This is a genomic window from Dysgonomonas sp. 25 (assembly GCF_010501075.1).
Lineage (GTDB): Bacteria > Bacteroidota > Bacteroidia > Bacteroidales > Dysgonomonadaceae > Dysgonomonas.
Genome location: NZ_QVMN01000002.1, coordinates 519043 through 563731 on the forward strand (window position 1 = coordinate 519043; position 44689 = coordinate 563731).

Here is a 44689-nt window from a genome sequence, read left to right on the forward strand (position 1 = left end):
TGCCATTGTTTCCCTCCTTATTCTTCTATCTATGCATTTATTTTGCTGTCTCGAACCATTTGTCGTTTACCTGCGGCACATAGTGTTCCATCTTGCCCAGAAGCTTTTCGATGTCGCTGTCGACCAGCAACATGTGCTTGTACTCGGGTTTCAGGAACTTGTTTTCGGCCATCTGGTCTATAAAGGTGATGAGCGCATCGTAGTAACCGTTGATATTCAACAGCCCGATAGGCTTTTGGTGCAGGTTGAGTTGTGCCCACGTAAGCACTTCGAATAGTTCTTCCATCGTCCCGAATCCGCCGGGTAAGGCTATGATGGCATCGCACCGCTCAAACATCATTGTCTTGCGTTCGTGCATGGTAGACACTACGTGCGTTTCGGTCAGCCGGGGATGGGCAAGTTCCTTCTTGTTCAGGAAGGTAGGGATGATGCCTATCGCTTCCGTTCCTCCATCCAGTGCACCGTCGGCGACAGCCCCCATCAATCCTACATGCGCTCCTCCGTACACCAAGCCGTAGCCCCGTGCAGCGATAGCTTTGCCCGTAGCGTAAGCCTGTTGCATGTAGCTGTTGATGCCGCCTTCGGACGATCCACAGAAGACAGTGATATATTTCATATGGGTAGCTGGATTCATCAGAGCAAAGATAGTAATTATATACCAATCCTCACCCCTTGGAAGTGTAAAAGATATTCACAATCAGCGACTATTTAGAATTACACAAATGTGTCACTTTTTTGTCACCCTTTTGTTACTTTTGTTCCTTGTTAATTCTCTTATTATAAATGTGTTAATGTTAAAAAGGTATACGCGAAAACAGTGTTTTTCAAGAGGTTACTTTTTTATTATTTTTGTCATGCTGAGCGAAGCGAAGCATCTCGTCACGTTAGCGGAAAGAGATCCCTCGCATCCGCTCGGGATGACAAAATCCCGAAAAAGTAACAATTCTCTACTCGTTTTGCCCGTTTTTTAGCGTGGTTACTTTTTTATTACTTAACTAAAAATACATAAGGGAAACAGCCCTCGCGAACTGCCTCCCTGTATAGATAAAGTTGTTTAAATCTTGTAACTCGTAACTTGTAACTGCCCGCAGGGCGAAGTAGCTGTTTATCAGTCTTTCTTGCAGCGGACGGAACAGAAGATGTTCCTAGTGGAATAATATCGACTGACTTTCTCACCGTCATAAAAGACAGTGCGTGTCATTGCATTCGATGGAGTGTCGTAACCGCTCGCACTCCACAAATGTGCCCTTTGGCCATAGTCGCGAGTATAGAGAGCGAAGTAGCCGGTAAGCAAAATATTCATGCCGGGCTGCACTCTGGAGTTGATAACGTTAGAGGCACCGTTGCTGACATAAGTTGATTGACCAGGAGTCGGACAGCTATCTTTCATACCCTTGCCATGACCATTAGTAGCTGCACCGCGCACACCCATAAAACCAACAGTGATAGTACCGTTAGCGTCAACCAAACTGCTATATTGACTGGTATTTGTATTTATTTCCTGTTCTAATTGTGTCCACTCTACATCGCTTGGCAAGTGCCACCCGTTAGGGCAGATGCCTTGTATATTAGCTGTCTGAGGAACACCTGCTTCACTATCATTGATCTCGAAATTTCCAGTAGCGTTGATTTCGATACCAGCTAAATCGTAGCGCCCTTTTCCGTTGGTTGCCGCTGCCCAATTATAAAGCAGTCCAAGACGTTTATTGTCGTCATAGGTGGTGGAAGTAGTAGGTGTTAGTGGATAACACCAAAGAGGCTCGGAATCGCTAGATGTACTAGAGGGAACTGCGATACTTACCCCAAAGGCTCTGTTCACTTGTGCATCATCGCCGGTGCGTCCACTACTGGCAAAAGTGGTAGCTGCCAAGTTGGTAATCATCCATCTGCCGGCAGTTGAGCCAAAGTAGCCCGAAAGAAAAATATTGCCATCCTGATCTCGGTGCCAGGCGCTTCCAGTAGTTGGATGCGGAGTATCAATGCCTTTGGCTGTATCATCCGCGTCACTTACTTTTACTTCGGCCACACCAGGAAAACCTGCCAATACAGCCCATCGACTCATTCCTATTCCGGCATCTATATCTTGCCCTAAGTATTGCCACTCTGTCCCATCAAAAACATATATGCCTTGATAGATAAGGTTTGCTCCGCAAAAATTATCTATAGCATTATATACCACCAATCCTGTGTGGTCGTTCAATACCCAATTGCCCGTAGCGCCGATAGAAGCCGATAATTCAGCTGGAGTAGTAGGTTTCAGGTTGGTTAACTCCACTCGCGGAAGGTTCAACCCTTTGGTGGTAGTGGCTCCTTCGGTCAGGTCGAGTAATGCGCCTGCGCGTGGTGCCTGGTTGCTGCCGATGGTTACTTGTGCAAATAGGTTTGCTGTACATAATGTTAAAGTTATGAATGCGGTAATAACCTGTGTTAGTTGCTTAAATTTCATATGATTCTGTTATTAATGGATAAATATTGTTGGTTTTATAGCTGTTAGCTTTGTCATCCCGAGTGGGTGCGAGGGATCTTCTTCGGGTTTTGTGTAGGGGCAGACCTATGTGTCTGCCCGATATATTGGTTTGCGGGCGCACACGCAGATGCGCCCCTACAAAAGTTCTATTGTTAACTGATAACTGCTCACTGTTAATTGTAAAATAACCCCTCGCTCCCCCTCTTGCAGAGGGGGCTGGGGGGAGGTAGGTACGGCAATCACTGCCCGGAATACCCCTGACATTAACACAAGCATTCGGGCACCCCCTCCCTACCTCCCCCACAAGGGGAGGAGATAGGAAAAGAGTGTATATTTTTACTCCCCCTCTGCTGGAGGGGGACGGGGGGAGGTGAATTTTATTAGTTGAAAATTTGGATATATCCCCCAAAAAGGTTATATTCCGTGTGTGTGTGTGTGTGTGTGTGTGTGTGATTGTAGATAATTAACCATACTGGTGTATAGTTTTTTAACTAAAAAAAAGATATATTTCTCCTGTTTGTGATTCATCGCTACAAAGGTAATACGTTTTTTGTATTATCCAAAAAATAAACGAGGTCTGAAATTTTCAGACCTCGTTTACGAATATGTTTATTGCTTATTTTGCAGCATTTTGCGCGTCTTGGATCATCTTCTCATTAGGGAGGATATAGATTTCTACACGGCGGTTCTGCGCTTTACCGGCAGCTGTGCTGTTGTCGGCAACAGGCAAAGAAGAGCCTAAACCTTGCGATGCCATACGGTTACCCGATACACCCTTTGTCAGCAAGAAGTTGTATACCGACTGGGCGCGTTTTTCCGATAGAGGAATGTTGATTTGGTCGTTACCCGAACTGTCGGTGTGGCCATAGATTTCAACATCCGTATCAGGGTTGCTTATCAATGATTGAGCAAAGCTTGTCAATGCACTTTGAGACGAAGTGTTCAATGTACTTGAGTTAGTTGCAAACAGGATACCCGATTCGAACGTAACTTTGATAGCTTGTCCATCGTGGATAGATTCTACCTGAGCTCCGTTGATTTGCTCGAGTTCTTTCTTTTGTTTATCCATTTTGTTTCCGATGATAGCACCTGCACCACCACCTACAACGGCACCTACTCCGGCACCCCAGGCAGCGCCTTTGCCACCACCGATAAGAGCACCTACTCCGGCACCAAGAAGGGCACCTGCACCTGCACCTATACCGCCGCCCTTGACGGTATTGCTTGAATTACAGCTCGTTGTTGAGAAAATAACAGCTATGCTGAGAACGATAGCTGCCAATACTGATAAATTTTTCATACGATTAATAAATTAGTTTAAAAATTTGATTATTTAAAATTTGTGTCTATTCAAACATTCCGATAGATTCGCAATACGCCAGTTCTCCCTGCACGATAGAGGTCACTTCTTCGGCCGTAAAATCGCGTGCGCCATCCTTCTTCGTATTTTTCAGGATGTAGGCGATCATTTCGTCTTCGTCGACTTCCACAATGGTATCGTCGTCCGTTTGTTCGTCCATCAATCCTTTGCTGTCGTAGAAGTCGTAAACGATGTCGATGATGTAGTTGATATCGTCGTCGTTCAAAGTTTCCTTCATTTCCTGCGAAAGATAATTCCGTATATATTTTACGGCATCATCTTCGTCGTACTGCAACATGTCTTTTTCTTTACTCATGATTTTTTGTATATATTTCCGATACAACTATAACAAAGATATGAAACGGGATGTTCAGTTCTTGTGATTATTTTCTGCATCGAGATGTTAGACTTTGTAAAAGTGCAAAAGGTTTAATCCTGTCATGATTTTTTCCATAACAAAACTGCCAGAACAATCAGCGGAACTATCATGATGCCGATGTACAGGCCGTGTGCGGACAATACGCCGGGTGCGAACAGGATGGTAAGCAGTAGCCCTGCTGCTGCTCCTCCGAGGTGGGCGTCGTGACCGATATTATCCGAATTGCTGCGCATGCCATATATCGAATATCCCAGATAGAGGATTCCGAAGAGCCATCCGGGAATACGTCCCGGAATAAAGAGTAACCCGATTTGCGCATTCGGCACCAAAGCGATAGCGGCAAAAAGGATTCCGACCACACCTCCCGAAGCTCCGAGCGCCAGATAATAAGGCTCGCGCCGATGCACAAAAAGCGAGAGTAGTCCACCGCACAAAACCGATGCAAAGTAGATGACGAGATAGCGCCATGCCCCAAAGGCTTCGACAATGATGTCCGAAAAGAAGTACAATGTCATCATGTTGAAGATGAGATGCATCCAGTCGCCATGAAGGAAGGATGAGGTAATCAGGCGATACCATTGTTTATCCCGCAATACAGCTCCTACGTTGAATATCAGTTTGTTGTTCAAGTCTCTGTTGCTGAAACCCATAACGCTTGTTATGCCGGTGAGGATAATGATTAGGTATGGTATGTATTGCCCAACGTTCATATAACTTCAAATGATATATTTGTTTCGTGGGCAAAGGTATAAAAATTATTTCAGATAGCATTAAGCCTCCTGTGTATAACGTGAAATTGCTGTGTATAAGATAGTTAATCTGATTGGTGTTGCTTTGTGCAGCCGGATTCCGGTATGTCGCTTTTGTCTGTCAGATTATCTGAATTTTTACTTCTCTATAAATAAATATAGATAAACAGCCTTTTTTTTATTTGAGAAATGGGTTTTGTCTTCATCTTTTCCTAACTTAGAGAGGAAATTATATCGATAAAAAATGAAATTAGATAAACGCAATGTTGTATTGACAGGCGCTTCTGCGGGGATAGGACTGGAATTGTTGAAGCGATTGGTTCTATATCCCGACCTGAAGGTTATAGCTGTGGCGCGGCATGTAGATAATTTGCCTGTGATAGAGGATGTTGTGTATCCTTTTGCTGCGGATGTGAGTACGCAGAAAGGGGTAGATGCCGTCTTTGACTATGCGCAGAAAGTTTTTGGGGAGGTCGATGTTTTTATTGCCAATGCAGGCTTCGGATATGCAGAAGAATTGAAAGCTGCCGATTGGAATCACATCGAACAGATATTTTCCTTGAATGTTTTTTCTCCCGTATATGCATTGGAAAGGCTGGTGGCAGCGGGTGGTGAAGGGGAGAAAGCTTTTGTGTGTACCATATCGGGCGCAGGATTGGCGGCTCTTCCGTATTATTCGCTCTACTGTTCGACCAAGGCGGCTTTGCATCATTTTGTCGAAACCTACCGCTACGAAAAACCGTTAAACCTGCAACTGTCGGCCGTGTATCCGGTTGCTACCCGGACTGCTTTTTTCGATAAGGCATCGCAGAAAAATAAGTTTCCGTTGCCTTTTCCTGTCCAAGATGCAGAGACGGTGGCGCGGAGAATAATCAAGGGTATAGAAAAGGGAAAGAAGCGGATATACCCGTCGCGCCTGTTCAGGCTATTCTATCCGATAGGACGGGCGTTTCCTTGTCTGATGAGGTTGTATTCGTTGATGGAGAAGAGAAAAACAGCGAAATACTTTTAACGGATTAATTGTTTTCTTTAGGTGTCGCAACAATGATTGCCCCGCTTTTGAAAGCATCAATCAAGGCCTGCTGTTCTTTTACGATGTTTTGTAATAAAGAAACCTGATCGCGGAGAAGCTTGTTTTCTTCTGTCAGCGAGTTTATTGTCATTTCGTTGTAATGTATCTGCGCTTCGTTTACCTTATTGATGCTTGCCTGATTGTATTCTTCCTTTTCGGGCGCAGATTCTCCGGTCAGTAACCACTGTAGATCTATATTGTATGCAGCGCAAAAGTTCGCAGCCAGTTCGGTGCTCACTCCCATGCGGCAGCCCAATATTTCGGAAAGGTTAGTCTGTCCTATACCTAAAGTTTCAGCTATCTTTTTCTTCGATACGCTGGGTGTCGATTTTTTCAGAGAAATAACACTCTCAATAAAACGCTTGTTTATAGCGCTTTTGGTAATACCCATTGCTTTGTAATTTTATTTTTCTGAATAAATATTTTTCTATTTCAGAAATTATGTATAACTTTGCATTGTTGATATGCACAACGTCTCAAAGATAATAAATTTATTTATTACAGACCTCTCATGGCCAAAACAATCATTATTAAAAGGACTTCCTTGCCTGATTTTTTACCTCACGGATGGAAAGCAGAGGTGGCACGGACATTAGGCGTGCACCGCAATACCGTAAAAAATGCGATTGAATTAGGAAAAGGAGAACTATACGAGCGAATTAAACAGGTGGCTATACAGAAATGGGGTAAAATTGAAAACGACTGATACCTGTGTGTAGCCCGCACGACAATGAAAGACCCGCTATGACAAACTACAAGACTCCCAGCCTTATGCACCTTGGGCGGAGGATAGTAATGATTATCCTCCTGCTGTTTCTTCTGTCAGGCTGCAAGTCTGAAAATAATAAGCTGTATGTTGTAACCTATTCGGCGGAAGTGTATTCGCGCAAAAATACTCCCGTTTTTATTATGTATCGCGATGCCAAAGGGGAATATCACTATGAAGAAACTACCCGGCGGGTGTGGCGCAAAGATATCGTATTCGATATGCAGGGCATGCAGGCTTCTTTGCTGGTCATGCCGCGATATACGTTTCCCGATGATGACTTCGCTTTTCTGTTGCCACACAACGATAACATCGCAGTCGCCGGACGTATATCCTGCAACGGAAAATATGTAGATGAATGCTCGGAGACGGTCGTATCAATTAGTCTCTTTCTTCGCTGATACGCTTTTGGGCTCTTGTTTGTCGCGATCCTTTTTCTCTCTTGCGTCCTCTTTCTCATAGGCTTCCACAATGCGCTGTACGAGGCTGTGGCGGACAATATCCTTCTTGTCGAACTCGACATGCCCGATACCTTTCACGCCTTTCAATATACGCATAGCATGTTTCAAACCCGACATTTTCGACGGCGGGAGGTCTATTTGCGTAATATCTCCTGTGACAATCATTTTGGCATTCATCCCCAATCGGGTAAGGAACATCTTGATTTGCAGGGTAGTCGTATTCTGCGCCTCATCCAGAATGATGACAGCATCGCTCAACGTGCGTCCGCGCATAAAAGCCAGAGGAGCTATCTGGATGGTTTTATTTTCGATATAATCTTTCAGCTTCATTGGCGGAATCATATCCTCCAACGCATCATAGAGCGGCTGCAGATACGGATCGATCTTATCCTTCATATCGCCCGGAAGGAATCCCAGATTTTCACCGGCTTCTACGGCAGGGCGGCTGAGGATGATCTTTTTCACCTGTTTGTTCTTCAATGCCTTCACTGCCAGAGCGATGGCTGTATACGTTTTACCCGAACCGGCCGGCCCCAATGCAAATACGAGGTCGTTCTTATCGAACATATCGGTCAGGAGTTGCTGATTGGGTGTGCGTGCAAAAATCGGCTTCCCGTTGATGCCGTATATAATCAGGTTATCCTGCGTTACCACGTTTGGCGTTTTTCCTTTTACGATGTCGATGATAGCGGCTTCGCCCAGCATATTACGCTCGGCGCTGAATTTCTCTAATTCGCGTATCTTTTCCTCAAAGAGAGGTACCTCTTCGGCATTTCCTGTTACCTTAATGACGTTTCCCCGTGCCATTATACGGAGCTTAGGAAAGAGTGTTTTGATGAGTTGTAGATTTGCATTATTGATCCCGAAAAAAACGACAGGATCTATATTCTCTAAAATTATTATCTGTTCTATCATTCAAATTTATTAATCAACATTTTACCATAAACTGTTTTTCGGTTTGTCGGGTAATATAATGGCATTTTTTGAGCAATTCCAAAGATACATATTTTGACCGAAACAAAATCATCTCTTTATAATTTAACAATCGATTGGGGCGAGTTGTTTAAGCGAAAATCGCTTACTTCTTTACTATTTACTATCTTTGCCCTATAAAAGAATGTTATGCAGAGGGACGAAACGCTTATACATAAAGAGCTTGAGTTTATTTTTCCCGTTATCAGCGGAAAAGTTTCGATGGCTATCAACCGGCTTATGAGCCGCAATTTTCGCAAAAACGGACTGGATATAACCCCCGAACAGTGGACGGTTCTGGCATTTCTTTGGCGGGAAGACGGCTTGTCGCAGCAGCAGTTGTGTGATGCTACATTCAAGGATAAACCGAGTATGACGCGTCTTATCGACAACCTCGAGCGGCAGGACTATGTGGTTCGCAAACCTTCGCCGACCGACAGGCGCTCCAACCTGATTTATACGACCGAAAAAAGCCAGTCGATACGCGAGCAGGCGAATAATGCCGTATTCGACGTAGTAGATTGGGCATTGAAAGATGTGTCGGATGATGATTTTGTGCAGATGCGCCAATTGATGCACGTTATATTCGGCAATATTCAGGAGGCGCTGGAAAAATAATCGCCTTACTCTTTTATAATCAAATCCATATAGATAGGCAGATGGTCGCTCGTCCCGCCTAAATACTTGTACCCCGAATAGGTGCGGAAAGGCTTCGCGCCGCCATATTTTACATCTTCTTCGAGCAGGAAATCAGCCTTGTAGATATGTGCCGAAAAGTCTTTTACCTGCGTTTTACTTCTCCCTTTCAACAGATTGCCGCTGACAACAAACTGGTCGACATATTGCCATTTACCCCTGTAGCGGTATGAGCCTTGATTTTTATCGTCAATCCTGTGCAGGAATAGATTGTACAAATTGTTGGTCTCCTTTTTCTTGTGTAGGCTTTGCGCTTCCAATATATGTTGCATGCTTACGTCGTCGGGGTAATCGTTGAAATCTCCCATGATAATCACATTCGGATTTCTCCGCTTCGCCAATACCTTGTCGACCTGTTTCCGAAGCAGTTTGGCGGCGATTATCCGGTAAGGCTGTGTGCGTTTTATTCCTTCGTTGCGCGATGGGAAATGGCAGACAAAAACATCGAGCGTGTCGCGGTTGACAATCAATCCCGTGACGTGCAATATATTACGTGTGTGCTTGGTGCTATCGTCAAAAACGGGTGTGTATTCTTTGGTCGATAATACCTTCATCTCGTCGCGTTGGTAGAGTAGGGCGACATTTATGCCTCTGTTGTCCTTCGATTGGCTTATCAGGTACTCGTATTTGTGCTTTCTTAGCGGCGAACGCTTACACAAATCGAACAGGACGGAATCGTTCTCTACTTCGCACATGCCGACCAACGCCGGAGGGTAACCATTGCCAACGCTGTCGATAACATTGCTCACCGCTTTCAGCTTCTCCCAATAACGATAATTCGACCAGCGTTGCGTACCTTCGGGCAGAAAGGCGTCATCGTTGGTATTCGGATTATCTTTCGTGTCGAACAGATTTTCCACATTATAGAACATGATGCGAAAATCACCTTGAGCATAGCTACTCAAAGTGATAATAAATAATAGCGACAATAGCAGAATCCTATTCATACCATTCGTAACATCCTATATCGGGAGCCGAATCGCTCAACCGCGATATGCCACGCAAATCGTTGGGAGCGGAAGCCGAATAAGCTGCATTGGCTTTGTCTTTGGCGGCAGACGATGCCTGCAACGAGAAATCACATTCGTAATATTGATTTGTTCCCGTCAATACAAATTTCGGGTCGAGATTCCAGTAATTGCTTACGAAGTGGCTGTTCGATAGTTCTTCTTTGTTCTTTATCAGACAATTAATAAACTGATAATTAGTCAGCGAGGTATTTATTCCCAATTCGCTCGAAAGCGAACCATAGACAATGGAATTGATGAAATCGCATTGTTGCATGCTCCCCGTTTCATCCTTCAAAACAACAGCTTGCTCAAAACGCGGCGAGAAGCGGTAGTAATTGGCTATGGTACAATGCAGAAACGAATATTTTCCTCCGTCTAAGTCCAGTACCGCCATTCGCGCATTCGTCAACTGGCAGTTGACGGCGTCTATATCGCAATCCGTTGCCGTCAGAACGTTTTCCGAAGCGTTGTGTATGATGGCGTTTCGCAACGAAGCCTTTTTATTGGAGGTGTTGGACGGTAGAAATTTCAATCCTGTTACGGTGTTTCGCACAATGACATTCTCCAAACGGTTGTTATAGCTCTGCGGATGGAATACGATTCCCTGCCAAAGCCCCGAAACACGGTCGTAAGGGATGTTTCCGTTGTAATAATCCAACCGGTCGCCGCGGAATATAACGGGTTGCCTGATAAGCCCTTGCGCATCTAACTCTCCGTACACCTGAACAGACGCTTTGTCGTGGAAATACAATTCCACTCCTTCCTTTATCGTCAATGTAGCGCCATTGTCAACCCTTATCGAATCGTAGACCAGATAAGGTTTCGTTGCAGTCAGCGTTGTATCTGCCGAAAAGGTTTTGCCTTTCCATTTATGCACATCCCGCCCGATGGCTTCGAGGTAAACATACTGCACATTTCCGTTGGTCACGAAGCGGATCGAATCCCTTATCAATACAGGATTGTTAGCATTCAACGGATCGACTGTCACTTGCAGGAAACCAAAAAGGCTATCCTTTCTCAGAATATCCACATTGGTAATGCGCGTACCCGGCTCGCCGTCGATATTCATGCGGAAGCCGCTTTGCTGCGGATTCACGATTTCTATCGATTCGATAGTCAGCGATTTATTATTCCTGTTATATATCTTGAAATACTGCGTAGACGAACCCACCGTCGTGAATACGGTATCGAAACTGATCGTATCCCTCCCGAAAGTCAGTTTGAGATCGGGCGCACCCGAGAAATCATCGCTCTCGGTACATGCATAGAATAGCGAAAGAAATAACAGCGGAACGAATAGGATATATTTTATACTTTTCACTATGAATTAGTTATAAACTGCAAACGCCATCGGACGAACAAGACTTGCCGCCTTTGGTTACATCTTTCTCACCTTTGGCTACGCCCGATTTCTCCCATTCGGCAAAAGATTCGGTCAGTATTCGCAAGTATTCTTCCGGCTCTACTGCGCCCTGTGTCACATATTTATTGTTGAACAGATAGAACGGGATATATTCGAGGTTCAGCCCGTTTTCGCTGTAATCCATATCCTTTTCTATCTCCGACAGGTATTTTTTGCTGTCGAGCATTTTCACTATTTCGTCCTCTTTTATTCCTGCTTCCGTACCAATACGAACAAGCACTTTCCGATCGCTTACGCATTCGCCGTCGGTGAAGTAGGCTTTGAACAGTGCCGTTCCCACTTCGTTTTCTTTGCTGTGCACCTGCGCCAACTTTATCAACCTCAAGGCGTCGGAAGTATTGGTTACGACCAATTTGTCGAAGTTGAATTTTAATCCGGCATCGGCAGCCAATTGGGCAACCTTGGCGGCATCGCTTTTAGCCTCTTCGACCGAATAGCCGTGTGCCTCAGCGAAGTATTCGTAGAATGATTGGTTTCCTGCCGATTTAGGCAGAGCCGGATTCAGTTCGTAGCTGTACCAGACCAGCTTGATTTTGTCCCGGTGTGGGAATTGTGCCAACGCCGCTTCAAACTTTTTTTTGCCAATATAGCAATAAGGGCATGCTATATCAGACCACACTTCGACGATCATTTTATCGGACATGATAACTTCCTTTCAATAATTTATTAACTTGTTATTTTGCAGGGATATTTTTCAGAACATCTACCAATAGATCCCACCATTCGGCAACCGATGGTATATTCACGCGTTCGCCCGGAGAATGGGCTTCTGTAATCGTAGGGCCAAACGAAATCATATCCAGATGTGGGTATTTCTCGAGGAATAATCCACATTCCAATCCGGCATGGATAGCCATTATCTTGGCATCTTTGCCGCCCGATAGCTTTTTGTACGATTCCTGTGCCACCTTCAATATCTTAGAGCTTGGATTCGGCTTCCAACCCGGATAACCGCCCGAAAATTCCATTTTCGCTTTTGCCAGCGTATATGCCGATTCGATTACGTTGCCCAAGTCGGCTTTCAACGATTCGGTCGAACTGCGGATGCTTGTTTTGACTTCGATTGTATTATTTTCTTTCATCTTCACCGATGCCAGATTCGACGATGTTTCCACCAAGCCGGGAATGTCGTGGCTCATGCCGTACACCCCGTGCGGACTTACGTATAAGGCATTCAGCAGATTGTTCTTTGTCTCGTTGTCTATAATGGTAGCAGGCGCTTGAGTTGATTCTACCGTCAGCTTCACACCCGGATCTACCGCTTTCAATTCCGCTTCTACCTCTGCCGCTAAAATGTTGGCTGCCACGGCAACGCTTTCTTTCTTGTTATATGGTACGCCTGCAATAGCATATGCTTCGCGCGGAATGGCATTGTGCAGGTTGCCACCGTTGAACTCGGCCAACACCAGCGAATATTCCTTGTTCAGCGTCCAAAGGAAGCGGTCGAGTATTTTGTTGGCATTGCCTAATCCTTTGTGGATTTCCGAGCCGGAATGGCCTCCGCTTAGTCCGTTTACCTGCGCTTTGAACCAGAAATAATCTTTCGGTGCCGCTTCGGGTTTATAGGTGAATGTGATAGTTGCCACCTTTCCTCCGGCGCAACCGATATAGATTTCACCCACTTCTTCGGTATCTAAATTGAGTAGGATTTCGCCTGTCAGGAAGTCATTATTCAATGCGTAAGCCCCTGTCAGACCTGTTTCCTCGTCTACGGTGAACAGGCATTCCAGCTTAGGATGCACCATGTCATCGGCAGCCAATACGGCTAAAGCCGCAGCCACGCCGATTCCGTTGTCGGCTCCTAAAGTGGTTCCCTTAGCTTTTAGCCAATCGCCGTCGATATAAGTTTCTATCGGATCTTTGTCGAAATCGTGTACCGTATCGTTATTTTTCTCGCACACCATATCCACGTGTCCTTGCAGGATAACCGTAGGGCGGTTTTCCATTCCTTTGCTTGCGGGTTTTGTTATCAACACATTGCCAGCCTCGTCTTTCTTGGTTTCTAAACCGTGTTTTTTAGCAAAATCGAGCAGGTAAGCGATGATTTTCTCTTCTTTCTTAGACGGATGCGGTATTTGGCAAATCTCGTAAAAATAGTTCCAAACAGCTGTTGGCTTTAAATCTTTTATAGTCATGTTATTATAGTGTATTTATTGATTTAGTTCAATGCTTTATTATTAATCTGGCATAATCAAAACAAGTTTTGTTTCTGCTCTTGCTACTTCGGACGTTCTTTTATATTTAGACGCATAGCCCAAACAAATATACATTTTATTTTCATACATCTTTTCTTCCATAAATAAAATATATCATAAAACAATCTTGTCTATAATCTGATTGAATGAATAAAATGATACTTTGCACTCCTAAATTAACGGATTTTCTGCTTTGTTTTCTTACTTTTTGTTTATATTTGTTCGCATCAAATTACCAGATAAGCATGAAAAACAATGATGCCGAGGCTATTAATCGAATCACTTGTGTTATCTCTATAATCCTGTCAAGATGGTAACAGTTGAATGTATAAATATACAACAGGCTAAAGAAATATTATCCACCGGGGATGCTCTCCTGCTGGATATTCGTGATAAAGAGGATTACGAAGAAGATTACGATCCTGTATCCTATCATCTGACTAATGAAAATATCAAGGCTTTTATTCGCGATACACCGAAAACAAAACCGTTGATAGTTATGTGCTACCACGGAATCAGTAGCCGTCAGGTTGCCCAATACTTGGTAAATGAGGGATTTGAAAAAATATACAGTCTGATTGGCGGCTATGAGTTGTGGAAAAATGATATGTAAACTGACTTTATTTTGTTAAAATGATTTTCATTTGAACTAAAGTTAATATATTTGTCTTCTTTTTGATTGAAAAATAAAAAGTATAACTAAATAATATATCCTATCAATATAGAATAAAAATGCAAGATAATGTTAAAATCAAAGACGTCAACGATATTGTAATACGCTTCTCCGGCGACTCCGGCGATGGTATGCAGTTGACAGGGACTATCTTCTCCAATCTTTCGGCGATTTTCGGGAACGAGATTTCTACTTTTCCTGATTTTCCGGCCGAAATACGTGCTCCACAAGGGACATTGTCAGGCGTTTCGGGCTTTCAGGTGCATATCGGTAAAGGAATATACAATTCCGGCGATAAGACTGATGTGCTTGTTGCCATGAACCCTGCTGCCCTGAAAGTGAATACGAAGCATCTGAAAAAGGATTCGGTCATTATAATAGATACCGATTCATTTGAGAAAAAGGACTTGGAAAAAGCCTTGTTCACGACGGACGATCCTTTTCTCGAGTTAGGGTTGACTACGCAACCGCTCATCGCTGTGCCTATCTCGGGATTGACGCGCGATAGCCTCGCCGATTTCGAGCTGGATATGAAATCGCGTATGCGATGCAAGAATATGTTTGCGCTCGGCTTGGTTTGCTGGTTGTTCAACCGCCCGGTGGATGTGGCTAATAATATGCTGTCGGCTAAATTCTCCAAGAATCCGACGGTTGCCGAAGCCAATCTGAAAGTGTTGGCGGATGGATTCAATTACGGACAAAACCGCGATATGACTGTGCCGACCTACCGTGTGGAAACAGTGAATGTCGAAAAAGGTTTCTATATCGACGTGAACGGTAATACCGCAGCAGCATACGGATTGATAGCTGCTTCCGAAAATTCGGGTAAGCCTTTGTTTTTGGGTTCATATCCGATTACACCGGCGACAGATATTCTGCACGAACTGGTGAAATTCAAACAATTAGGTGTAAAAGCCATTCAGGTAGAAGACGAAATTGCCGGAATTTGTACCGCTATCGGAGCCAGTTTTGCCGGTTCGTTGGGCGTTACTACTACATCGGGTCCGGGCTTAGCCCTCAAAAGCGAGGCGTTGGGATTGGCCGTTATGGCCGAATTGCCTTTGGTTGTAGTAGATGTGCAACGCAGTGGCCCGTCGACAGGTATGCCTACCAAATCGGAACAGACCGACCTTCGTCAGGCGCTATATGGACGGAACGGCGAAAGCCCGCTTGTGGTGGTAGCTGCATCCAGTCCTACCGATTGTTTCGATATGGCTTATTGGGCTGCTAAAATTGCGATGGAACACATTACGCCTGTTATCCTGCTTACGGATGGCTATATTGCAAACGGTTCGTCTGCGTGGCGTATTCCTGATATGAGCAAATATCCGCCGATCGTACCGCACGATGTGACACAATATAAAGGTGACAACTGGCGGGCTGCCATCCGCGACGAGGAAACATTGGCTCGCTATTGGGCCGAGGCCGGTATAAAAGGCTTTACGCACCGCACGGGAGGATTGGAGCGCGACTACGAAACGGGTGCTATTTCGACCGATGCGGATAATCACCAGAAGATGACGGATATCCGTCAGGCAAAAGTTGATAAGGTAGCCGATTATATCCCCGAATTGGAAGTGATAGGTGACGAAAGCGCCGAGCTCCTTGTTGTGGGGTGGGGTGGTACTTACGGACACTTGCGTGATGCTGTGGAACAAATGAACAAAGCAGGCAAAAAAGTGGCTTATGCGCATTTGCGGTTTATCAGTCCGTTACCGAAGAATACCGAGCAGGTATTGAAAAAATATAAGAAAGTGATTGTTGCCGAGCAGAATAACGGGCAATTGGCAGATTATCTGATGGGAAAAATCGAAGGCTTGAAACTGATACCATATAATAAGGTGGAAGGGCAACCGTTCGAAGTAGCCGATTTGATAGATGCTTTTACAAAACAATTGGAGGATTAAGACAATGACAAAGATAGATGCAGAAACATTGAGATATCAACCGAAAGATTATAAAAGCGACCAATATGTGCGCTGGTGTCCGGGTTGTGGCGATCATGCCTTGCTTAGCTGCTTGCACAAAGCTATGGCGCAATTGAATATAGAACCGCACGAAACGGCTGTGATTTCGGGAATCGGTTGTTCGTCCCGTTTACCTTATTATATGAATACCTATGGCTTTCATACCATTCATGGGCGTGGGGCGGCAGTAGCTACCGGGGTGAAAACGGCTAAACCCGAGTTGTCTGTATGGCTTACGACGGGCGACGGCGACTGTCTGGCCATCGGTGGTAACCACTTTATACACATGGTGCGCCGGAATATCGACATCAATGTGTTGTTGATGAATAACAAGATATACGGTCTGACCAAAGGACAATATTCGCCGACGAGTGAGCGTGGTTCGAAAACTAAATCGTCGCCTTTTGGTACAGTAGAAGATCCGTTCCGCCCGATCGAACTGGCGCTGGGTGCGCGGGGAACATTCTTTGCCCGCTGTATCGATGTGGACTTGTCGAACGCAACCGACGTATTGGTTGCTGCCGCCAAGCATAAAGGGACATCGGTGGTGGAAGTGTTGCAGAATTGTGTCATCTTTAATAATAATGTACACAAGAGCGTGACCGATAAGGCCTCGAAAATAGAAAATACCATCCTCCTGAAACATGGAGAGAAAATGCTTTTCGGACAGGACAATTCCAAAGGTCTTGTGCTCGATGGCTGGAATATCAAGGCCGTGACAATCGGTCAGGATGGCTATACGCTGGATGATGTCTTGGTGCACGATGCGCATACACAAGACAGTGCTTTACACATGAAGCTCGGACTGATGTCGCCCGAAGATAATGGCTTGCCGTTGGCTTTGGGGGTTATCCGCGATGTGGAGGCATTGGTGTACGACGAAGAGGTGACTAAGCAGATAAAAACTATACAGGCGAAAGATCCTGTGCGTACATTGACCAATTATCTGATGACAAAAGATGTATGGGAGGTAAAATAAGATTCGTATTGCTGTTTGCGTTGCTTTCTTTTTTTGTCCCGGAAGCATATTCGCAGGCCTGCGGAGGTGGAACGTTTACTTTCTGCTTCTATATGCCGCAGGGGACAAATGTAGACGAGATGACTTACAACGTTTACCGGCTAAACTCGGAAAAGGAAATCGATGAATTTCGGTTCGCTTATGTCGATCGCCAGTTAGATTTAGAGCGCGGTTCGGTCATTGATAACAGTATCATCGATAAATTCCTGAAAGAACATCCCGATGTAGCGGAGTTTTATTTGTATAAAAATCCGGATCCCGATGGCTTCCCGTATCTCAAAGGGCGCGATCCTGCCGCTTCGCAGGTTGTCCGCGACGGGAAACTGGAATTTATGACAATCGAGACAGGTTATACACCTTGCATACTGAAAGTGAATTATGGCGCAAGCTATTTTTATGTGGTAGCCAATCTGTATGGCGGCTGCAACCGTACGACGGAAATTGTTGTGCGCGACAATGGTACTGCCGTAGTCGTTATTCCAAAGGATTACCGGGAAGATTGAGTGGGATGCAGAATCGTAGCAAATAAGCAGTTTATCTGAACTATATAAAAACGGTAAGAGCAATTTTTTGCTTTTACCGTTTTTTGTATTTGCCTTTCTTTCAGCTATAAAATTCAATTTCTGTAAATGATGAAAATAAACCGGAATAAAAATTTGCAAAAAAGAAAAATCGCATTATCTTTGCATTCGCTAACGCGAAAGTAGCTCAGTTGGTAGAGCACGACCTTGCCAAGGTCGGGGTCGCGGGTTCGAATCCCGTCTTTCGCTCAAATGTGACAACGGTCACATTTTTTTTTCGAAAAGAAAAGCGCACGTGGTGGAATTGGTAGACACGCTACTTTGAGGGGGTAGTGGGCGTAAGCCTGTGTGAGTTCGAGTCTCGTCGTGCGCACTGAAAGGATTTCAAAAGGATTGGAATCCTTTTTTTATTTTACGGATTTCTTGTTTTTAAGACGGACGCTTTTTCGCCTTCAAAGAAATGATACTATCATTCCGGCTGATAGAAAAAATCTTCGGTATACAGCTGCTCGGGTGAAAGGTCGGACGGCGGCACTCCCCCCGGTATGTGATAGAATCCACTAAAAAGATTATTTCATCTTCCTTACTGAAATTATACTTTCCGTATACACTTCTGAAGCAATCGTTGCCGCAGGGGGCGCTGTAATAGCTGATGAAATTGGCAGAATCCACAAAGTTGACAAAATTCCCGTAATGATATTTTCCTTCCGGCAAAACAGGAATAGCTGTTAAAGTGTACTCTGTTGTTGCAAAATCCAAGCATAATAGCTGGCTGGTGTGCCAGCATGTTTCGTTGAGGTAATTTGCTGGTTTTGTGCTCTCTTCATTTTTGCTTTGGTGGTTGCACGAAACAAAAGCAAATACGAGAATAGATAGGGCGAAAAAGTATTTCATGTCGTTTTATAAAAAAGAATTTTACTCGTAGATATGTTTTTTATGAAAATTCCATAAAAATATAGATAAAAGTTCCTATATCCTAAGATTTTTATTACTTTTATCCCTCGTTATTGTAGCAGTATTGTTTTGTTACCATAACACCGAAGTTAACCCTGAAATAACCAACCTTGTAGTATTTGTTTATCCTTTTGTGATAAATGGAAGGATAGAGATTTGTAATATAGAAATCTAATTTTTGTATTAACGCTGTTAGCGTACAGCAAATAATAACTTTTATTATTATATATGTATTAACCCATGAATAAACAAACATCTTATTCAAACTCTCAAACATTCTGGCTTGTAGCCTTACGCGTACTTATAGGATGGCATTTTTTATACGAAGGTCTTGTGAAAATATTAAGTCCGGGTTGGAGTGCTTATCCTTATCTGATGGATTCAAAAGGCTTTATGTCAGGTGTATTCGAATCCATTGCGATGAATCCGGATTTGTTAACAGTAACTAATTATGCCAATATGTATGGCCTGGCGATTATTGGTCTGGCACTTATCATTGGCTGTTTCTCCCGTTACGCATCCATCGCAGCAATTGTTTTCTTAGCCATGTATTACCTTTCGCATCCGCCTTTTATCGGAGCCGATTATATGATGCCTAACGAAGGATCGTACTTGTGGGTAGATAAAAACCTGATCGAAATGGTTGCCGTCATAGTACTTATTTGTTTCCCTACCTCACACATTATAGGTGTCGACAGATTAATATTCAAACCTAAAAAAAGCATTGCATAACCAGCATAGATATATTCACATATGAAATCGGAAGAAAAAAATACTCCTGAAGGAAAAGACGAAAATAAAAACAACAATACCGAACAACCCAATCAAGGGAGAAGGGACACCCTGAAAACATTGGCGACATTGCCCGTGTTAGGGGCAGTAGCCTATGGGGTGTACAAAAAACAAAAATATACCAATACACGTCGCGATGTGAGCGATGTATTCAGCCTCAGCAAAGAAAAAGCCAAAATAGCCCCTTTGAAAGAAGGTGGAGAGACAATCCGCATTGGAGCAATCGGATTTGGTGGACGTGGAAATTACCTGTTGCGTGCAGCCGGATTTGCGACGCCTGAGCATTTGCAGAAGTGGATTGATGCAGCTAAAAAAGATAAACGCCATACCCGCTATAAAGACTTTAAAGAGCAGGAAGACCTGAATATCCAATTGGTAGCTGTATGCGATATCTTTGACACTTTTGCCGAAAACGGGCTTGCCGCCGGAGCGAATATTTATCGCGAAGGTGTCGGCGGTAAAATGGGACCTGCTCCTAAACGTTATCGCCACTACAAAGAATTGCTTGCCGATCCTGAAATCGATGCTGTGATAATATCCACACCCGACCATTGGCACGGCACTATGGCAATGGATGCAGCCAAAGCCGGCAAACATGTGTATTTGGAAAAACCACTTTCGTGGACAGTGCCTGAAACCTATATGATACGGGATGTTATCAAACAAACCGGAATTGTTTTCCAATTAGGGCATCAGGGACGTCAGATAGAAAGTTACCACAAAGCAAAGGAAATTATCGATAAAGGCTTACTTGGACCTGTCTCTTTGGTGGAGGTTTGTACCAACCGTAACGACCCGAACGGGGCATGGGTGTACGACCTGCATCCGGATGCAAGTCCCGAGACTATCGACTGGGAACAATACGAAGGAGATCCCGAGCGGATAAAAGAATACATGGATTATATGACCAAGTATAATCTGGCGAAATATGTAGGCCCGGAAGACCGGAGCCAGTTCAGTCGCGAACGTTTCTTCCGTTGGCGTTGCTGGTGGGATTATAGTACCGGATTGAGCGGAGACTTGCTGACGCACGAATATGATGCCATCAATCAGTTGATGGGAGTCGGTATTCCGCATTCGGCAACCTCTTCGGGTGGAGTCTATTTCTTCAAAGACGGACGTACCGTGCCGGACGTTTTGCAGACAACATTCGAATTCCCGGATAAAAACATGACCATGCTTTACAGCGCCACACTTGCGAGCGACCGCAGCCGTGGTAAGGTAATCATGGGACATGATGCATCTATGGAAGTAGGCGATACGTTGACTGTGAAAATAGATCCGCGTTCGACACGTTACAAAGAAAAAATAAAACAAGGCATTATCAAGCCTAACGTTCCTTTCTATACTTATGTTCCGGGCAAAGACAATGTGGATGCAGTGACTTCTGCTACCGAATTGTATTTTGCTCAGCGTGGACTTTTATATTCTTATCTTGGTGGTAAACGCTACGATACGACGTTCTTACATGTACGCGAATGGCTCGAAGCTATCCGCGATCGCAACAAGAAAGTATCCTGCGGTATAGACGAAGCCTTCGAAGAAGCTATCTCGGCACATATGGGTACACGTGCTTACCTCGAAGGACGCACGATGTATTGGGATAAGGACAAGGAAGAAATTGTCAGAGGGTGATTACTTCCAAACCCGCCCGGGGCGCAAGCGCTTGTAGCTTGTGATTGCCCGGAGGCGTAGTAACTTGTAACTAAAAAACTTTTAAATATTAATACCGGATTTTTTACATTATTAAAAATTTAAATTATGGCATCAGACATGGATAGAAGAAAATTTCTTCGTACAGGAGCAATTGCTGCTGCAGGATTGACGATTGTCCCGAGCACAGTGTTGGGTAAAAATTTTGGCTCTGTTGCACCCAGTGACAAATTGAACATATTGGGTGTTGGAGTAGGTGGACGTGGATTTGGCGTTCTCAAGGCAATGGATAGCCAGAATATCATCGGTTTGGCCGATGTAGACTGGAAGTATTGCAGCGGTGCTAAAGGAGTATTCAACCACTTCCCTAAAGCCGAAAAATTCTACGATTACAGAAAGATGTTCGATAAACTGGCTAAGTCTGCCGATGCGGTGATGGTTGCTACTGCCGACCATACGCACGCTATTGTTGCAGCCGAAGCTATGACATTGGGCAAACACGTATATTGCGAAAAACCGTTGACACACTCGGTTTACGAGTCTCGTTTGTTGACCAAATTAGCAGCTAAACATAAAGTGGCTACTCAAATGGGTAACCAAGGATCTTCGGGCGAAGGTGTTCGCAAAGTATGCGAATGGATCTGGAACGGAGAAATAGGCGAAATCACTAAAGTAGAAGCATTTACCGACCGTCCTATCTGGCCTCAGGGATTGAACGTACCTGAAGGAAAGGTAAAACCGGCTAAGACGTTGGATTGGGATCTGTTCTTAGGGCCTGCTAAATATCGCGATTACAACCCTATCTATACGCCTTGGAACTGGCGCGGATGGTGGGATTTCGGTACGGGAGCCCTTGGCGATATGGCATGCCATATCCTTCACCCTGTATTTAAAGGCCTTAAATTAGGCTACCCTACCAAAGTGCAAGGAAGCTCGAGTTTGTTGCTGACTGATTGTGCTCCGACTTCGCAAATGGTGAAATTGACATTCCCTGCCCGCGACAATATGCCTAAAGTGGCTATGCCTGAAGTAGAAGTTACTTGGTACGATGGTGGATTGAAACCTATGCGTCCGGAAGGATTCCCTCAGGGAAAAGACCTCAACGACGAAGGTGGAGGTGTTATCTTCCACGGAACAAAAGATACATTGATCTGCGGATGTTACGGCGTTCGTCCTTGGTTGTTGTCAGGTCGTACACCTAACTCGCCAAAAGTATTGCGCGAAGTAAAAACTTCTCACGAAATGGATTTCGTACGTGCATGTAAAGAAGATTCATCTAACCGCGTTGAGACAGCTTCTCCATTCAGCGAAGCAGGACCTTTCAACGAAATGGTTGTGATGGGGGTTCTTGCAATCCGCTTACAAGCACTTAACCAAGAGTTACATTGGGATGGTGAAAACATGCGTTTCACGAATATCGATCCGAATGCGACTATCAAGACAGTTATTAAAGACGGCTTTACAATTAAAGACGGCCACCCATCGTTTAATAAAACAATGACAGACCCTGTAAATGCTCAGGCATTTGCTCAGGAACTGATCAAGCATACTTATCGCGATGGTTGGAAATTGCCAGATATGCCAAGATAAAGTTTTGTGTGTTTAATTAAATATAATTTTTGTAAGGAAATGAAAAAAATCATTTATGGAGTCAGTTGTTTTCTAATGTTATCATTTATGGTAAGTTGTGGACCGACAGAATCTACGGATGTTAGTTTAGCATATTCTGCAACAGCAGGAGGCGCTGAAACAGATTCGTTAAAGCTACCGATAGATAAGGATGGCTATATTACTATCTTCGACGGAAAAACGTTTAACGGATGGCGTGGATACGGAAAAGACAAAGTTCCGGGAAAATGGACTATCGAAGATGGCTGTATTAAATTCAACGGTTCCGGTGGCGGAGAAGCTCAGGACGGTGATGGTGGAGATATTATCTTCGCTCATAAATTCAAAAACTTCGAGCTTGAATTGGAATGGAAAGTTGCCAAAGGTAGTAACTCTGGTATCTTCTATCTTGCACAGGAATATTGGTCTGAGCAAGAAGATGGTACTAAGCGATTAGAGCCTATTTATATCTCGGCACCTGAAGCGCAGGTTTTGGATAACGAAAACCATCCTGATGCTAAGCTGGGTAAGGATAACAATCGCCAGTCGATGTCTTTGTATGATATGATCCCGGCTAAACCACAAAACTCCAAACCATATGGAGAGTGGAATAAAGCTAAGGTCATGGTTTATAAAGGAACAGTTATCCACGGTCAGAACGATGAGAATGTTGTTGAATACCACTTGTGGACTCAACAATGGACAGATATGCTCCAGGCAAGTAAATTCAGCCAGGAGAAATGGCCATTGGCATTCGAATTGTTGAATAATTGTGGTGGTCCTAACCGCGAAGGATATATCGGTTTGCAAGATCATGGTGATGATGTTTGGTTCCGCAATATCCGCGTGAAAGTACTTGACTAATATTTTTTTACCTATATGATGAAAGTCCATAGGAGTAATTTTCTATGGACTTTTGTCTCAAAAAACACTATATAAATGAAAACACTTATACTTTTAAGCACTGTTTGCTTGATGCTTGTTTCGTGCGATACAAAGACCGAACAGGTGCAAGATGCTACTCCTCCGAAGAAGGATATCGCTCTGCAACTTTATTCATTGCGCGACGATATAAAGAAAGATTATGCCGGAACAATAGCCAAAGTTGGCGAAATGGGTTATACAGCTGTCGAAGCGGCAAATTATAACGATGGAAAATTCTATGGCAAAACACCGGAAGAATTTAAGGCGGATGTTGAAAAAGCAGGAATGAAAGTTCTTTCTTCTCACACTGGCCGCGAATTATCTGAAAAAGAACTGAAATCCAAAGACTTCACAGAGGCAATGAAATGGTGGGATCAATGTATTGCTGCTCACAAAGCTGCGGGAATGCAATATATCGTAACGCCGTGGATGCCTACTCCTAAGACGTTGAAGGATTTGCAGACATATTGCGAATATTATAATGCAATAGGTAAGAAATGTAAGGAAAACGGTATGGGGTATGGTTATCACAACCACGATTTTGAATATAAAAACAAAATCGAAGATAAATTGATGATCGACTATATGCTCGAAAATACTAATCCTGAATATGTTTTCTTCCAAATGGACGTTTATTGGGTAGTGAGAGGCGGACAGAGCCCTGTGGACTACTTCAATAAATACAAAAACCGTTTCACTTTGCTGCACATCAAAGACCATAAAGAACTTGGTCAGAGTGGTATGGTGGGATTCGATGCCATATTCAAAAACACGGATGCTGCCGGAACGAAAGGTTTGGTAGTAGAAGTGGAGCAATACAACTACGAACCGGCTGAAAGTGTAAAGAAAAGCTTGGAGTATTTGTTGAATTGCCCATTGGTAAAAGAAAGCTATCAATAATAATACTGAAAAATAAAGGATGTCTGATATTATCGGGCGTCCTTTGTCTATTTATAGCTATGCGAGCAATAATGGCTGACAATGGGGATTTTTATTATAACATATGCGGTACGGCAGAAGGTACCAGTTATAATATACTGTATCAGGATGCGGAAGGACGGGATTTCCAATCTGATATAGCATCCCTGCTTGCCGGTTTCGAAAAATCGCTTTCCGTTTACGATAAAACTTCGCTTATCTCGCGGATAAACCGCAATGAGACGACGAAAGTCGATGCTTATTTTGCAGAAGTCTTTACACGGGCAAAAGAAATCTATTCCCTTACCGATGGCGCTTTCGATGCTTCAGCCGAACCCTTGTTCAAAGCATGGGGATTCGGAGGAGGAGCACGCTATATCCCCGATGAGGAGCAAATAAAGGAGTTGCAATCCTATATCGGGATGGATAAAATTCGGTTAGAGAATAACCAAATTCTGAAAATTGATCCGAGAATAGTATTGAATTTCAATGCGATAGCCAAAGGTTATTCGGCTGATATTGTCGCCCGCTTTCTGGAGGCAGAAGGCTGCGTGAACTATATGGCCGAAATAGGCGGAGAAATACGCCTGAAAGGAAAGAACCTGCGGGGTGGAGACTGGCGGGTAGGTATCGATCGCCCGACGGATGAGAATCTTATTCCCGGTCAGGATTTGCAGGTGATACTTGAGGTTTCTGATAAAGCGCTTGCTACTTCGGGCAATTACCGGCAATATTATATCGAGAACGGGCAAAAGATGGTGCATACCATCGATCCTTCGACAGGCTATCCCGTAAGGCATAACCTGCTGTCGGTAACAGTCGTAGCCGACGACGCCATCACGGCCGATGCTTTTGCCACGGCTTTCTTGGTGCGGGGATTGGATGGCAGTGCCGGATGGATAGAGAAATATCCGTCTATCGATGCCTTGTTTATATGCGACGAAGAAGGAGAATATAAAGTCTATTCTTCGGCCGGAATGAAAAATTATATTGCGGAAATCAGATAAAAACTATATATTGTTAAATTTGTGAATAAATATCAGGTATGCCTGTGTAATTCGCATTATTTGTGTTATTTTTGAATAATATTACTGTTAAATCTAAAACCTAATTTTAAAATAAAGATATAATGAACACATTTTTATTCTTAGGAAACTTCGGAGCTCCCGAAATCATCATCATCGCATTAGCTATCCTATTGCTGTTCGGAGGAAAGAAAATCCCTGAACTGATGAAAGGTATCGGCAAAGGAGTGAGGAGCTTCAAAGACGGAATCAACGGAATCGAAAAAGACATAGAAGGAGCCGGAACAGACACTGAAAAAAAAGACTGATTGCGTAATCTTTTATGGAAGAAAATAAAGGAATGACCTTTTGGGATCATTTAGAAGAGTTTCGATGGACTTTATTGAGGTCTCTCGTTGCTCTTTTTATATTCGGAGTGCTTTGTTTTATCGCTATGCCGTATATCTACGACAGCATAATCATGGCTCCGACCAATTCCAATTTTTATCTATACAAATACCTCTGTAAAGCTACATCAGCCGTACCGTTTCTGCCCGATTTCTGCGACGATTCTTTTCATGTGGATATCATTAATATCAACATGACATCGCAGTTCTTCCGGCACATTACGACCTCTTTGTGGCTGGCATTGATATTGTCTTTCCCTTATTTGATATTTGAAATCTGGAAGTTTGTTCGTCCGGCGTTGTACGAGAGCGAGAAAAAGAGTTTCAAATGGGCGTTTACGTTCGGTACACTCATGTTTTTTATTGGCTGCATAGTCGGCTATTCTCTTGTATTCCCGATGACCTTCCGTTTTTTGGCGACCTATCAACTGAGCGAAATGATTGTCAATCAAATATCGCTCGATTCATATATGGATAACTTCCTGATGCTTATCTTTATGATGGGTGTCGTTTTCGAATTGCCACTCATATCGTGGGTGCTTTCGCAATTAGGACTATTATATAAATCCTTCTTCAAAAGATACAGACGCCATGCGATCGTGGGGCTGCTGGTACTCTCGGCATTTATTACGCCATCGGGTGATCCGTTTACCCTATCGGTGGTGTTTGTGCCGCTCTACTTCCTTTACGAATTGAGTGCCTTCTTTGTTAAGCCCGATCCGCTTCCGGATGAGGACGAGAATGAAGAACTGGAAGAAGGTGAGCACCCCGAATTGCAAGCAGAGTGATTATCCTCTAATCTAACAACTCATACCTTTCTTCCATTTGCACCCGGATAATGGATTTTCCGTTGTATCTGATTTTTTCGGTTTCCATACCTATAAGACTTACTTCGATATAGCCTGAGTAGCCTGTTGGTAATTTCAGATTGGCTGTTCCGTCTATATCTGTCATAACGTACATCATTGATGCCGGAATAGAGATCATGGCTCCTATTACCGGCTCGCCGCTTGCATCTGTTACGATGAATCGTGTTATTGTTTCTGTCGAGAAATCTTCTATTGCCGTTTTTATTTGCTCATCCAAAGGTAGAATGTCGTTCATATCTACTGTCAGATACATCTGTCCGTTTCGGGGGATATGCAAATCCTTCTTATAGCTCATTTCTTTACCGGACAAGACATAGAGGCTGTAATCCCTGTTACCCTTCAATGCTATTTTGCTAATGGAAGAGTTGAATACGGCAGCCCTGTCGAAGATGGGGAGGGTGTCATTGGCCGATTTGTCGACTAAGATGGTAAATTCAGGTTGATATTTCTCTGTATTCCGGAATGTAAGGAAAAGGGCGGAATTCTCAGAATATCGTGGCCATGCTCCCGATAGTTCCGATAATTTATGTATGCGCTTTTGTTCTTCTGCTTCCTCTCTGCCCGGAAGTTTTTTTATTGAAATATTTCTTTCCGATACAAAACTGGCGGGGATAGGTATTATGTAAGATACATCTCCGAATATTCCATCTGTATGCATGGATAACCTGTAGCCTACTTCACTGGCTTGCATCTCTTTAGATAGAAATGACGAATCGATTTGGGAAGCTAAGGGCGTTTGCCAATGCATAATTTTTCCACCCCATAGATATTCGAGCCGGAGTTGGAAAGTATCTTTTTTCTCTTTGGCTTTCAATCCTATTGTCATGGGATTGTCGCCATACCCTATCTTCTGGAGTTTGTAATTCTTCCAGATAGTATACCAGAAAGGGATATCGTATGCCGAACTCAACGAAATATGTGCCGAGTCTTTCGAGAACGATACCGAATAGTCTATCAGGCATATATGTTCCTCCCGAGCCGGTATAAAGTCTTTTTTGATATCCTTCGAAATTACCGTGTATTTGCTTACCGCCGGATTTACTTTTCCGGAGTAGGGCAGGGTGATGGCTCTCTTGTCGATCAGCCTGTTGTCGATATACGACAACAGGAATCCTTCGGACGTGATGGAGCTTGTATCGTTTCTTCTCTCTATGAGGAGCTGGTCGTTTTGGGTATATATCTTGATGATTTCTTTTGATCCGATATGCACCATAAACGATTTATGCTGTAATGTGTTGGATGTTTCTTTGCTTATTAGTGAGGTTGTTAACTTATAACTGAAATCGGCAGGAGGAAATTTATGTGTGGGGATTGAATAACGTATATCCTCGTTCAGCTTTATCGGCAGCGTTTCTTTGAAGAGGATATCGGGAACAAACACGCTGTCGCTTGCCGGTTGGTGGACATCTTTTTTTTTCGCTTCGATGTAAATAGAATCAGTTGCCGCTATTTTGTTGTCGCGTTCGGTTATGTGTATATTGAGTACCGGCGGATGTGAGGTAAAATGCCGGAAAGTATCTATTGATACATCCATAGTATATATTGCCGGAACTATTTGGTAATAGATACACTTTGCATAATCGGCACGTTTCTTTTCCTTTGCCAGATAGAGCCTATTGCTGTAATAACTTGTCTTTTCGTCTTTGGGAATAATGTATTCGTAGGAGAATAGACCGTTTTTGTCCGGATAAATTGTTTCGAGTAACTGACCTTCATTATCATTGACAAAAAGACGGTGATAATCATATATCGTTTCCCGTATATGGATAGTATCGCCCGGTTTATAAGCATTACTACCACTGTAGCTTTTTGAATAATGCCTGTGTGCTTCTTTTTTGAACTTGTGTAGTGCAGGAACATCTTTTGGGTTTGTATATGGTTTCCATCTGAAAGTAGAGAAAGGATAATTAGTTCCATCCCTGTTTACGATGGTTTCTACTCTCTTCTCTAGAGCAATAGATAAGTGATATGTCTGGCTTTCAGGATTCAGTCTCGACGTTTTTTTGTTATAAGTCACCGTCAGATTGGGTAGAGGCTTTCCGTAATCGTCGTAGAAAAGCACTTCGAGATTTTTGTCTGCACGAAGGGTGATCTGATTCAAACCTAATTCCATCGACTGGTACAACCTCAGGTGGAGTAGCTGCTTGTTCCGGCTCATTGTTATCAGCCAGTAATTGCCCTGTGGTAGTTTGGGGAAAGCTTCATTCCCCGGACATGTCATCACATATTCACCCAAAAACTCCTGTTCTTTGGTTAGTTCTTCATATTGTACTCCTTTTTGCAGTATCTTTTCATATAATTCATTGCTTATCTTGTAGATATAGACACTATCGTTGCCCATAAACGGATTTTCAATATTTACTTGTCCTTGTGCCGAGAGGATGGATAACAGGATAGCAAGAAGCGTCAGGCAGCAGCGGTTATTCATAGTGTTTGATGTTATATTATTCCGAGTTTCAAAAGTAGTCAGATAATAGGTGAAATGCAAAAGTTTCGAAACCAAAAAATAATAGTCGACGCATTCTGAAAATGTATTCGATTTTTGGCCGATTAAAATAGTTATCATGTCAATTATTTTGTACTTTTGTGCTGCATTTTGATAACAATAAATAATTTACATAAACCAATACAATAAAATACTAAAATGGCTTTAAAGTTTGTGTCTGCCGAAGAGGCTGCGAAATTAGTAAAACACGGATACAATGTAGGTTTCAGTGGTTTTACGCATGCAGGTTGTCCTAAAGTGGTTCCGGGTGAAATTGCTAAAATTGCTCAACAGGAACATGAAAAAGGTAATCCGTTCCAGATATCTGTTTTTACCGGGGCATCTACCGGTGATAAATTGGACGGCGAATTGGCAAGAGCAAAGGCTGTTAAATTCCGTACGCCATATCAGACTACTAAAGACATGCGCAATGCCATCAATAATGGCGAAGTGCAGTATTGCGATTTGCACCTTTCTACATTGGCGCAGGATTTGCGCTACGGTTTCTATGGAAACATCGACGTAGCCATTATCGAAGCGTGCGATGTAACCGAAGATGGCGAAATCGTTCCTACTTGCGGTGTGGGTATTTCCGCTACCGTTGCCCGTATGGCAAAAGTTGTTATTGTGGAGCTGAACAGATGGAATCCGAAAGAGATGAGAGGAATGCACGATATTTCCGAACCTTTGGATGCTCCTCGTCGTCGGGAGATTCCAATCTACGAAGTGCAGGACAGAATAGGGAAAGACCACATAAAGGTTGATCCGGCTAAAATAGTTGTAGTAGAATCGAACGTTCCGAATGAAGGTGGCGCGTTTGCTCCGGTAGATGAGATAACAACCAAAATCGGAGAAAATGTAGTACAGTTCTTCGTGAAAGAAATGGAAGAAGGACGTATGCCTAAAACATTCCTTCCGGTACAATCGGGCGTAGGTAACATTGCTAACGCCGTATTGGCAGCGATGGGAACAAACAAGGCTATCCCTGATTTCGAAGTATATACGGAGGTGATACAGGATGCTGTTATTGGGTTGATGAAGGAAGGCCGCGTGAAATTTGCCAGCGGTTGTTCGTTGACTGTAAGTAATGAATGCGTTGAGAAAATATACAAAGACTTAGACTTCTTCAAAGAAAGAATCGTTCTTCGTCCGTCTGAATATTCTAACAATCCCGAAGTGGTTCGCCGTCTGGGTATTATTGCTATCAATACAGCTATCGAAGCGGATATCTTCGGTAACATCAACTCTACTCATATCATGGGTACGAAGATGATGAACGGTATCGGTGGTTCGGGCGACTTTACCCGTGCATCGTATGTGTCGATATTCGTTACCCCTTCTACTGCTAAAGATGGCAAGATAAGCTCGTTTGTGCCAATGGTTTCGCACGAAGACCATAGCGAACACTCGGTTAAAATCATTATCTCGGAATATGGTGTAGCCGACCTTCGCGGTAAATCGCCGAAAGAGAGAGCGAGAGAAATTATCGAGAAATGTGCTCATCCAGACTATCGTCCAATGTTGCTCGAATACCTCGAAATGGGTGAAAAACAGGGCGGACAAACTCCTGTGGATTTGAAGAATGCTTTTGCTTTCCACGAAGCATTCAACGAAACAGGCGATATGCACAATGTAAAATGGAGAAAATAATAGAAGCGATTTGTGTTTCATAACTGGATTGCATTGGCAAGTGTATGGCGGGCCCTCTTGTAGGAATCATACACTTGCCTCTTTTTTATTCTTACTATGACTGTCCTATACGAAGACAACCACATTATTATCGTCAACAAGACGACTTCCGAGATTGTACAAGGCGACAAGACGGGAGATAAGCCATTGTCTGAAATTGTGAAGGAGTGGATAAAAGAAAAGCATAACAAGCCCGGAAATGTTTTCTTAGGGGTTACTCATCGTTTAGACAGGCCGGTAAGTGGTGTCGTCATCTTTGCCAAGACGAGCAAAGCGCTTAGCCGCCTGAACGAAATGTTTCGTACCAAACAGATAAAAAAGACTTATTGGGCGATAACCAAGAATACGCCTAAAATGCCGGAGGGAACGCTCCGCAATTATCTGATAAAGAACGAAAAGCAAAACAAATCTTACGCTTACGATACCGAAAAGCCCGGGACAAAACTGGCAATCCTGCATTACAAGTTGATTGGACATTCGGAAAAGTATAATCTGCTGGAAGTGGATTTGGAGACGGGGCGCCATCATCAGATACGTTGCCAGTTAGCCAAGATGGGCTGTGTAATAAAAGGCGACCTGAAATACGGAGCCGACCGCTCGAATCCCGACGGTGGTATCTCGCTTCATGCGCGCAAAGTATCTTTCGTGCATCCTGTTTCGAAAGAGCAGATAGAAGTTACAGCTCCCGTTCCCGACGATGCGTTGTGGAAGGCATTGGAAGCCGGACAACTATAAACCGGAGTTGAGGCAATCTAAAATTTATAGGTACTTACGCTGTAGTTTTTCGATACGATATTCTTGATAATATTCTTCAGGACAGCATAATCCATATCCTCGGAAAAGTTAGCCGAATCCGTTTCCCCTGTATCTACGCGCGACAAAGATAACTTGTACAAGCTGATATTCTCGTACGACTGAAAACCATAATCTATCTCGGCTTCTATCATTCCCATATCGTTTATGACATAGAATATATAAATGGGTACGACATTCGCATTCTCGTCCGTCGTAGACTGAAAATATTCGTAGCAGGAAACGAGCTTGTTATCTACCTGAAAGTTATCCACACAGAACTTGTCGGCAAATTCGCTTTCGGTCAAATCTCCTTCGGAATAGGCTTTGTATAGCGGCTCTTTGTAAGTGTCGCCTATCTCATAATTGCCCAAAGCATAGCAGCATTGTACCAAGCGCGTATAGGTGAAATAGTCGTCGGGCGCATATTCAACCAACTCGCTGAAAGCAGCTATTGCTTTCTTATACTGCTTGTTAGCCATCTCTTGCGTACCGATATTGTACAAAACGGTGATATACAGCTCGGTATCTTCTTTTATGTGCTTCTTGGCGTTATAGAAGGCTTTAAGGGATTCTTGCTGCAGCCCTGTCTTGTCGTAGGTATCGGCCAGCATAAAAAAGGCCTGCTCCGAAGGTTGGGCAGCTTCTATGCCTTGTTTGTAATAGCTGATAGCTTCGTCTGTTTCGTCTTTGGCCAAATAGAGGTTGCCCATAGCCTCGTAAAAATTTCCTATTTCGGGATTCGATTCGATTGCATTTTTCAGATACGAACCGGCTTTATCATAATCACCTGTGGAAAGGTAAATCGAGCCGATGCGATAATATAAGCGGGCAGATGCTTTCTTATTCTTTTCTTTGGCTATCGCTTCCGAAAGATAGGCGAGAGCAGTCTTGCTATCGTATAATATATGGTACGACCAGCCGATGTCGGATAATTCTTCCGCTGTAAAATTCTTTTTGTTTTTCGAACCGTATTGTTCGACAATGGTATGGTATTGTTCCTCCTCGAACAGTTTCTTTATGTTTTTGGATTGTCCCCACAGGTAGATGGGCAGTAGCGTAAAGATGAGTATGAGTAACAAGTGTTTTTTCATAATAATATGTATTTTAAAACCATTTTTTCCTTTTGAAGAAATACAACGTTGCGAGCCCTATGATAAGGAAAATGCCCCAAGCCAATGCATAACCATATTTCCATTCTGTTTCGGGCATTATATCGAAATTCATCCCCCACACCCCTACAAGGAAGGTCAGCGGGATGAAGATAGTGGAAACGATTGTCAGGCGCCTGATAATATTATTCATTATCAGGTTGTTATTGTTGTAGTAGATGTCTAACAAAGACGAAAGTGTATCATGTAGCGCATCCAGGTTGCTGAGCGTCGTACGGAGTTTGTCGTCGTAGTTATTGAAATAAACAATACTGCTGTCGCATATCAGCTTATTGGTATTGTGCAGCAGGTTTACAAATTCTTCGCGAAGCGACAGCATAGCCCGCTTCATGGAGGTATAGTAAGAGCGATTCATGTGCAGATAATGCATCAGGCGTTTGTCATTTTCTTGATTCAACAATTTTTCCTCTATATCCACCAGCGAATCTTCTATTTTCATCACCGTATTGGCAATCATCGTATTAGATGCAGCTAATAAGACATATAAGAAGTAATCGGCTTTCTTATCCCTTATCTGGATGTTGTTTTCTTTGATAGCCTCGGGAATGGTGTCGAATACGGGTATGGCTGTTTCCTGCATACTGATAACGAAATTTTCGCCCAGAATAAAAGCTAACTGCATATCTTCCAGTAGATTTTCATTATTCAGATAGAAGCCGTGCATCAGAATAAAAGTGATTTTTTCGTAAGTAACGACCTTGGTTACTTCCTGCGGAGACAACAGATCGCGTATATCGAAGCCATGCAACCCGAATTCGGTGCAGATTTTGGAAATCCTTGCCACGTCCGACATACCTATTATTTTGAACCAGTTGACATTGTCGGCAACAATTTCGGGTTTCAGTTTCTCTACGGAAGTAATGTCTTTTACCGACATTTCCTTCTCGTTGTACTGGATATGCTGGATAGTGGTAGGTATATTATTATCTCCCTGATATACAGGGTTGGATAAGAAAACACTTCCTACCAATCTGCGTTTTGTCCCTTTCTGTTGCTTTTTTCTCATGTCGCTTTGCTTTTCTTCATCCCAAAAATCAGAAACGCCGTTCAAGTCTAACTCCTACTCAAAAGTAAGAATAAAATTGTATATTTGTTTCTCTTACGGCTCTATATTTAAACCAAACAGGATGACAAATAGTTTCGGAAAAAAACAGGTCGAAGCATGAAGGATATATTCCAGGTACTGAAAAAGAAAAAGCTGCAATCCTTTTTTCTTTTCTATATTCTGTTACTGCTGCCTATACTGACTCCTCTGGCTGAGAATTATAGCTGGATGGACAAGTTGCTGCTGGTAGTGGTCTGCCTGTTGCTTTTTATGGCTATTTCGGTTATCTGTGTATTCGTTTCGCCGAGGACGGAGAAGATTATTTATTCGGTTATGCTGGTCTTTGCTATTATTCCCGGCTCCATATTCCTCAGTTATTTGCTGTTTGCTCATGTGATGCTCGAACAGAACAGTGTGATGAGCCTTTTCGAGACCAATCCCGAAGAGAGCAAGGAATTTCTTGCCAACTATATGAATGTCTGGGTGATAGTGGGCACACTTGCTTATGCTGCCGTCCCGATTGTGATGATTTGCAGGATGAAGCGTTACACTCCGCTCAAAGCCCGTTTCTATAAAGGGCATATTATCGTTTCGGTCTTGATAATTGTGGCTATCGTTTCGCTTGCGCGGGTAGCGCGTTCGGTCTATTTTATCAATATTTACCGGACATTTATTACTTATAAGGTGCGTGTACATCACGAGAAAAAAACGATAAGGGCACGGCAGTCCGAACCCTTTGATATCCGGACGATTTATGCCGATACCATTCCGCAGACGATTGTGGTGGTTATTGGCGAATCGCTTACCAAAGACCATATGTCGTTATATGGTTATCAGCGGAAAACAAATCCTTTGTTAGAGCAATATACCGATAGCTTCTTGCTTGTTTACCGGGAGGTGATTTCGCCGCAGGTACATACCATTCCGGTGATGCGGGCAGCCTTGTCGATGGCAGAGCCCGATTATCCCGAATATTTCGAAGAGCGGCCTTCCCTGATAGAATTGTACAACCGCTTGGGCTTCGAAACGTATATGATTACGAACCAGGCATTCAGCGAGAAGTGCCATTCGAGTTATGACATCCTGCTTACGCTGGCGAAGCATAAATATAACTTTGCACCTAAAAAGCAATATGACGAAATCGTTTTCACGGCTTTCGATGAGATAATGGAATCGGATAAGGGGAAGGATAAATTTATACTGATTCATCTTATTGGTAGCCACATGGCCTACGAATACCGCTATCCGTATACGTTCGATACGTTCGATTACGAAGAAGACGGATTGATAGAAGAAAAGCCTTTCAGGAAGACGAAGGAGAAACGGATGATAGACAACTACGACAACTCGGTGCTGTACAACGATTATATCGTCGACCGCATGATACGGCAGTTGCAGGAGGAAAGCCCGAATGCCATGCTGCTTTACTTCTCCGATCATGGCGAAGAATTATATGATTATCGTAAATTTGCAGGGCATGTCTACGAAAAGGTGTCGCCGCCTATGTGCGAAGTGCCTTTCCTGCTTTGGATGTCGTCCTATTTCCGCGATAAGCGTTCCGGTTTGGTATTCGATGCCTACCGTCCGTATTCGACAGGCGATTTCATATACAGTATGTCCGATATATCGGGGATGCGCTACGAAGGATTCGATAGCAAGCGGAGCATATTCTCTCCCGATTTCGAGCCGAAAGAACGCTTTGTGGACGAGAAAGCGTATGACGATATTTTAGAACGATTCGATAGTAATAAGCGATAATGAAACAATACGACCTCATAACCATTCTTGGGCCTACGGCATCGGGCAAAACGACATTTGCCTGCCATTTGGCCTATCACTCGGATGCCGAAATAATCAGCGGTGATTCGCGGCAGGTCTACCGCTCGATGGACATCGGTACAGGAAAGGATTTAGGTGATTATATGGTAGAGGGCAAACCGATACCCTATCATCTGATCGATATTCGCGACGCCGGCGACAAGTACAATATCTTCGAATATCAGCACGATTTTCACAAAGCATATACGGATATACGGCAGCGAGGAAAAATGCCTATTCTTTGCGGAGGTTCGGGGCTGTATATCGAATCCGTTTTGCGAGGTTATTCGTTGGTGAATGTCCCCGAGAATAAAGCACTCCGCGAAAGCCTGCAAAATAAATCGCTCGAAGAGCTGACGGCTCTGCTGGCTTCGTATAAGCCATTGCACAATACGACCGATGTAGATACGGCACAACGGGCTATCCGTGCTATCGAGATTGAAGAATACACGAAAAGTCATCCTGCCGAACGAAACGAATTTCCTCCGCTGAATAGTTTGATTATAGGCGTGGATATTGAGCGCGAGCTTCGCCGCCAACGGATTACCAACCGGCTGAAAGCCCGTCTTGAGGAAGGGATGATTGAAGAAATACGCTCTATTCTTGACAAGGGGATTCACCCCGATGACCTGATTTATTACGGTCTGGAGTATAAATATGTAACCTTATACGTTCAGGGTAAGTTGAGTTACGAGGAAATGTTCAGCCAATTGGAGATAGCCATTCACCAGTTTGCCAAGCGGCAAATGACCTGGTTCAGAGGGATGGAAAAACGGGGCTTGCATATTCACTGGATAGATTATGCCATTCCTATGGACGCACGTATTGCTATGGTACAGAAACTAATAGAAGAAAAATAATAAGATAACAACTATGATACTGATTCACAAAGCGACGATTATCAACGAAGGGCGTTCTTTTACAGGCTCGGTGTTGGTCGAAAATGATAAAATAAAAGCTGTCTATGAAGGGCAGGTTCCCGAAGAGATTATCAATAGGGCAGAAGTTGTAGACGCTACGGGTTTGTGGCTGTTGCCGGGAGTGATAGACGATCAGGTTCACTTCCGTGATCCGGGACTGACCTACAAAGGCGATATTGCCACGGAGAGCCGCGCCGCTATTGCCGGAGGGGTGACCTCGTTTATGGATATGCCCAATACGAAGCCGCAGACAACGACAATTGACGAACTGAACAGAAAATTTGAGCTGGGCGCGGAGAAATCCTATGCGAATTACTCTTTCTATCTGGGAGCGACGAATGACAATATAGCCGAATTGCGCAAGGTAGATCGCAAAACCGTTTGCGGTGTTAAGGTATTTATGGGTTCGTCTACGGGTAATATGCTGGTAGATAAGAAACAAACCCTGCAGGCTATTTTTGCCGAGGTGGATATGTTGATTGCCTGCCATTGCGAGAAGGAAGAGATTATCCGTCGCAATCTGGAATATTACCAATCGGAATATAAAGGCGAAAGCGATATTCCTATCCAATATCATCCGTTGATTCGCAGTGCCGAGGCTTGTTACGAGTCCTCGTCCGAAGCTGCCGAACTGGCAAGCCGTTACGATTCGCGCCTGCATATCCTGCACCTTTCCACTGCGCGTGAGGTGAGCATTTTCGATGCGAAGCCTTTGGCCGAAAAGAAGATCACAGGCGAGGTTTGTGTGCATCATCTCTGGTTTTCGGATGAGGATTATGCGACATACGGTGCACGCATCAAATGGAATCCGGCTATCAAGACCAAAGCTGATAGAGAGGGATTGATGCAGGGACTGCTGAATGGACGCTTGGATGTGATTGCTACCGACCATGCTCCGCATCTGTGGGAAGAAAAGCAGGGTGGGGCGCTCAAGGCTTCGTCGGGAGGGCCATTGGTGCAACATTCCTTGCAGGTCATGCTCGAGTTAGCCAAGGATGGCAGAATAACAAAGGAACAAGTGGTGGAAAAGATGTGCCATGCTCCGGCAACGCTTTTCCATGTGCATAAACGGGGTTATATACGCGAAGGCTATTTTGCCGATTTGGTATTGGTAGACCCGAATAACTCTTATACTGTGAGCAAAGAAAATATCCTCTACAAGTGCCATTGGTCACCGTTCGAGGGGCAGACGTTCGCTCATTCTATCGTTCAAACTTATCTGAATGGAAAACTTGCTTTCGACAAAGGTGAAGTAAAAGAGGTCAGAGGAGAAGCACTGATGTTTGACTATTAATTAGCTGGACTTATGAAAAGATTGATACTGTTATTCTTGTTGTCTATATTCTTTTTCGATGCTGCATGGTCAACAGGCCCGTCTTATATTCATGCCGAAATGCGTCCGATTTCTGTCAATGATAAAGGCGAAATCCTTTGTCGTACCCGTTTCGAGAAGAATCCGATGGGAGGGCATTATCCGATGGATATCGAATATGGTGTTTGTGTAATTACATCCGATACAATCGTTATGTATGGAACGCACCTATTGCAATATCAAGGTTATCCCACGTATGAATCATACGAACAGCATCAGAACTTTTGGGACAGTATTTTTTACAGTCCGTTCGATAAAAGTAAGTTAAGTGATATAGAATATATGGTGGCGAATCATTATTATAAGTTTTCCGAATCGAACGTTGAACCTTATCTGGTGAATGATACATTATCCGTTGAGGATATGAAACGAAAGAGAAAGATAGATTTGACTAAAATATCACAAAAGTCTTTATATGGTGGGACAGGCATCTATCCGAAAGATTATTTATCCAGAAAAGTTATACTATTATATGATTTCGGTCATCTGTTGATAATCCAGAATAATAACGGTATATCGGATGAAGGTGATGAAGAATGGACTATTGCTTTCAACTATCCTTCAGGCTTTTTATTCCGGAATGAAAACGGGGAGGATGTGGATGTCGGATATGACTACGGGCGTATAACAGGAATATTGTATAAGGAATAACAAAAGGATACCATCACGGTATCCTTTCGTTTTTATCAGTAGTAGGTATATTTCTTTTTCCTATGAAAAGGCTTGTTCCGGATGAACCATCGGACTTGAATGATAATCCATATAGCCCAGATAACGCCTATTATCGGAAACATACACTATTCGTACTCATTCCATGCCTTGATTTCGATTTCTTCCACATCCATTTTGCAGAATGCCTGAATGAATGCCGATGCAAGGCGCGAATTGGTTAATAATGGCACATTATAGTCGATAGAAGCCCTACGGATTTTGTAACCGTTGTTCAACTCGCTCGAAGAGAAGTTTTTCGGGATATTGACTACCAATTCTATTTCGTGGTTCTGTATCATTTCCAAAGCGCTTGGCTTCTGTTCCTCCGATGGCCAGTAAACTTGTGTAGCCGGAACGCCATTTTCGACAAGGAATTTCTGCGAACCACCCGTTGCGTAGATGTCGTATCCTTTCTGATGGAGCAGGCGGGCAGCCTCTAACAATTCAACCTTCGATTTGGCAGGACCTGTCGAGAAGAGTACGGTTTTCTTCGGAATCTTGTGCCCTACCGAAAGCATCGCTTTCAGCATAGCGTCGTAGAAGTTATCGCCGATACATCCAACCTCTCCTGTCGAAGCCATCTCTACACCCAACACAGGGTCGGCTTTTTGCAGGCGTGAGAAAGAGAATTGCGAAGCCTTGATACCTACATAGTCGAGGTCGAAGTCGTTCTTGTTCGGTTTCTCTACATCCATGCCGAGCATTACTTGTGTTGCCAGTTCGATGAAGTTGATTTTCAACACCTTCGATACGAATGGGAAGGAACGCGATGCACGCAGGTTACACTCGATTACGCGGATGCTATTGTCTTTCGCAAGGAATTGTATATTGAATGGCCCGGAGATTTGCAGTTCTTTCGCAATCTTGCGGGCAACTTTCTTGATACGGCGAACAGTCTCGATATACAAGCGTTGCGCCGGGAATTGTATGGTTGCGTCTCCCGAGTGAACTCCGGCAAACTCGACGTGTTCGGAGATGGCATACATCACGATTTCGCCTTTGTTGGCTACGGCGTCTATCTCGATTTCCTTGGCATTTTCGACGAACTCGCTCACTACTACCGGATGTTTCTTCGACACTTCGGCAGCAAGGCTCAGGAAGTTTTCCAATTCCTGGTCGTTGGAACAAACATTCATCGCAGCACCCGAAAGAACGTAAGATGGACGAATCAATACCGGATAACCCACTTCGTTCACGAATCCTTTGATGTCGTCGAGCGAGGTAAGTTCTTTCCAGCGTGGTTGGTCTACCCCGATGCGGTCGAGCATGCTCGAGAACTTGTGACGGTCTTCGGCATTGTCGATGCTCTGTGCTGTTGTCCCAAGAATATTTACACCTGCGTCATCCAAGCGGAGAGCAAGGTTATTAGGTATCTGTCCACCCACCGAAAGAATCACTCCGTGTGGATTTTCCAGTTCGATGATGTCCATTACACGCTCGTAAGTCAACTCGTCGAAGTAGAGACGATCGCACATATCGTAGTCGGTCGAAACTGTTTCGGGGTTGTAGTTTATCATTACTGAACGGTAACCTTCCTTGCGGATGGTTTGCAGGGCATTCACCGAACACCAGTCGAACTCAACGGAAGAGCCGATGCGGTATGCTCCCGATCCGAGAACGATAACCGATTTCTTGTCTCCCAAGTAGTTGACATCGTTTTCTGTTCCGTTATAAGTGATATACAGGTAGTTGGTTTGTGCCGGATATTCAGCAGCCAGTGTATCTATCTGTTTCACACAAGGAACGATTCCGTTTGCTTTACGTATGCGGCGAACTTCAAATGCACTACGTTCTGCGAGGTCTGAGTCCTTGCTTACGATTTTGGCAATCTGGAAGTCCGAGAATCCCATTTGCTTCGCCGAACGGAGCAAATCGAGCGGCAATGATTGCACGTCGTCGAATTTGCCGAGCTCTTTCGAGCATTTGAATATGTAATTCAGTTTTTGCAGGAACCAACGGTCTATTTTTGTCAAATCATGTATCTGGTCTACGGTATATCCTCTCTTGAAGGCTTCTTCGATACAGAACACGCGTTTGTCGGTCGGGTTTTTCAACGCATCGTCGAGGTTGGCAACATCCAGCGATTTATTGCCTACAAATCCGTGCATTCCGATGTTGATCATGCGGAGACCTTTTTGGATTGCCTCTTCGAATGTACGTCCGATAGCCATGATTTCACCTACCGATTTCATGCTCGAGCCGATTTCTTTCGATACGCCGTGGAATTTACCCAAGTCCCAGCGAGGGATTTTTACCACTACATAGTCGAGTGCCGGTTCGAAGAAGGCGCACGTCGATTTGGTTACCGAGTTTTTCAGTTCGAATAAGCCATAACCCAATCCCAATTTCGCAGCAACGAAAGCCAATGGATAACCGGTTGCTTTGGATGCCAGTGCCGACGAACGGCTGAGGCGGGCGTTCACTTCGATTACGCGGTAATCTTCGGATTCGGTGTCGAAGGCAAATTGTACGTTACATTCTCCTACGATGCCGATATGCTTAACAATACGGACAGAGAGTTCGCGTAATTTATTGAATTCGGAGTTGGTTAATGTTTGCGACGGTGCAACTACAATACTCTCCCCGGTATGAATTCCCAGCGGGTCGAAGTTTTCCATGTTACAGACTGTCATACAGTTTCCGTAACGGTCGCGTACCACTTCGTACTCGATTTCTTTCCAGCCTTTCAGCGATTTTTCAACCAGTAGCTGAGGTGAGTAAGCGAGCGCTTTCTCGGCAAGGCTACGTAGCTCCTGCTCGTTGTCGCAGAACCCCGAACCTAATCCACCCAATGCATAGGCGGCACGTACGATGATTGGGTAACCGAGTTCGGCTGCTGCTTCTACGGCGTCTTCTATGCTGTCTACGGCGTGGCTCTTGATGGTTTTTACGTCTATTTCATCAAGCTTTTTAACGAAAAGCTCGCGGTCTTCGGTGTCCATGATGGCTTGTACGGGTGTTCCCAATACACGCACGTTGTATTTATCCAAAATACCTCCTTGGAATAGTTGTACGCCGCAATTGAGGGCTGTCTGTCCACCAAAAGCCAGCAGGATTCCGTCCGGTTTTTCTTTTTGGATAACTTTTTCTACAAAGTATGGAGTGATTGGCAGGAAGTAGATTTTGTCGGCACTTCCTTCCGATGTCTGTACGGTTGCAATGTTGGGGTTGATGAGTACAGTTTCGATTCCTTCTTCTTTCAGAGCTTTCAAGGCTTGCGAACCCGAATAGTCGAACTCTCCGGCTTCACCGATTTTCAGGGCTCCCGAACCGAGGACTAATACTTTTTTTACATCTATATCCATTTATATTCTGTTTTTTGCCTCCCCAACCCCTCCAAGGAGGGGCTTTTTAAGGGATTATTTGTTTATTATTATATTTTTTTAATCTTATCCCTCCCCCTTCGGGGAGGTTAGGAGGGGCTTTATAATTTTTCTATGAACATATCGAACAGGAAGTCGGTATCGGTAGGGCCGCTTGCCGCTTCGGGGTGGAACTGTGCCGAGAAGAATGGCTTGGTTTTATGCTTGATTCCTTCGTTTGTTCCGTCATTCAGATTGACAAACAGCGGTTCCCATTCTTCGCCGAGCGATGAGTTGGATACGGCAAATCCGTGGTTTTGAGAGGTAATAAAGCATTTGTTGCTGTTGACCATTCTCACCGGCTGGTTGTGGCTGCGGTGTCCGTATTTCAATTTGTAGGTAGTTGCTCCGCCGGCTTTCGACAGGAGTTGGTTACCCATACAAATTCCGCAGATAGGTTTTCCTGTTTCCATCGCTTTGCGGATGTTTTTTACCGTTTCTTCGCAGAAATCAGGATTGCCCGGTCCATTAGAGATAAATAATCCGTCCCATTCCAACTGGTTGAAGTCGTAATCCCAAGGCACACGGATAATTGTTACATCCCGTTTCAGCAGGCTGCGTATAATATTATGTTTCACACCGCAATCTATCAGTACAACTTTTTTCTTGCCGTTGCCGTATGTTATCACTTCTTTGCAACTGGCTTTGGCTACCTGATTTTCGTTATTCGGGTCGATAAAGTCTATTTCGTCGGGGCTGTTGAATACAATCTTCCCTTTCATTGCTCCTTTTTCGCGCAGAATCTTGGTCAGTTGACGTGTGTCGATACCGTAGATACCCGGAACACCGTGTTCTTTCAACCATTCGCCGAGGCTTTTTTTAGCATTCCAGTGCGAATATTCGTGCGAGTAATTGGAAATAATCAATCCACTAACCTGTATTTTTTCAGATTCGTAAAAGTCTGATATACCGTCCGTAGAGGTATTGTCAGGTACACCGTAGTTTCCTACAAGCGGGAAGGTAACTACCAATATTTGTCCGAGATAAGACGGGTCTGTGAGACTTTCGGGGTAGCCGACCATGGCTGTGCTGAAGACTACTTCGCCTGCACTGGCTTTTTCGCTCCCGAAAGAAAAACCTTGGAATACTGTTCCATCGTCAAGGATAAGTTGAACCGGTTTGTCTGATTGCATCTTTTGTTCAAGTATTATAATTAGTGATAAAATTGTTTCTCTCAAAGTTAAAAAAAAAGGAACGAGATATCTAACATATCTGTTCCTTTAGATTTTATTATAGTTTCCTATGTTGTCGCCTATTTTTCTTTTTTTTCTCATTTTTTCAAATATTCTATGGTATGAATATCTGAAGCACAAAGGTAGAAAATAAAAAGATACGAATGCGACTTTTCAGCTATTAAAAATCAATAAAGTTTTCAACAATTAATTCTTTTTGGTAACGGTAACCTTAATTTCCTTGAGGTTGCTGTCGAATTTTTCCAGTTCGCTTTGAGTCAGGGCGAAGCTTACAATCCTTCTTGTGCCTGTGTTTACCGAGTCTTTTACGGTGGTAGCATCTCTGGTAAGGAATACTTCGTTGTTTTTGTTATACAGCTCGAACAGGTAGTCGTAGGTACCTTCTTTTTCGATGACAAAGTATGCATCGATAATGGCACTTTGTTTGAATTTGGCAATGTAATCCAATTTCACGCCGTCGCAAATGTTCTCGGAATGAGGTACTTCTACGTAATGCGTTTTTACTTCATCGCTAACTCCGTCTACTAATCCGTCGGCCGTTTGTACGAGGGTTCTTCCGGCTACAGCAGCTACTTTGGTGGCATGCTCGTTCAGTTGCCTGTCGATACTTCGTCCGGCACCTAAGGCAAGGCTGCCTGCCGCATCGGTTGTTTTTTCTGCAAGTTGTGCTCCGTTTTCGTCAATCGCTTCTGCTATTCCTTCGGCTGCGCTCATGCCTACTTCCGTCACCGTTTTGGTGGCTTCTTTGGCTTTTTCTTTTATCGAAGATTTCGAACATGAATTGAAAAGGAGGGCGCCTAAAACGATAGATGACAAAAATAATAATGCTTTTTTCATTTCCAAATGAGTTTTAATTAGGTACTGATGCAATTTTATAAGTTTCTTTTTGCAAAGAAAATGAATTTATTGATACAAAGCATTATAGGAGAGAAAAAAAGAATGTAGCAAAATATGCTTTTTCTTCGGATGATGTGGATATATAATTTTGAAACTTGAGTAAATTTTGTTTTCTTTGCATTGTAATAAAGTGCGATTATTGTGCATAATGGAAGTAGATTTATAGTTTCTTTATTATCTAATATATTATATACTAATATGATATATATCGATTTCTACGTGCACACACACACACACACACACGAAAATTTAGCGATTATTTCTTATACTACCAAATTTCAGGTGTAGAATTTTCAGAAAAAAATCACCTCCCCCCGTCCCCCTCCAACAGAGGGGGAGTAAAAACATATACTCTTTTCCTATCTCCTCCCCTCG

41 protein-coding genes and 2 tRNA genes (1 of these 43 cut by a window edge) are annotated in these 44689 nt (G+C 43.7%); 24 read left to right on the forward strand and 19 right to left on the reverse strand.

Going from position 1 to position 44689, the window contains the following annotated elements; genetic code table 11:
* The 6 genes from bcp to D0T66_RS05375 all read right to left on the reverse strand — a co-directional run.
* Nucleotides 1-6, reverse strand: partial view of a thioredoxin-dependent thiol peroxidase gene (gene bcp, locus D0T66_RS05350; RefSeq protein WP_163356214.1) — the start only. Its footprint begins 456 nt before the window's first position; the window shows 6 of its 462 coding nt (coding positions 1-6); it begins with the start codon at nucleotides 4-6; its stop codon lies off the left edge, out of view.
* Between the two features lie 31 nt (nucleotides 7-37).
* The gene (locus tag D0T66_RS05355; RefSeq protein WP_255489717.1) at nucleotides 38-634 is read right to left on the reverse strand and encodes a TIGR00730 family Rossman fold protein; all 597 of its coding nucleotides are present in this window, start codon (nucleotides 632-634) and stop codon (nucleotides 38-40) included.
* Between the two features lie 474 nt (nucleotides 635-1108).
* Nucleotides 1109-2446: an FISUMP domain-containing protein gene (locus D0T66_RS05360; RefSeq protein WP_163356215.1), complete on the reverse strand. Its 1338-nt coding sequence runs from the start codon at nucleotides 2444-2446 to the stop codon at nucleotides 1109-1111.
* A gap of 637 nt (nucleotides 2447-3083) precedes the next feature.
* Complete coding sequence (locus D0T66_RS05365; protein ID WP_163356216.1) at nucleotides 3084-3767, reverse strand: OmpA family protein; 684 nt, start codon at nucleotides 3765-3767, stop codon at nucleotides 3084-3086.
* A gap of 46 nt (nucleotides 3768-3813) precedes the next feature.
* A complete protein-coding gene (locus D0T66_RS05370) occupies nucleotides 3814-4143 on the reverse strand; it encodes a hypothetical protein (protein WP_163356217.1) in 330 nt (109 codons plus the stop codon).
* A gap of 122 nt (nucleotides 4144-4265) precedes the next feature.
* Nucleotides 4266-4916 carry a rhomboid family intramembrane serine protease gene (locus tag D0T66_RS05375; RefSeq protein WP_163356218.1) on the reverse strand — a complete coding sequence of 217 codons (651 nt, stop codon included), beginning with the start codon at nucleotides 4914-4916 and terminating at the stop codon, nucleotides 4266-4268.
* A gap of 283 nt (nucleotides 4917-5199) precedes the next feature.
* Between D0T66_RS05375 and D0T66_RS05380 the strand changes: the two genes are divergently transcribed.
* Nucleotides 5200-5967, forward strand: a complete 768-nt coding sequence (locus D0T66_RS05380) for an SDR family oxidoreductase (RefSeq protein WP_163356219.1) — start codon at nucleotides 5200-5202, stop codon at nucleotides 5965-5967.
* 4 nt (nucleotides 5968-5971) lie between these two features.
* Here D0T66_RS05380 and D0T66_RS05385 read toward each other — a convergent pair whose 3' ends face one another.
* Nucleotides 5972-6418, reverse strand: coding sequence for a helix-turn-helix transcriptional regulator (locus D0T66_RS05385; RefSeq protein WP_163356220.1), 447 nt, complete (start codon nucleotides 6416-6418; stop codon nucleotides 5972-5974).
* 120 nt (nucleotides 6419-6538) lie between these two features.
* Between D0T66_RS05385 and D0T66_RS05390 the strand changes: the two genes are divergently transcribed.
* A complete protein-coding gene (locus tag D0T66_RS05390; RefSeq protein WP_163356221.1) occupies nucleotides 6539-6733 on the forward strand; it encodes a hypothetical protein in 195 nt (64 codons plus the stop codon).
* Nucleotides 6734-6771: 38 nt separating this feature from the next.
* The gene (locus tag D0T66_RS05395; protein ID WP_163356222.1) at nucleotides 6772-7194 is read left to right on the forward strand and encodes a hypothetical protein; all 423 of its coding nucleotides are present in this window, start codon (nucleotides 6772-6774) and stop codon (nucleotides 7192-7194) included.
* Here D0T66_RS05395 and D0T66_RS05400 read toward each other — a convergent pair.
* Nucleotides 7171-8169 (reverse strand): PhoH family protein, encoded by a 999-nt coding sequence (locus D0T66_RS05400; protein WP_163356223.1) that lies wholly within the window; start codon nucleotides 8167-8169, stop codon nucleotides 7171-7173. The two genes, D0T66_RS05395 and D0T66_RS05400, sit on opposite strands and share 24 nt — an antisense overlap.
* A gap of 207 nt (nucleotides 8170-8376) precedes the next feature.
* Here D0T66_RS05400 and D0T66_RS05405 point away from each other — a divergent pair, with 207 nt between their 5' ends.
* The gene (locus tag D0T66_RS05405) at nucleotides 8377-8844 is read left to right on the forward strand and encodes a MarR family transcriptional regulator (RefSeq protein WP_163356224.1); all 468 of its coding nucleotides are present in this window, start codon (nucleotides 8377-8379) and stop codon (nucleotides 8842-8844) included.
* Between the two features lie 5 nt (nucleotides 8845-8849).
* Here the strand turns inward: D0T66_RS05405 and D0T66_RS05410 are convergent, their stop codons facing one another.
* Genes D0T66_RS05410 through D0T66_RS05425 form a run of 4 tightly spaced genes read right to left on the reverse strand, consistent with a single transcriptional unit; the run spans nucleotide 8850 to nucleotide 13490 of the window.
* On the reverse strand, nucleotides 8850-9869 hold the full coding sequence (locus tag D0T66_RS05410) for an endonuclease/exonuclease/phosphatase family protein (RefSeq protein WP_255489722.1): 1020 nt from the start codon (nucleotides 9867-9869) through the stop codon (nucleotides 8850-8852).
* Nucleotides 9862-11253, reverse strand: a complete 1392-nt coding sequence (locus D0T66_RS05415) for a choice-of-anchor Q domain-containing protein (protein WP_370520762.1) — start codon at nucleotides 11251-11253, stop codon at nucleotides 9862-9864. Before D0T66_RS05415 ends, D0T66_RS05410 begins: the two co-directional genes overlap by 8 nt.
* Nucleotides 11254-11263: 10 nt before the next feature.
* Nucleotides 11264-11998 (reverse strand): DsbA family oxidoreductase, encoded by a 735-nt coding sequence (locus D0T66_RS05420; RefSeq protein WP_163356225.1) that lies wholly within the window; start codon nucleotides 11996-11998, stop codon nucleotides 11264-11266.
* 31 nt (nucleotides 11999-12029) lie between these two features.
* A complete protein-coding gene (locus tag D0T66_RS05425) occupies nucleotides 12030-13490 on the reverse strand; it encodes an aminoacyl-histidine dipeptidase (protein WP_163356226.1) in 1461 nt (486 codons plus the stop codon).
* Between the two features lie 370 nt (nucleotides 13491-13860).
* Between D0T66_RS05425 and glpE the strand changes: the two genes are divergently transcribed.
* The 6 genes from glpE to D0T66_RS05455 all read left to right on the forward strand — a co-directional run bounded on the left by glpE (nucleotide 13861) and on the right by D0T66_RS05455 (nucleotide 18102).
* The gene (gene glpE / locus D0T66_RS05430; protein WP_163356227.1) at nucleotides 13861-14163 is read left to right on the forward strand and encodes a thiosulfate sulfurtransferase GlpE; all 303 of its coding nucleotides are present in this window, start codon (nucleotides 13861-13863) and stop codon (nucleotides 14161-14163) included.
* Nucleotides 14164-14282: 119 nt separating this feature from the next.
* Entirely contained in the window at nucleotides 14283-16130 is a 1848-nt protein-coding gene (locus D0T66_RS05435) for a 2-oxoacid:acceptor oxidoreductase subunit alpha (protein WP_163356228.1), read from the forward strand.
* Nucleotides 16131-16143: 13 nt separating this feature from the next.
* On the forward strand, nucleotides 16144-17169 hold the full coding sequence (locus D0T66_RS05440; RefSeq protein WP_370520765.1) for a 2-oxoacid:ferredoxin oxidoreductase subunit beta: 1026 nt from the start codon (nucleotides 16144-16146) through the stop codon (nucleotides 17167-17169).
* On the forward strand, nucleotides 17154-17711 hold the full coding sequence (locus D0T66_RS05445) for a hypothetical protein (protein ID WP_163356230.1): 558 nt from the start codon (nucleotides 17154-17156) through the stop codon (nucleotides 17709-17711). The genes D0T66_RS05440 and D0T66_RS05445 overlap by 16 nt, the downstream gene beginning before the upstream one ends.
* A 194-nt stretch (nucleotides 17712-17905) precedes the next feature.
* Nucleotides 17906-17978 (forward strand) — tRNA-Gly (locus D0T66_RS05450).
* 40 nt (nucleotides 17979-18018) lie between these two features.
* Nucleotides 18019-18102 (forward strand) — tRNA-Leu (locus D0T66_RS05455).
* A 56-nt stretch (nucleotides 18103-18158) separates the two neighbouring features.
* Here the strand turns inward: D0T66_RS05455 and D0T66_RS05460 are convergent.
* Nucleotides 18159-18623, reverse strand: coding sequence for a hypothetical protein (locus D0T66_RS05460; RefSeq protein WP_163356231.1), 465 nt, complete (start codon nucleotides 18621-18623; stop codon nucleotides 18159-18161).
* A 300-nt stretch (nucleotides 18624-18923) separates the two neighbouring features.
* Here D0T66_RS05460 and D0T66_RS05465 point away from each other — a divergent pair, with 300 nt between their 5' ends.
* From D0T66_RS05465 to tatC, 8 genes are all read left to right on the forward strand, one after another.
* Nucleotides 18924-19415, forward strand: coding sequence for a DoxX family protein (locus tag D0T66_RS05465; protein ID WP_163356232.1), 492 nt, complete (start codon nucleotides 18924-18926; stop codon nucleotides 19413-19415).
* Nucleotides 19416-19436: 21 nt separating this feature from the next.
* Entirely contained in the window at nucleotides 19437-21110 is a 1674-nt protein-coding gene (locus tag D0T66_RS05470; protein WP_163356233.1) for a Gfo/Idh/MocA family protein, read from the forward strand.
* 126 nt (nucleotides 21111-21236) lie between these two features.
* Nucleotides 21237-22718, forward strand: coding sequence for a Gfo/Idh/MocA family protein (locus tag D0T66_RS05475; protein WP_185154819.1), 1482 nt, complete (start codon nucleotides 21237-21239; stop codon nucleotides 22716-22718).
* 39 nt (nucleotides 22719-22757) lie between these two features.
* Nucleotides 22758-23600, forward strand: a complete 843-nt coding sequence (locus D0T66_RS05480) for a DUF1080 domain-containing protein (RefSeq protein ID WP_163356234.1) — start codon at nucleotides 22758-22760, stop codon at nucleotides 23598-23600.
* 75 nt (nucleotides 23601-23675) lie between these two features.
* Complete coding sequence (locus D0T66_RS05485) at nucleotides 23676-24560, forward strand: sugar phosphate isomerase/epimerase (protein WP_163356235.1); 885 nt, start codon at nucleotides 23676-23678, stop codon at nucleotides 24558-24560.
* A 59-nt stretch (nucleotides 24561-24619) separates the two neighbouring features.
* A complete protein-coding gene (locus tag D0T66_RS05490; RefSeq protein ID WP_163356236.1) occupies nucleotides 24620-25585 on the forward strand; it encodes an FAD:protein FMN transferase in 966 nt (321 codons plus the stop codon).
* A gap of 122 nt (nucleotides 25586-25707) precedes the next feature.
* The gene (locus D0T66_RS05495) at nucleotides 25708-25911 is read left to right on the forward strand and encodes a twin-arginine translocase TatA/TatE family subunit (protein ID WP_163356237.1); all 204 of its coding nucleotides are present in this window, start codon (nucleotides 25708-25710) and stop codon (nucleotides 25909-25911) included.
* Nucleotides 25912-25925: 14 nt separating this feature from the next.
* Nucleotides 25926-26777 (forward strand): twin-arginine translocase subunit TatC, encoded by an 852-nt coding sequence (tatC, locus tag D0T66_RS05500; protein ID WP_163356238.1) that lies wholly within the window; start codon nucleotides 25926-25928, stop codon nucleotides 26775-26777.
* Nucleotides 26778-26784: 7 nt separating this feature from the next.
* Here the strand turns inward: tatC and D0T66_RS05505 are convergent, their stop codons facing one another.
* Nucleotides 26785-29286, reverse strand: coding sequence for a hypothetical protein (locus D0T66_RS05505; protein ID WP_163356239.1), 2502 nt, complete (start codon nucleotides 29284-29286; stop codon nucleotides 26785-26787).
* Nucleotides 29287-29502: 216 nt separating this feature from the next.
* Between D0T66_RS05505 and D0T66_RS05510 the strand changes: the two genes are divergently transcribed.
* Together D0T66_RS05510 and D0T66_RS05515 are read left to right on the forward strand one after the other, a co-directional pair.
* Nucleotides 29503-30993 (forward strand): acetyl-CoA hydrolase/transferase family protein, encoded by a 1491-nt coding sequence (locus D0T66_RS05510; protein WP_163356240.1) that lies wholly within the window; start codon nucleotides 29503-29505, stop codon nucleotides 30991-30993.
* A gap of 96 nt (nucleotides 30994-31089) precedes the next feature.
* The gene (locus D0T66_RS05515) at nucleotides 31090-31767 is read left to right on the forward strand and encodes an RluA family pseudouridine synthase (RefSeq protein WP_163356241.1); all 678 of its coding nucleotides are present in this window, start codon (nucleotides 31090-31092) and stop codon (nucleotides 31765-31767) included.
* A 17-nt stretch (nucleotides 31768-31784) separates the two neighbouring features.
* Here the strand turns inward: D0T66_RS05515 and D0T66_RS05520 are convergent, their stop codons facing one another.
* Both D0T66_RS05520 and corA read right to left on the reverse strand, forming a co-directional pair.
* Nucleotides 31785-32918, reverse strand: a complete 1134-nt coding sequence (locus D0T66_RS05520; RefSeq protein WP_163356242.1) for a lipopolysaccharide assembly protein LapB — start codon at nucleotides 32916-32918, stop codon at nucleotides 31785-31787.
* Between the two features lie 13 nt (nucleotides 32919-32931).
* Nucleotides 32932-34002 carry a magnesium/cobalt transporter CorA gene (corA, locus tag D0T66_RS05525; protein ID WP_163356243.1) on the reverse strand — a complete coding sequence of 357 codons (1071 nt, stop codon included), beginning with the start codon at nucleotides 34000-34002 and terminating at the stop codon, nucleotides 32932-32934.
* A gap of 156 nt (nucleotides 34003-34158) precedes the next feature.
* Between corA and D0T66_RS05530 the strand changes: the two genes are divergently transcribed.
* From D0T66_RS05530 to D0T66_RS05545, 4 genes are read left to right on the forward strand one after another with little or no spacing between them, the layout of a single operon-like run.
* Nucleotides 34159-35799, forward strand: coding sequence for a sulfatase-like hydrolase/transferase (locus D0T66_RS05530; protein WP_163356244.1), 1641 nt, complete (start codon nucleotides 34159-34161; stop codon nucleotides 35797-35799).
* On the forward strand, nucleotides 35799-36719 hold the full coding sequence (gene miaA, locus D0T66_RS05535) for a tRNA (adenosine(37)-N6)-dimethylallyltransferase MiaA (RefSeq protein ID WP_163356245.1): 921 nt from the start codon (nucleotides 35799-35801) through the stop codon (nucleotides 36717-36719). Before D0T66_RS05530 ends, miaA begins: the two co-directional genes overlap by 1 nt.
* A 13-nt stretch (nucleotides 36720-36732) precedes the next feature.
* Nucleotides 36733-38073, forward strand: a complete 1341-nt coding sequence (locus D0T66_RS05540) for a dihydroorotase (protein ID WP_163356246.1) — start codon at nucleotides 36733-36735, stop codon at nucleotides 38071-38073.
* Nucleotides 38074-38085: 12 nt separating this feature from the next.
* Nucleotides 38086-38802: a hypothetical protein gene (locus D0T66_RS05545; protein WP_163356247.1), complete on the forward strand. Its 717-nt coding sequence runs from the start codon at nucleotides 38086-38088 to the stop codon at nucleotides 38800-38802.
* A gap of 146 nt (nucleotides 38803-38948) precedes the next feature.
* Here the strand turns inward: D0T66_RS05545 and carB are convergent, their stop codons facing one another.
* From carB to D0T66_RS05560, 3 genes are all read right to left on the reverse strand, one after another.
* Nucleotides 38949-42167, reverse strand: coding sequence for a carbamoyl-phosphate synthase (glutamine-hydrolyzing) large subunit (gene carB, locus D0T66_RS05550; protein ID WP_163356248.1), 3219 nt, complete (start codon nucleotides 42165-42167; stop codon nucleotides 38949-38951).
* 119 nt (nucleotides 42168-42286) lie between these two features.
* A complete protein-coding gene (gene carA, locus D0T66_RS05555; RefSeq protein WP_163356249.1) occupies nucleotides 42287-43357 on the reverse strand; it encodes a glutamine-hydrolyzing carbamoyl-phosphate synthase small subunit in 1071 nt (356 codons plus the stop codon).
* A gap of 246 nt (nucleotides 43358-43603) precedes the next feature.
* Entirely contained in the window at nucleotides 43604-44254 is a 651-nt protein-coding gene (locus tag D0T66_RS05560) for a hypothetical protein (protein ID WP_163356250.1), read from the reverse strand.
* Nucleotides 44255-44689 lie beyond the last annotated feature (435 nt).

What these genes read in the sequence shown, in the direction of transcription:
- D0T66_RS05355 (WP_255489717.1), bottom strand. Translation starts at nt 634, where the DNA reads ATGAATCCAGCTACCCATATGAAATATATCACTGTCTTCTGTGGATCG.
- D0T66_RS05360 (WP_163356215.1), bottom strand. Translation starts at nt 2,446, where the DNA reads ATGAAATTTAAGCAACTAACACAGGTTATTACCGCATTCATAACTTTA.
- D0T66_RS05365 (WP_163356216.1), bottom strand. Translation starts at nt 3,767, where the DNA reads ATGAAAAATTTATCAGTATTGGCAGCTATCGTTCTCAGCATAGCTGTT.
- D0T66_RS05370 (WP_163356217.1), bottom strand. Translation starts at nt 4,143, where the DNA reads ATGAGTAAAGAAAAAGACATGTTGCAGTACGACGAAGATGATGCCGTA.
- D0T66_RS05375 (WP_163356218.1), bottom strand. Translation starts at nt 4,916, where the DNA reads ATGAACGTTGGGCAATACATACCATACCTAATCATTATCCTCACCGGC.
- D0T66_RS05380 (WP_163356219.1), top strand. Translation starts at nt 5,200, where the DNA reads ATGAAATTAGATAAACGCAATGTTGTATTGACAGGCGCTTCTGCGGGG.
- D0T66_RS05385 (WP_163356220.1), bottom strand. Translation starts at nt 6,418, where the DNA reads ATGGGTATTACCAAAAGCGCTATAAACAAGCGTTTTATTGAGAGTGTT.
- D0T66_RS05390 (WP_163356221.1), top strand. Translation starts at nt 6,539, where the DNA reads ATGGCCAAAACAATCATTATTAAAAGGACTTCCTTGCCTGATTTTTTA.
- D0T66_RS05395 (WP_163356222.1), top strand. Translation starts at nt 6,772, where the DNA reads ATGACAAACTACAAGACTCCCAGCCTTATGCACCTTGGGCGGAGGATA.
- D0T66_RS05400 (WP_163356223.1), bottom strand. Translation starts at nt 8,169, where the DNA reads ATGATAGAACAGATAATAATTTTAGAGAATATAGATCCTGTCGTTTTT.
- D0T66_RS05405 (WP_163356224.1), top strand. Translation starts at nt 8,377, where the DNA reads ATGCAGAGGGACGAAACGCTTATACATAAAGAGCTTGAGTTTATTTTT.
- D0T66_RS05410 (WP_255489722.1), bottom strand. Translation starts at nt 9,869, where the DNA reads ATGAATAGGATTCTGCTATTGTCGCTATTATTTATTATCACTTTGAGT.
- D0T66_RS05420 (WP_163356225.1), bottom strand. Translation starts at nt 11,998, where the DNA reads ATGTCCGATAAAATGATCGTCGAAGTGTGGTCTGATATAGCATGCCCT.
- D0T66_RS05425 (WP_163356226.1), bottom strand. Translation starts at nt 13,490, where the DNA reads ATGACTATAAAAGATTTAAAGCCAACAGCTGTTTGGAACTATTTTTAC.
- glpE (WP_163356227.1), top strand. Translation starts at nt 13,861, where the DNA reads ATGGTAACAGTTGAATGTATAAATATACAACAGGCTAAAGAAATATTA.
- D0T66_RS05435 (WP_163356228.1), top strand. Translation starts at nt 14,283, where the DNA reads ATGCAAGATAATGTTAAAATCAAAGACGTCAACGATATTGTAATACGC.
- D0T66_RS05445 (WP_163356230.1), top strand. Translation starts at nt 17,154, where the DNA reads ATGGGAGGTAAAATAAGATTCGTATTGCTGTTTGCGTTGCTTTCTTTT.
- D0T66_RS05460 (WP_163356231.1), bottom strand. Translation starts at nt 18,623, where the DNA reads ATGAAATACTTTTTCGCCCTATCTATTCTCGTATTTGCTTTTGTTTCG.
- D0T66_RS05465 (WP_163356232.1), top strand. Translation starts at nt 18,924, where the DNA reads ATGAATAAACAAACATCTTATTCAAACTCTCAAACATTCTGGCTTGTA.
- D0T66_RS05470 (WP_163356233.1), top strand. Translation starts at nt 19,437, where the DNA reads ATGAAATCGGAAGAAAAAAATACTCCTGAAGGAAAAGACGAAAATAAA.
- D0T66_RS05475 (WP_185154819.1), top strand. Translation starts at nt 21,237, where the DNA reads ATGGCATCAGACATGGATAGAAGAAAATTTCTTCGTACAGGAGCAATT.
- D0T66_RS05480 (WP_163356234.1), top strand. Translation starts at nt 22,758, where the DNA reads ATGAAAAAAATCATTTATGGAGTCAGTTGTTTTCTAATGTTATCATTT.
- D0T66_RS05485 (WP_163356235.1), top strand. Translation starts at nt 23,676, where the DNA reads ATGAAAACACTTATACTTTTAAGCACTGTTTGCTTGATGCTTGTTTCG.
- D0T66_RS05490 (WP_163356236.1), top strand. Translation starts at nt 24,620, where the DNA reads ATGCGAGCAATAATGGCTGACAATGGGGATTTTTATTATAACATATGC.
- D0T66_RS05495 (WP_163356237.1), top strand. Translation starts at nt 25,708, where the DNA reads ATGAACACATTTTTATTCTTAGGAAACTTCGGAGCTCCCGAAATCATC.
- tatC (WP_163356238.1), top strand. Translation starts at nt 25,926, where the DNA reads ATGGAAGAAAATAAAGGAATGACCTTTTGGGATCATTTAGAAGAGTTT.
- D0T66_RS05505 (WP_163356239.1), bottom strand. Translation starts at nt 29,286, where the DNA reads ATGAATAACCGCTGCTGCCTGACGCTTCTTGCTATCCTGTTATCCATC.
- D0T66_RS05510 (WP_163356240.1), top strand. Translation starts at nt 29,503, where the DNA reads ATGGCTTTAAAGTTTGTGTCTGCCGAAGAGGCTGCGAAATTAGTAAAA.
- D0T66_RS05515 (WP_163356241.1), top strand. Translation starts at nt 31,090, where the DNA reads ATGACTGTCCTATACGAAGACAACCACATTATTATCGTCAACAAGACG.
- D0T66_RS05520 (WP_163356242.1), bottom strand. Translation starts at nt 32,918, where the DNA reads ATGAAAAAACACTTGTTACTCATACTCATCTTTACGCTACTGCCCATC.
- corA (WP_163356243.1), bottom strand. Translation starts at nt 34,002, where the DNA reads ATGAGAAAAAAGCAACAGAAAGGGACAAAACGCAGATTGGTAGGAAGT.
- D0T66_RS05530 (WP_163356244.1), top strand. Translation starts at nt 34,159, where the DNA reads ATGAAGGATATATTCCAGGTACTGAAAAAGAAAAAGCTGCAATCCTTT.
- miaA (WP_163356245.1), top strand. Translation starts at nt 35,799, where the DNA reads ATGAAACAATACGACCTCATAACCATTCTTGGGCCTACGGCATCGGGC.
- D0T66_RS05540 (WP_163356246.1), top strand. Translation starts at nt 36,733, where the DNA reads ATGATACTGATTCACAAAGCGACGATTATCAACGAAGGGCGTTCTTTT.
- D0T66_RS05545 (WP_163356247.1), top strand. Translation starts at nt 38,086, where the DNA reads ATGAAAAGATTGATACTGTTATTCTTGTTGTCTATATTCTTTTTCGAT.
- carB (WP_163356248.1), bottom strand. Translation starts at nt 42,167, where the DNA reads ATGGATATAGATGTAAAAAAAGTATTAGTCCTCGGTTCGGGAGCCCTG.
- carA (WP_163356249.1), bottom strand. Translation starts at nt 43,357, where the DNA reads ATGCAATCAGACAAACCGGTTCAACTTATCCTTGACGATGGAACAGTA.
- D0T66_RS05560 (WP_163356250.1), bottom strand. Translation starts at nt 44,254, where the DNA reads ATGAAAAAAGCATTATTATTTTTGTCATCTATCGTTTTAGGCGCCCTC.